The sequence below is a fragment of the Hyphomonas sp. genome (assembly GCF_013823385.1).
Classification (GTDB): Bacteria; Pseudomonadota; Alphaproteobacteria; order Caulobacterales; family Hyphomonadaceae; genus Hyphomonas.
The window spans coordinates 1-57,671 of sequence record NZ_PNMA01000023.1; the positions used below are offsets into that span (position 1 = coordinate 1).

The 57,671-nt window shown below is 62.7% G+C and carries 46 protein-coding genes (1 of these 46 running past the window's edge); 21 read left to right on the forward strand and 25 right to left on the reverse strand.

Translation table 11 applies throughout. The annotated features are described in order from the left end of the window. Positions 1 to 432 precede the first annotated feature (432 nt). The 5 genes from C0456_RS13375 to C0456_RS13395 form a co-directional block, all read right to left on the reverse strand. Positions 433 to 882 carry a group III truncated hemoglobin gene (locus C0456_RS13375; protein WP_291052966.1) on the reverse strand — a complete coding sequence of 150 codons (450 nt, stop codon included), beginning with the start codon at positions 880 to 882 and terminating at the stop codon, positions 433 to 435. 112 nt (positions 883 to 994) lie between these two features. Further along, entirely contained in the window at positions 995 to 1,516 is a 522-nt protein-coding gene (locus tag C0456_RS13380; RefSeq protein ID WP_291052967.1) for a GNAT family N-acetyltransferase, read from the reverse strand. Beyond that, on the reverse strand, positions 1,513 to 2,094 hold the full coding sequence (locus C0456_RS13385) for an ATP-binding protein (RefSeq protein ID WP_291052970.1): 582 nt from the start codon (positions 2,092 to 2,094) through the stop codon (positions 1,513 to 1,515). Before C0456_RS13385 ends, C0456_RS13380 begins: the two co-directional genes overlap by 4 nt. After that, positions 2,091 to 2,744, reverse strand: a complete 654-nt coding sequence (gene pnuC / locus C0456_RS13390) for a nicotinamide riboside transporter PnuC (protein WP_291052972.1) — start codon at positions 2,742 to 2,744, stop codon at positions 2,091 to 2,093. Before pnuC ends, C0456_RS13385 begins: the two co-directional genes overlap by 4 nt. Positions 2,745 to 2,856: 112 nt before the next feature. Next, the gene (locus C0456_RS13395) at positions 2,857 to 4,074 is read right to left on the reverse strand and encodes an NADP-dependent isocitrate dehydrogenase (RefSeq protein ID WP_291052975.1); all 1,218 of its coding nucleotides are present in this window, start codon (positions 4,072 to 4,074) and stop codon (positions 2,857 to 2,859) included. Between the two features lie 85 nt (positions 4,075 to 4,159). On the opposite strand from C0456_RS13395, the gene C0456_RS13400 reads away from it, so the two are divergent. After that, a complete protein-coding gene (locus tag C0456_RS13400; protein ID WP_291052978.1) occupies positions 4,160 to 4,906 on the forward strand; it encodes an RNA methyltransferase in 747 nt (248 codons plus the stop codon). 84 nt (positions 4,907 to 4,990) lie between these two features. Here C0456_RS13400 and C0456_RS13405 read toward each other — a convergent pair whose 3' ends face one another. Then, positions 4,991 to 5,611, reverse strand: a complete 621-nt coding sequence (locus C0456_RS13405) for a hypothetical protein (RefSeq protein WP_291052980.1) — start codon at positions 5,609 to 5,611, stop codon at positions 4,991 to 4,993. 638 nt (positions 5,612 to 6,249) lie between these two features. Between C0456_RS13405 and C0456_RS13410 the strand changes: the two genes are divergently transcribed. Continuing rightward, a complete protein-coding gene (locus tag C0456_RS13410) occupies positions 6,250 to 6,597 on the forward strand; it encodes a hypothetical protein (RefSeq protein WP_291052983.1) in 348 nt (115 codons plus the stop codon). Positions 6,598 to 6,755: 158 nt separating this feature from the next. Further along, positions 6,756 to 7,718: a hypothetical protein gene (locus C0456_RS13415; RefSeq protein ID WP_291052985.1), complete on the forward strand. Its 963-nt coding sequence runs from the start codon at positions 6,756 to 6,758 to the stop codon at positions 7,716 to 7,718. A 104-nt stretch (positions 7,719 to 7,822) separates the two neighbouring features. Here the strand turns inward: C0456_RS13415 and C0456_RS13420 are convergent, their stop codons facing one another. Both C0456_RS13420 and C0456_RS13425 read right to left on the reverse strand, forming a co-directional pair. After that, positions 7,823 to 8,134 (reverse strand): hypothetical protein, encoded by a 312-nt coding sequence (locus C0456_RS13420; RefSeq protein WP_291052988.1) that lies wholly within the window; start codon positions 8,132 to 8,134, stop codon positions 7,823 to 7,825. Between the two features lie 167 nt (positions 8,135 to 8,301). Further along, a complete protein-coding gene (locus C0456_RS13425; protein WP_291052991.1) occupies positions 8,302 to 9,066 on the reverse strand; it encodes a crotonase/enoyl-CoA hydratase family protein in 765 nt (254 codons plus the stop codon). A 110-nt stretch (positions 9,067 to 9,176) separates the two neighbouring features. On the opposite strand from C0456_RS13425, the gene C0456_RS13430 reads away from it, so the two are divergent. From C0456_RS13430 to C0456_RS13450, 5 genes are all read left to right on the forward strand, one after another. After that, positions 9,177 to 10,370: an acyl-CoA dehydrogenase family protein gene (locus C0456_RS13430; protein ID WP_291052994.1), complete on the forward strand. Its 1,194-nt coding sequence runs from the start codon at positions 9,177 to 9,179 to the stop codon at positions 10,368 to 10,370. A 5-nt stretch (positions 10,371 to 10,375) separates the two neighbouring features. Then, positions 10,376 to 11,416: an acyl-CoA dehydrogenase family protein gene (locus tag C0456_RS13435; protein WP_291052997.1), complete on the forward strand. Its 1,041-nt coding sequence runs from the start codon at positions 10,376 to 10,378 to the stop codon at positions 11,414 to 11,416. A gap of 118 nt (positions 11,417 to 11,534) precedes the next feature. Further along, positions 11,535 to 12,089: a hypothetical protein gene (locus tag C0456_RS13440; protein WP_291053000.1), complete on the forward strand. Its 555-nt coding sequence runs from the start codon at positions 11,535 to 11,537 to the stop codon at positions 12,087 to 12,089. Further along, entirely contained in the window at positions 12,086 to 12,715 is a 630-nt protein-coding gene (locus C0456_RS13445) for an N-acetyltransferase (RefSeq protein ID WP_291053002.1), read from the forward strand. Before C0456_RS13440 ends, C0456_RS13445 begins: the two co-directional genes overlap by 4 nt. A 146-nt stretch (positions 12,716 to 12,861) precedes the next feature. Then, a complete protein-coding gene (locus C0456_RS13450; protein ID WP_291053004.1) occupies positions 12,862 to 13,497 on the forward strand; it encodes a bifunctional 4-hydroxy-2-oxoglutarate aldolase/2-dehydro-3-deoxy-phosphogluconate aldolase in 636 nt (211 codons plus the stop codon). A 13-nt stretch (positions 13,498 to 13,510) separates the two neighbouring features. Here C0456_RS13450 and C0456_RS13455 read toward each other — a convergent pair whose 3' ends face one another. Then, entirely contained in the window at positions 13,511 to 15,043 is a 1,533-nt protein-coding gene (locus tag C0456_RS13455) for a lipopolysaccharide biosynthesis protein (RefSeq protein WP_291053006.1), read from the reverse strand. Between the two features lie 561 nt (positions 15,044 to 15,604). Between C0456_RS13455 and C0456_RS13460 the strand changes: the two genes are divergently transcribed. Genes C0456_RS13460 through C0456_RS13470 form a run of 3 tightly spaced genes read left to right on the forward strand, consistent with a single transcriptional unit; the run spans position 15,605 to position 27,345 of the window. Next, entirely contained in the window at positions 15,605 to 20,155 is a 4,551-nt protein-coding gene (locus tag C0456_RS13460) for a MupA/Atu3671 family FMN-dependent luciferase-like monooxygenase (protein ID WP_291053008.1), read from the forward strand. A 5-nt stretch (positions 20,156 to 20,160) separates the two neighbouring features. Then, positions 20,161 to 26,391: a type I polyketide synthase gene (locus C0456_RS13465; RefSeq protein WP_291053011.1), complete on the forward strand. Its 6,231-nt coding sequence runs from the start codon at positions 20,161 to 20,163 to the stop codon at positions 26,389 to 26,391. Positions 26,392 to 26,436: 45 nt separating this feature from the next. Then, positions 26,437 to 27,345 (forward strand): alpha/beta fold hydrolase, encoded by a 909-nt coding sequence (locus C0456_RS13470; protein WP_291053014.1) that lies wholly within the window; start codon positions 26,437 to 26,439, stop codon positions 27,343 to 27,345. Between the two features lie 21 nt (positions 27,346 to 27,366). On the opposite strand, the gene C0456_RS13475 is transcribed toward C0456_RS13470, so the two are convergent. Together C0456_RS13475 and C0456_RS13480 are read right to left on the reverse strand one after the other, a co-directional pair. Then, positions 27,367 to 28,434 carry a glycosyltransferase gene (locus C0456_RS13475; protein WP_291053016.1) on the reverse strand — a complete coding sequence of 356 codons (1,068 nt, stop codon included), beginning with the start codon at positions 28,432 to 28,434 and terminating at the stop codon, positions 27,367 to 27,369. A 200-nt stretch (positions 28,435 to 28,634) separates the two neighbouring features. Next, positions 28,635 to 29,801 (reverse strand): L-lactate dehydrogenase, encoded by a 1,167-nt coding sequence (locus C0456_RS13480; RefSeq protein WP_367179274.1) that lies wholly within the window; start codon positions 29,799 to 29,801, stop codon positions 28,635 to 28,637. A 369-nt stretch (positions 29,802 to 30,170) separates the two neighbouring features. On the opposite strand from C0456_RS13480, the gene C0456_RS13485 reads away from it, so the two are divergent. The 7 genes from C0456_RS13485 to C0456_RS13515 all read left to right on the forward strand — a co-directional run bounded on the left by C0456_RS13485 (position 30,171) and on the right by C0456_RS13515 (position 39,026). Next, positions 30,171 to 31,457, forward strand: coding sequence for an outer membrane beta-barrel protein (locus C0456_RS13485; RefSeq protein WP_291053019.1), 1,287 nt, complete (start codon positions 30,171 to 30,173; stop codon positions 31,455 to 31,457). Between the two features lie 59 nt (positions 31,458 to 31,516). Continuing rightward, positions 31,517 to 33,925: a polysaccharide biosynthesis tyrosine autokinase gene (locus C0456_RS13490; RefSeq protein ID WP_291053022.1), complete on the forward strand. Its 2,409-nt coding sequence runs from the start codon at positions 31,517 to 31,519 to the stop codon at positions 33,923 to 33,925. Between the two features lie 45 nt (positions 33,926 to 33,970). Next, a complete protein-coding gene (locus tag C0456_RS13495) occupies positions 33,971 to 35,143 on the forward strand; it encodes a glycosyl transferase family 1 (RefSeq protein ID WP_291053025.1) in 1,173 nt (390 codons plus the stop codon). A gap of 69 nt (positions 35,144 to 35,212) precedes the next feature. Continuing rightward, positions 35,213 to 36,493 carry an O-antigen ligase gene (locus C0456_RS13500; RefSeq protein ID WP_291053028.1) on the forward strand — a complete coding sequence of 427 codons (1,281 nt, stop codon included), beginning with the start codon at positions 35,213 to 35,215 and terminating at the stop codon, positions 36,491 to 36,493. 161 nt (positions 36,494 to 36,654) lie between these two features. Further along, positions 36,655 to 36,858: a hypothetical protein gene (locus tag C0456_RS13505; RefSeq protein ID WP_291053031.1), complete on the forward strand. Its 204-nt coding sequence runs from the start codon at positions 36,655 to 36,657 to the stop codon at positions 36,856 to 36,858. Positions 36,859 to 36,971: 113 nt separating this feature from the next. Continuing rightward, positions 36,972 to 37,979, forward strand: a complete 1,008-nt coding sequence (galE, locus tag C0456_RS13510; protein ID WP_291053034.1) for a UDP-glucose 4-epimerase GalE — start codon at positions 36,972 to 36,974, stop codon at positions 37,977 to 37,979. Between the two features lie 48 nt (positions 37,980 to 38,027). After that, entirely contained in the window at positions 38,028 to 39,026 is a 999-nt protein-coding gene (locus tag C0456_RS13515) for a glycosyltransferase family 2 protein (RefSeq protein ID WP_291053037.1), read from the forward strand. On the opposite strand, the gene C0456_RS13520 is transcribed toward C0456_RS13515, so the two are convergent. From C0456_RS13520 to C0456_RS13550, 7 genes are all read right to left on the reverse strand, one after another. Further along, positions 39,019 to 39,963 (reverse strand): RDD family protein, encoded by a 945-nt coding sequence (locus C0456_RS13520; protein WP_291053040.1) that lies wholly within the window; start codon positions 39,961 to 39,963, stop codon positions 39,019 to 39,021. The two genes, C0456_RS13515 and C0456_RS13520, sit on opposite strands and share 8 nt — an antisense overlap. Then, positions 39,960 to 40,958, reverse strand: a complete 999-nt coding sequence (locus tag C0456_RS13525; protein WP_291053042.1) for a stage II sporulation protein M — start codon at positions 40,956 to 40,958, stop codon at positions 39,960 to 39,962. The genes C0456_RS13520 and C0456_RS13525 overlap by 4 nt, the downstream gene beginning before the upstream one ends. Beyond that, positions 40,955 to 42,223: a DUF58 domain-containing protein gene (locus C0456_RS13530; protein WP_291053044.1), complete on the reverse strand. Its 1,269-nt coding sequence runs from the start codon at positions 42,221 to 42,223 to the stop codon at positions 40,955 to 40,957. Before C0456_RS13530 ends, C0456_RS13525 begins: the two co-directional genes overlap by 4 nt. Positions 42,224 to 42,264: 41 nt before the next feature. After that, positions 42,265 to 43,221 carry a MoxR family ATPase gene (locus C0456_RS13535; protein ID WP_291053047.1) on the reverse strand — a complete coding sequence of 319 codons (957 nt, stop codon included), beginning with the start codon at positions 43,219 to 43,221 and terminating at the stop codon, positions 42,265 to 42,267. After that, positions 43,208 to 44,428, reverse strand: a complete 1,221-nt coding sequence (locus tag C0456_RS13540) for a DUF4350 domain-containing protein (RefSeq protein ID WP_291053050.1) — start codon at positions 44,426 to 44,428, stop codon at positions 43,208 to 43,210. The genes C0456_RS13535 and C0456_RS13540 overlap by 14 nt, the downstream gene beginning before the upstream one ends. Continuing rightward, positions 44,425 to 45,240 (reverse strand): hypothetical protein, encoded by an 816-nt coding sequence (locus C0456_RS13545; RefSeq protein WP_291053053.1) that lies wholly within the window; start codon positions 45,238 to 45,240, stop codon positions 44,425 to 44,427. Before C0456_RS13545 ends, C0456_RS13540 begins: the two co-directional genes overlap by 4 nt. 198 nt (positions 45,241 to 45,438) lie before the next feature. Then, on the reverse strand, positions 45,439 to 46,998 hold the full coding sequence (locus C0456_RS13550; protein ID WP_291053055.1) for a GMC oxidoreductase: 1,560 nt from the start codon (positions 46,996 to 46,998) through the stop codon (positions 45,439 to 45,441). Between the two features lie 189 nt (positions 46,999 to 47,187). On the opposite strand from C0456_RS13550, the gene C0456_RS13555 reads away from it, so the two are divergent. Then, positions 47,188 to 48,099 (forward strand): aldo/keto reductase, encoded by a 912-nt coding sequence (locus tag C0456_RS13555; protein ID WP_291053058.1) that lies wholly within the window; start codon positions 47,188 to 47,190, stop codon positions 48,097 to 48,099. A 59-nt stretch (positions 48,100 to 48,158) separates the two neighbouring features. Beyond that, on the forward strand, positions 48,159 to 48,626 hold the full coding sequence (locus C0456_RS13560) for a GAF domain-containing protein (RefSeq protein ID WP_291053061.1): 468 nt from the start codon (positions 48,159 to 48,161) through the stop codon (positions 48,624 to 48,626). On the opposite strand, the gene C0456_RS13565 is transcribed toward C0456_RS13560, so the two are convergent. From C0456_RS13565 to C0456_RS13595, 7 genes are all read right to left on the reverse strand, one after another. Further along, complete coding sequence (locus C0456_RS13565; RefSeq protein ID WP_291053064.1) at positions 48,591 to 50,579, reverse strand: carboxylesterase family protein; 1,989 nt, start codon at positions 50,577 to 50,579, stop codon at positions 48,591 to 48,593. The genes C0456_RS13560 and C0456_RS13565 overlap by 36 nt on opposite strands. A 65-nt stretch (positions 50,580 to 50,644) precedes the next feature. Beyond that, the gene (locus tag C0456_RS13570) at positions 50,645 to 51,766 is read right to left on the reverse strand and encodes a cystathionine gamma-lyase (protein WP_291053066.1); all 1,122 of its coding nucleotides are present in this window, start codon (positions 51,764 to 51,766) and stop codon (positions 50,645 to 50,647) included. Further along, a complete protein-coding gene (locus tag C0456_RS13575; protein WP_291053069.1) occupies positions 51,759 to 52,754 on the reverse strand; it encodes a glutathione S-transferase N-terminal domain-containing protein in 996 nt (331 codons plus the stop codon). The genes C0456_RS13570 and C0456_RS13575 overlap by 8 nt, the downstream gene beginning before the upstream one ends. Next, a complete protein-coding gene (locus C0456_RS13580) occupies positions 52,751 to 53,173 on the reverse strand; it encodes a DUF1330 domain-containing protein (RefSeq protein ID WP_291053072.1) in 423 nt (140 codons plus the stop codon). Before C0456_RS13580 ends, C0456_RS13575 begins: the two co-directional genes overlap by 4 nt. 5 nt (positions 53,174 to 53,178) lie before the next feature. Further along, positions 53,179 to 53,748, reverse strand: coding sequence for an NUDIX hydrolase (locus tag C0456_RS13585; protein WP_291053074.1), 570 nt, complete (start codon positions 53,746 to 53,748; stop codon positions 53,179 to 53,181). Beyond that, positions 53,745 to 56,036, reverse strand: coding sequence for a S9 family peptidase (locus tag C0456_RS13590; protein WP_291053077.1), 2,292 nt, complete (start codon positions 56,034 to 56,036; stop codon positions 53,745 to 53,747). Before C0456_RS13590 ends, C0456_RS13585 begins: the two co-directional genes overlap by 4 nt. Before the next feature lie 53 nt (positions 56,037 to 56,089). Further along, complete coding sequence (locus C0456_RS13595) at positions 56,090 to 56,857, reverse strand: hypothetical protein (RefSeq protein ID WP_291053080.1); 768 nt, start codon at positions 56,855 to 56,857, stop codon at positions 56,090 to 56,092. A gap of 194 nt (positions 56,858 to 57,051) precedes the next feature. On the opposite strand from C0456_RS13595, the gene ettA reads away from it, so the two are divergent. Continuing rightward, a protein-coding gene (ettA, locus tag C0456_RS13600) for an energy-dependent translational throttle protein EttA (protein WP_291053082.1) crosses the window boundary here: on the forward strand, positions 57,052 to 57,671 show its 5' portion. It continues 1,045 nt past the right edge of the window; the window shows 620 of its 1,665 coding nt (coding positions 1-620); the start codon lies at positions 57,052 to 57,054; the stop codon falls past the right edge of the window.

The window sequence follows — 57,671 nt, forward strand, 5'->3', positions numbered from 1 at the left end:
AGCGTCCTGAGTTCCTTGTCCTGACGTTTGAAGATCCAGCGCAGCTGCAGCCAGAGGTATGGCCAGAAGACTGGCAATACGTGAGCATAGAGACGGGCGGCGATCTGGGGTGACATGGGAGGGAGTATAGCTCCGTTCCCGGAGGGGGTGGGAAAAGAAAGTTTTTTCTGCCTGTTTGCTGCAGGTTTGGGCGGAATTTTGTTGGACAAGCGCGCTGCGCGCGGCCCTCACCTCCCATTGCTGCGCAATGGGCCCCTCCTCTCCCGGAGGGAGAGGGGTTTAGCGTTGCGCGTGAGGTGAAGTCCCAGCCCCTCTCCCCCTGGGAGAGGAGGGGCCCGCGCCCAAAGGGCGTGGGAGGTGAGGGCTGCGGGGTTGGAGTTTATGCCGGAAAACTCCAAAAGAACTCCAACCGCGCTCCAACGGCGCGGGCGTTCAGCCGGGGCGGGTGAGGGGGAGGTCTTCAAGGCCGAAGAGGGCGTATTGGAGGCTTTGGGCGATGCGATTGGCGCGTTCCAGGAAGAAGGTGGCCGCTTCCGGGGTGGCGGCGGTGTCGCGCAGGGTTTGTTCGAAGAGGGCGAGCCAGAGGTTGAAGTGGACTTGCTGGATGTGGCGGTGCCGGGCGTGGGCGGGGACCGGGCGGCCGGAATAGCGGCCCGTGCCGAGGGCGACCGAGGACCAGAAATCCTTCATGGTTTCAAGGTGTGGGGCCCAGTCGGAGATGGCCACATCGAAGACCGGGCCGAGGACGGGATGGGCGCGGACGCGGGTGTAGAAGGTTTCCACCAGCGTGGAGATATAGGCCTCATTGATGCCGAGGGCGGCGGCGTGGCCGCGCAATTCCTCACGGCGTTCCTCAGCGCTGCGGACGCGGTATCCGGTCATGTCAGGGCTTCCTTTGGACAGATCCGGACATATCCGGACAGTTTCGGACAAATCGGGACACTAGCGGGACACCGCGAGCCCCTTCGATACGTACTTCCCCGGACGGGCTGCGTCAGAGGGGCCTCGCCAGCACGATGTCATCATAAATCTTCTCGCCGACCTGGAACTGGCGGGTGCCGGCGAGGGTGAAGCCGGCTTTGCGGTAGAAGGCGATGGCGCGGTGATTGTCTTCATAGGTGCCCAGCAGCAGGCGGCGCGCGCCGCGCTGGCGGGCGTCGTCGATGGCTGCTTGCATCAGGCGCGGGCCGGTGCCTGAGCCATGGAAGCGGGAGAGGACGTAGAGGCGTTTGAGCTCCACGTCGCCCGGCTGGAGCGGGATGGGCAGGTCTGGCGGGCAGTTGACGGCGTAGCCGATGGGGGCGCCGGTGGCGGCGTATTCGGCGAGCCAGACACTGCAGGCCGGATCGGCGAGATACTTTGCATAGACTTCGCGCGAATGCTGGCGGGTGCAATGGGCGATGATGGCGTCGCCGTCGATGTCGCAGACATAGCTGTCAATGAAGGTGGCGACGCCGATATGGGCGAGGCGCTCGTCGTCTTCGGGCAGCGCGCGGCGGAGGGTGATGTCGCTCACAGGGTTGGCGCGTCCGCGCAGCGGGCGAGGAGGGCGTCGATGGCGGCGATGGCCTGATCGACGCGGCCTTCCCATGGGCCGGTTATGAGCGTGTACGGAGTACCTTGCGCCTCGATCAGCTCGACGAAGCGGGCGTGCATCCAGCCGCGGATCTTTTCGCCGTCGCGCACGCCGTCCTGGACGAAGGGGACTTCGGGGGTGGGGATGAGGTAGAGGTCTACCTGGTCGCGGTTGCCGATGGCGTCCACTGCCGGGTGGCGCTTGCCGGCATAGCGTTCATACCAGGTGGCGGTGGCAAAGGCGTTGGTATCAGCCAGCAGGAGGCGATTGGCGCGGGTGGCGGCTTCGTTCTCGCGGCGCTGCTGTTCCTGCGCGATGTGGATGAAGTCTTCGTCCGTCCATTCGGGAATGTCGCCGCCTTTGAGCGACTGGGCGGCGAGTTTTTCTTCCCAGAGCTCGCGGCCATATTCGGCGACCCAGACGGTGTTGTAATGCGTGGCAAGCTCGATGCAGAGCGTGGTCTTGCCGGTGGATTCGGCGCCGATCAGGACGACGCGCAGGGGTGTGTGGCAGGTCATGCGGTGGCCGCCTTGCGCCATGACAGGAGGCCCATGATCGCCAGGACGAGGAAGACGCCATAGAGCAGGGCTGTCAGGTAAAGGCCGTTGAAGAGGCAGAAGGGGATGTAGAGGATGTCGGCCACGATCCACAGCCACCAGCATTCCAGGATCTTGCGGCTCTGCGCCCATTGGGCGGCGAGGCTGATCGAGGTGATGAGCGCGTCCCAGAAGGTGGCGGCGCCGCCCGCTTCATTCAGCAGGCGGTAGAGCAGGGCTGTGGCGCCGGTGATGCCGAGGGCGGTGAGCGCCCATTCAAGGCGCGGGGCGCGGCGGACTTTGAGCTCGCTGCGGGCTTCCCCGCCATAGAGCCAGAGATACCAGCCGATGAGGTTGAGCGCGAAGAAGACAAGCTGGAGGCCGGCGGTGGCGAAAAGCTGGGACTGGTAGAAGACGTAAGCGTAGAGGCCGACGGTGATCAGGCCGAGGGGGAAGTTCCAGATGTTCTGGCGGGTGACCAGCCAGACGCAGAAGACGCCGGTGACGAAGGCGATGGCTTCCAGCGGATGGGCCGCGCCGGTGTGCCAGGCGGCGAAGGCGATGGCGGAGGTAAGGAGGACGAGGCCGGCGAGGAGGGCGGCGGCGCCTCGGGAAGGGGCTGATGCGGTCATCTAAAGCGCCTTCCCTGGGTGCCTGGAGGAGAGGTGCCCCACCCTAGCCCTCCCCATAGTCATGGGGAGGGGACAGGTTGCGTCCGGGGAGGGGCACGCTCCAGTTTTCGTATCAGGCTTTGCCCATCTCGATTTCGAGGTTCTGGGCGACTTTTTCGATGAAGCCTTCGGTCGTCAGGTAGCCCTGGTCGGGGCCGACGAGGAGGGCGAGGTCCTTGGTCATGAAGCCGGCTTCGACGGTCTTGATGATGGTCTTCTCGAGCGTCTGGGCGAACTTGCGCACTTCGGGGGTCTCGTCCATGCGGCCGCGATGGTCGAGGCCCTGCGTCCAGGCGTAGATCGAGGCGATCGAGTTGGTCGAGGTCGCTTCGCCCTTCTGGTGGGCGCGGTAGTGGCGGGTGACGGTGCCGTGGGCGGCTTCGGCTTCGACGGTCTTGCCATCGGGGCTGAGCAGCACCGACGTCATCAGGCCGAGCGAGCCGTAGCCCTGGGCCACCGTGTCGGACTGGACGTCGCCGTCATAGTTCTTGCAGGCCCAGACATAACCGCCCGACCATTTCATGGCTGCGGCGACCATGTCGTCAATGAGGCGGTGCTCGTAGGTGCCTTTGAATTCGGCGAACTTGTCCTTGAACTCGGTGTCCCACAGCTCCTGGAAGATGTCCTTGAAGCGGCCGTCATAGGCTTTGAGGATCGTGTTCTTGGTGGAGAGGTAGACCGGGAGCTTGCGCTGGAGGCCATAGTTGAACGAGGCGCGAGCGAAGTCGCGGATCGACTCGTCGAGGTTGTACATGCCCATGGCGATGCCGGCGCCGGGGAAGTCGTAGACCTCCTTCTCGATGACCTGGCCGTCCTCGCCTTCGAATTTCATCGTCAGCTTGCCCTTGCCGGGGACGAGGAAGTCGGTGGCGCGGTACTGGTCGCCGAACGCGTGGCGGCCGATGATGACGGGCTTGGTCCAGCCGGGCACCAGGCGCGGGATGTTGGAGATGACGATCGGCTCGCGGAAGACGACGCCGCCGAGGATGTTGCGGATGGTGCCGTTGGGCGACTTCCACATCTTCTTGAGGCCGAATTCCTCAACCCGGGCTTCGTCCGGCGTGATCGTGGCGCATTTGACGGCGACGCCATACTGCTTGGTGGCTTCGGCCGCGTCGATGGTGATCTGGTCGTCGGTTTCGTCGCGTTTCTGGATCGAAAGATCGTAATATTTCAGGTCGATATCGAGATACGGGTAGATCAGCTTGTCCTTGATGATCTGCCAGATGATCCGGGTCATCTCATCGCCGTCCATCTCGACTACGGGGTTTTTGACCTTGATCTTCGCCATTTTTTAGAATCCTTGCGCTGCGTACGGTTTGCGGGGGCTATAGCAGACCCACAGGCCGCGTCAAAACCCGGAAAGATCGCCAATTATGCAAGGCAATCCTGCAATCATCCTCCATGCCCCCCAGCTGGGCGAAAACATCGGCGCGGCGGCCCGTGTGATGCTGAATTTCGGCCTGACGGACCTGCGGCTGGTGAGCCCGCGGGACGGCTGGCCGAGCGCGGCGGCCGAGGCGATGTCTGCCGGGGCGCTGGGCCAGGGCGTGGAGGTGACCGTGTTCGACACGCTGGAAGCGGCGATGGCGGGGCTGACCTACATGATTGCCACCACGGCGCGGCCGCGGGGGATGGAGAAGGCTGTGTTCGGGGCGCCGGAGGCTGTTGCCGAGCTCAAGGGCCGGGCAGGGCAGGGCGCGGTGCTGTTCGGGGGGGAGAAATCCGGCCTGCCGAATGAGGCGGTGGCCTTGTGTGATGCGATCCTCACCTATCCGGTGAACCCGGAATTTTCCTCGCTGAACCTGGCGCAGGCGGTTGGCGTGTTCTGCCACCAATGGGGGGCGAGCGCGGGGCTGGCGGGCAAGTTTGGCGGCAAGGGCGAGGGCGTGGACGCGCCGGCGACGCGCGAGAACCTGATCGGCATGTTCGAGCATTTCGAGGCGGAGCTGGAGCGGGCAGGCTATTTCTATCCGCCGGAAAAGACGCCGGTGATGGTGACCAACCTGCGCAACGCGCTGGTGCGTGCTCAGTGGACGGAGCAGGAGGTGCGCACGTTCCGCGGGGCGATCAAGGCGCTGAGCCTGGGGCGCGGGAAGGCGCGGGTGGTTAGGGAGGAGTGAGGCGCTGGGCGATTGACCGGTAGACGAACTAAAATCAGTCTATCAGTCTATCAGTCTATCAGTCTATCAGTCTATCAGTCTGACCTAGTCGGTTAACTCAGCCAACTCCACAAACTTCAATCCCATCTGTTCCACGGTTAACTCGCTTGAACTGCGATGGACCATCTGATACCGATCACCCTTGCGAACCTCGATAATCCAATAGTCACCGTCATAGATGCTATAGTCTTTGATATCAGAGGGTATTCCCCAAAGATGCGCTGTCTCTATAGCCATCGAAAGTTCTTTCCACTGGCTTGTCGAAAGGCGTTTGTTGATGCGTTGAGAACCCGTTTTGGTGCCAAGGCGCACCGGCGGGTTCAGCATGACTGCCTCCAAGCGCACATTTTTATGATTGCGGAAAATACTGACCGTAAGCGGAGTGTCAAAGTGCCTGATCCAGAGAACCCTGTAGCTCTCCTGATAGTCCCATTGCCCACAGGACAATGGGGGTTGTTGCATTGCACGTAGGTGGTTGGAGTAGAGGCTCCGACTTAGATTTTGGTCCGGATCAGGATCGTCGAATGCAAACATGCCAACTGGGAAGAACAGGGCGTTCGGATTATCCGGGCAAGTTTCGGCAACTTCAACGCCGCCTGTTTCGTGGTGTGGTTCGGAGAAACAACCGCTTATCACCACGCAGGCTAAAACTACTCGAATCCACATAGCCCTCAACATAAGCGAATGTTAGACGATTAGATCTGTCAATCCAAGCCAGCATGTGGGTCGGGTTCTGCGTGAGGGGCCTGCGTGTCGGATTTCGGCCTTTGGCCTCTATCCGACCTACGGGTTGTGAAGTGACTCGATACTCCGCTCATTCCCGCGAACGCGGGAATCTGGACAGGGCAGATACAGCCTCACGAGATCCCCGCCTTCGCGGGGATGAGCGGGAGTGTTTGGGCGCAGTTGGTGCGGAGGATAGGGCGGAGGCCCTCACCTCCCACCGCCTCTGGCGGCGGGCCCCTCCTCTCCCGGAGGGAGAGGGGTTGGGACATCGCCGCAAGCGCAACGCAAAACCCCTCTCCCTTGGGAGAGGGGCAGGGGTGAGGGGGAGCGGCATTTCAGATGAAGCGCTTCGTTGAGGTGTTGTGCTCCCTCACCCCCAACCCCCTCTCCCAGGGGAGAGGGGGCTTTGAGGCAACCCAAACGGTTAGCGAGTTCTTAAGAAACTCGTGGGAGTTTTCTCTTCAATCATGAAGCAAAGAATTTGCGGGAACGGGCGGTCTGGTGGGGCGCGTCTGGCTGTTTCTGTGTTTGGTGCTTCCTGATGCTGCTGCCCTTGCGAACAATGATGGAGATGACCTGTGTCGCAAACTGCTTATCTGGTTTCCTGCGAAATTCTGTGCGGCGAGGGGAGCGATGGCGCCCTTGAAGGCATGGACAGCGCATATGTGATCGTTGGCGTCTATGCCGCCAATGACGAAGAAGCGATGACCAAGATCGAAGCCTCGCTCGAGGAAGAAGGTTATGGCCTGGTGGAGGCCGACTGGATTGCCCCCGCCGCCGACATGGAATGGGAAGACGCCGAAGCCGCCGCCGAGGCCGCTGACCTCGTGGCGCGTCTGGCGACCATTCCGGACGAGGTGGTCTATGGGCCGCTCTACCCGATGATCGAGGAAGACGAGGACGAAGAAGTGGACGAGGCCGCCTGATCGGCGCGTCCTGATTGGTTAGACTGGGAAAAGGAACGGCCACTCCGGGGAGTGGCCGTTTTTTCATGCGCGCTTTGGGCGCTGGCGGTCCAATTGCGATGCTGCGGGCCGGGGCAAAATATGCTTTGTTTCCCTTCAGTGACTTGTGGAGGGAAATCATGACGGCGAAGAAGATCTGGCTGGCGGCATCTGCGGCGGTGCTGGTGCTGGCGGCCTGCGGGCAGCGTGTGGAGACTAAAAACGGCGAGACGGCGCCTGTGGCGGCGGGCGTGACGGTCAATGAGGGCGAGCCCATTGACGGGGACGTGACGTTGAGCGTGCCGGCAACGGCGATGGCGGGCACTGAAATCGCCCTCACATTCACCGGCCCGGCCAACAAGGGCGACTATATCGACCTCGTGCCGCGCGGATATGAGCAGACGTCCGGCGAGCTCGCCTACATCTATGTTCCGGCGGCGGTGGCGAGCGGCACGCTGCGCGCGGTTACGACGCCGGGAGAGTATGATGTGCGCTATGTGCTCGACCTGAATGGCGCCCGGTCGGTCAAGGCGGTGCAGCCGCTGACCGTGACGGCGGCAGAGGCGACGCTTGATGCGCCGGCCAGCGCATCGGGCGGTGAAACGCTGAGCGTTGCCTGGACCGGGCCGGCGGGAGAGGGGGATTACATTGATCTCGTTCGCCAGGGCCATGGCGCAACTTCGGGCGAGATTGCCTATGCCTATGCGGCCAATGGAAATCCGGCGAGCCTGACCGCGCCGGGCGCGGCGGGCGAATATGAACTGCGCTATATCCTTGAAGGGCCGGGCGGGCGGAAGGTGCTTGCCGCCTCGCCGCTGACCGTGACCCTGCCGGAAGCGCAGCTGACAGCCCCGGACACGGCGCGCCCCGGGGAGCGCGTGATTGTGGAATATGAAGGGCCGATGCGCTCTGGCGACTATGTCGACCTGGTGCGGCGGGGCTATGTCGCCACCTCGGGCGAGATCACCTATTTCTATGCGGACGGGCGCAGCGCGAATGAGCTGGTGATGCCGGACGAGGCGGGGGAATATGACATCCGCTATCTGATGGAAGCGCCCGGCGGGCGCGCTGTGCTGGCGAAGCAGACGATCAAGGTCGAGTAGGGCGGGGATTGGGCCGGCGGCGCGCCGGTTCCTGAGAGTTGTCAAAAAAGGAAACGGCCACTCCGGGGAGTGGCCGTTTTTTTTTGTTGCGCTGTTTCTTGAGCCTATTTGTTTGCTTGAATGAATTGAGTGGCAAACTTGACGTTGTAGGCGTGAAAATCACCCTCAGGTGTTAAAACCAGTTCCGTGATATTTTCGCGTTGAAATGAATCCAGTTTCGCCGTGTCATTTACGCTCAGGCTTACAGTAAGCGCACCATCAATCTCCTCAATCGTTTTGAAATCATACTCCACAAGACGACCGAAACATGTGATTTCACCGCCTGAGATTGCCAACTCTGTGGATGCGTCATCAATATCCACCCAGCGCCCCTGCATTTCGTCTGGCAATGATGCAGCCCTGTCGATCTTCGTCACCCGGTGGCCTCCGTAAATTCAAACATGCGCAAGATATTAGAGAAATCTAGCAAAAGAGCGAAGGTATGATTTGTGTGCCTGCGATTGCTTTTTCTGGAAGTGAATCGAGAAAGAGAAACGGCCACTCCGGGGAGTGGCCGTTTTTGTTTTTAGCGGGTCTGGGGCACTTACTTGCCCTTCCAGACGGGGGCGCGTTTTTCGATGAAGGCTTTGGGGCCTTCTTTATAGTCTTCGGTGTTGATGATGCTGGCGAAGGCGACGCCGGAGTCTTTCCAGAGTTCTTCGTCGGTTTTGGCTGTCGCGCTGATCGCGACGGCGCGGCTGGCGGCGACGGCGAGGGGGGCGTTGGCGGTGATGCGGGCGGCGAGCTTTTCGGCCTCCATCATCACTTCGGCTTCCGGGACGACCTTGTTGACCATGCCGAGCTCGTAAGCGCGCTGGGAGGAGAGTGGGTCACCCGTCAGGATGGCTTCCAGGGCGACGGCCTTGCCGATCTGGCGGGGCAGGCGGAAGAGGCCGCCGGCGCCGGCGACGAGCGAGCGTTTGACTTCCGGCAGGCCGAAATTGGTGTCGTCGGCGGCGATGATCATGTCGCAGGAGAGGGCGATCTCGGTGCCGCCTGCGAGGGCCGAACCGGTGATCGCGGCGATGAGCGGCTTGGTGCGCTCGCGGCGGGCGATGCCGGCGAAACCGCCTTTCTTGGTGGAGAGGGCGCCGCCATTGCCGGCGGAGATTTCTTTGAGGTCAGCGCCTGCGCAGAAGGCCTTGCCGACGGCGGTGAGGATGCCGACCCAGACTTCGGGGTCTGCTTCCATCTGGTCGAGCGCGGCTTCCATTGTGGCGGCCATTTCGCCGTTGATGGCATTGCGGGCTTCCGGGCGGTTCATCGTGATGATCGCGACGTGGCCTTTTTTGACGTATTCGACGGGCATTGGTTCGTGTCTCCCTTAAACTGAGTGGCGCCCAGCTAAGAGGGTTTCCGCAACGTCGCGCAAGAACCCCTCTTGCGCGACGTTGGGGCAAGGCGCCACAGAGTTGTGTCATGAAGCTGACACTCGACCCCCAATATGAAGCCTTTCGCGCAGAGGTCTCCCAGACCCTTGCGAAGAACGCCCACCTTGCGCCGACGGCGGATGACAAGGGGTATAAGAACCCCAAGCGCCTCGCCTGGCAGAAATTCCTGATCGAGAATGGCCTCGCGGCCCGCACGATCCCGAAGGAATATGGCGGATACGGCGCCGAGCCGGACATCCTGAAAGCGCGCATCATTGCCGAGGAGTTTGCCCGATCCGGCCTGCCGGGGCCGATGGCGGGGCAGGGCATTTCGATGTTCGTGCCGACGCTGCTGGAGCTGGGCACCGAAGCGCAGAAGCAGGCCTATATCCGCCCGACGATCCATGGCGAGATGATCTGGTGCCAGGGCTATTCCGAACCAGGCGCAGGCTCTGACCTCGCCGCGCTGCGCACCTCGGCTGTGGAAGACGGCGACCATTACATCATCAACGGCTCGAAGATCTGGACCTCGACGGCGAAACAGGCCGACATGATCTTCTGCCTTGTACGGACTGATCCCAATGCCAAGAAGCATGAGGGGATCACCTATATCACCTTCCCGATGAGCACGCCGGGCATCGAGGTGCGCCCGCTGGTCGACATGACGGGCACGGCGAACTTCAACGAGGTGTTCTTCACCGATGTGCGCGTGCCCAAGAGCGGCGTGATTTTTGCGCCCAACAAGGGCTGGCAGGTGGCGAATGCCACGCTGACGCATGAGCGCGGGATGCTGGGCGACCCGAACGCGACCAAGGCGCGTCTGCTGGAACTCATTGCGCTGATGAAGACCGAGACGGTGAACGGTGAGCGGCTGATCGACAATCCGATGCTGCGCGACCGGCTGATGAAGCTGCAGGCGGAAGTGTATGCGATGCAGGCGAACGGCCTGCGCATCACGACGAGCCGCCTGCAGGGGCAGCCGGCGGGGCTGGCGGGGCTGGTGGTGAAACTGCAGGGGTGTGATCTCAATCATGAGATTGCGCGCCTGGCGATCGATGCGCTGGGGGAACTCGGCATCCTCTATGAGGAGGGCGAGCATCTGCGCAGCGGGGGCACCTGGCAGTGGCGCTATATGTACGATCTCGGACTGATCATCGGGGGCGGGACCGCCCAGATCCAGAAGAACATCATTGCGGAACGCGGCCTCGACATGCCGCGTGAGCCGAAGCTCGCAAAGGCGTAAGGCACATGGAATTTGCACTTTCTGAAGACCAGCGCATGCTGCAGGACAGCCTGAAGGGCGTCCTCAATGAGACCGCTTCCCTTGACCGTATCCGGAAGATCGCCGTGGGCGATGCTGGAGAAGCCGCTATTCTGGACGGGGCGCTGACGGAGTTTGGCCTGGCCGCGCTGATGGTGCCGGAGGCGGCCGGCGGGCTGGGCCTCGGCGCGCTGGATGCCTGCCTTGTGCAGGAGGCGCTGGGCTATAATGTGGCGCCCTCGCGCTTCCTGGCGACGGCCGTGGCGGCCAAGGCGCTGGCGGGGAAGGCAGACCTTCTGATCGCCAGCGGCGAGGCGAAGTTTGCGCTGGCGCTGACGGAGGTTTCCTCCCGGCGCGATGGGGCGGGCGTGGAGCTGAAGGGCGGCAAGCTGAGCGGCAAGTCCCTGCTGGCACAATCAGTGGACGGGGCAACGCATATCCTGGTGGCCGATACCGCCGGGGCGTGGCATTCGGTTTCCGCGATGGATGCAGGCGTGACCGTGATGCAGACAATTGACCGGACACGGACGTTCCATGAAGTGACGCTGGATGGGGCAGAGCCGCTGGCGAGCGTGACACCCGCCGCGGAAGTGCTGGCGCTGGCGCGGCTGCTGGTGGCGGCTGATACCCTCGGCGCGGCGCAGGCGATGATCGACAAGGCGGTGGCCTATGCCAAGGAACGCCAGCAGTTTGGCCGGGTGATCGGTTCGTTCCAGGCGGTGAAGCATATGTGCGCCGAGATGGCGGCAAAGCTGGAGCCGGCGCGCGCGCTGATCTGGCACGCGGCCCATGCGCTGGACATTGCCGACGAGGAAGGCCCGATGATGGCCAACCTTGCCAAGGCGCATCTGGCGGAGGTGGGCACCTTCGTGGCGCGCACCGCTACCGAGGTGCATGGCGGGATGGGCTTCACCGATCTTGTTGGCCTCCACTACTGGTACAAGCGCATCGGCGTGAACCGGCAATTGCTGGGCAGCCCGGAGCAGGCGCGCCAGGCGGCGGCCGAGTTGCAAGGACTGGTTGTGTAATTCCGCCAGGCCTCAAAAAAACACAATCAAGCCGCGAGTTTTGGCTTGCGATTAACCATGGGTTGTGTAATCAACTCTGCAGAATGCACGCACTGGTCGTATTCTGCAGGGGTGATTTATGTCTGAAATCTTGATCGACTATGCGCGGCTGGCAAAGCGCGCGGATGAGTTTGGTTTTCGCCGGGGGGAATTCCTGGAGCTGAAGGCGGGCCTGCGCCTTGCCGAGGAGCTGACCGGGCAAACAATGGCGACGCCGGAATCGATCACCTGGATCGACAGCCTGACGGGCATGACCGGCTGGGTGACGGGCGATCCGGTGGACGGGATTTTCATTTCCGTGCCGCTGTCCAGCGCGGGGGTGGCGGCGGTGCGCGATGGCAGCTTTGTGCCCGCCTGGCCCTCGCTGGGCCATATCTGCTGTGAGGGAGAGCCCTGCGGCGGCATCTATATCGGCGTCTATGCCGGGGCTAACAAGGAGGCGCGCCGCCGGGTGATGATGGCGGCGGCGGTGATCCGGGTGGACGGCTTTGCTTCGGTGCCCTGTTTTGCGCGCGGGGCGACGGAGGATGGCAAGCGGTCGATGGCGTCGCTGGGCTTTCAGCCGATTGAGGGGGGGCTCAGCGATCTCTGGGGGCAGGAGCCGTTGCCGCAATCGCGGGAGGACGCTGCTTGAGCCGCTATCCGTCGATTGGAGAGCTGGTGCTGGCGCGGCCCTTGCCGGAAGGGGCGCTGGAGGCGTTTTCGGCGCGCCCGGCGCGGACGCTGGAAGAGTATCAGCAGGCGATGGCGATCCGCGCGGCGGTCTATATGGCCGAGCAGGATTGCCCGTATGAGGAAGAGTATGACGGCAATGACTTTACCGCCACGCATATGGTGGTCTATGCCGGGGCGCGGCCGATCGGCACGATCCGTGTACGGTGGTTTGCGGGATTTGCCAAGGTGGAGCGGACCTCGATTCTGCCGCCCTTCCGGGGAACGCCGGCGCTGAAAGTGTTGCTGGCGGAGACGTTCGAGATCATTGCGCGCAAGGGATACCGGCTGGCGCTGGCACAGATACAGGCGCGGCTGTGGCCGACCTGGAGCCGGGTGTTCCGCTGCCGGCTTGTGAACGGGCGGCCGGGGTTTGCCTTTTCGGGATATGAGTATGCCGAGATGGAGATCCCCGTGCCGCGCCATCCGGAGACGTTGGGCGTGCGCGCTGATCCGCTGCAGGTGATCCGGCCGGAGGGGGCCTGGGACGAGCCGGGGGTGCTGGACAAGTCTGCCGGGCGGCCGACGGATGGGGCGCAGGCGGCGTAGGGCGGGATGTTGTCCCGGAGGGCGCGCCCGTGACACCGGGGGCATTTTGCGGGTTGGGTGCTTGTCATCCCGGGCGGCGCGGGCCACAACAACGTTGACATTCGCCCGATGCGGATGTGCGTGTTTTGGTCTGCGAGGGATTGCTCATGTCCGACATGATTCAGAGGCTGGATGCGGCGGCGAAGGCGGCGCCGGTTGTGCCGGTGCTGGTGGTGGATGCGGCGGCGTCGGCAGCGTCTCTGGCGATGGCGCTGGAAGAGGCGGGCGTGACGATTGCCGAGGTGACCCTGCGCACGGCGGACGGACTGAAGGTAATCGAGGCGATGCGCAAGGCGGCGCCGGGGCTGATCGTCGGGGCGGGCACGGTGCTGTCCGGGCGGGATGTTGAGGCGGCGCTGAATGCGGGGGCGGAGTTCCTTGTATCGCCGGGCATGTCACCCGGCTTGCGCGCGGCGCTGGGCGGGCGGGAGCATCTGATGATCCCCGGCGTGGCGACGGCGAGCGAGGCGATGGCGCGCTCCGAAGAAGGATTTCAGCGGCTGAAGCTGTTTCCGGCGGCGATCGCGGGCGGGGTTCCAGCGCTGAAGGCGCTGGCCGGGCCGCTGCCGCATCTGAAATTCATGCCCACGGGTGGCATTACGGAAGGCGAAGTGCCGTCTTATCTGGCCCTGCCGAATGTGTTTGCGGTGGGCGGTTCCTGGATTGCGGGGCAGGCCGATATCGCGGCGGGCAATTGGGCGAAGATCACGGCCACAGCGCGGCGCCTGCTGACGCCGGCCTGACGGCCGGGGCCCGTCAGCGGATGCCGAAGCGCGCGAGTTTCGGTTTGATCTTCCCGGCGACATTCATGACCGACCGCTCGATACCTTCGGGGCGGCCGCTGACGATCCAGAGCAGCGTGTGGGCCGCAGCATAGGCGAGCGCGCCGGTGAGCGACAGGACGCCGACCGTGAGCACATCTCCGAAGAAGGTGCCGGAAGACTCTGCCATCGGGCGCACGGCGAGGACCACGCCGATCATGATGGCGGTGGCCAGGATCGACCGGCTGAAATTCTTTACCTGGTCGACGATGCTGATCTGGATCAGCCCCTTGAGGAAATAGAGATTGATGACCGTGGCGATGAAGGTGGAGACCGCATAGGCGGCCAGGAAGCCGATGAAGTCGTAAAGCCAGGTGCCCAGAAGCAGCAAGCTCACCTGGAGCACCAGCACGACCACATCGCGCTTCAGCATCAGATTTGTGCGGCTCAGCGCCATGGCGACCGAGCGGATCGGGCCGGTGGCGAGCAGCAGGCCGGTGCAGGGCGCATAGAACTGGACGATGACGATCGCCAGCTCCCAGCCGGGGCCCAGCAGCAGCGGGATCAGCGGATCGGCCACCAGCGCGAGGCCGAAGCCTACCGGCATGGCGAGGGCGACCGTGGCTGACTGCGCCTTCAGATAGGCATGGCGGAAGCGGTAGATATCGTCGGAGAGCCGGCTGAAAGCGGAGAACAGGGACCGCATGATCGGCACGAGGATAAGGTAGGAGATGTCGGAGGACAGCTTGTTGCCGATATGGACCTGACCGAGCGTGCCCTGGCCAAACCGGCGGCCGGCGATCAGGTTTACGCTTTCGGCCGTCAGGCGGCTGACGATCATGCTGAGGCCAAGCCAGATGGAATAGTCGAACAGCCGTTTGGGTGACCTCAGGGAGAGGCGCGGCAGCTTTCGATAGGTGAGGTAGGTCAGGATCATCGCGGCCAAGGTGCCGGCGATCAGGCCGATGACGAAGGCCCAGTAGGATTTCCAGATCAGCGCCACCGAAACGCTGACGATCACCTGAACCGTCTTGGAGATGATTTCGGTGATCACATCCCAGGTGAAGTTCAATGAACGGGCGAAATTCTCAAAATACGGATTTCTCAGCCCAAAGAGCATCACGTTCAGGGTGAGCGCGATGATGACGCCGGAAACTTCCGGCATGTTGAATATCATCGCCATGGGCTGGGCGATGGCGATAAGCAGCAGGGCTACCAGAATGGAACGGATGATCGAGATGGTCCAGGCGGTATCGAACTCGTCATCGGTGGGCGACTGGAGGGCAATCAGGGCCTGGGTCACGGGCAGATCGAGCAGGCCGGCGAGAATGCCCATGATCGCCATGGCGAGCGCGATGACCCCGAAATCTTCCGGCACCAGGATCCGCGCCAGAATGATTGTTCCAGCAAAACCAAGGCCATAGCTGGATATCTTCGCAAGGCCGAGCCAGGCAGCAGCCCGCAGCACCTGCCGGGAGGATACCTCTTGTTCGGGGGCCGGGGCCGCCGGGCTCTGATCACTGGTCATGCGCGTATCTTTGTGTGTTTCACTTCGAAACGTAATCCGGAAGGCAGGGTCAGTATGAGATTCTTGTGCCAAGGCTCATGCCTGCTTCCTGCGAGGTTGAGTAGAGGCGAGCCAAGTGTTTCGGAAGTCTGAAGATTTTGGGCGTTTGGGCGCTCTGGCGGCGCAGGCGGGAGACGGGCGCCATCCTCTGGTTTAAATCCTGCATGGTGTATCCCCGTGCCGGCCGGGGAGGAGAGGCAGGCAGAAATCTGCCGGTATGCGCAACATTCCGGAGTGCGGCCGGGCAGAAAGTGTGAAGGCATATCATCCTCTGTTGATACCCGGCCGGAGGGGCCGGGCAGGCAGGACGATGAGGGATCAGGCGAAGGGGAAACCATCTGCTGGGAGGAAAGCGGGAGGCGCATTCGGCCTCTTTCGATCAAATTTCAGCTTATAATTTTTACCAAACCTGACCGAATGTCGACTAGGGAGAAATACCGCTGGCTTGATCGATGCTTAACGTCGAGGTAGCCTCGCGGAGGGGAAAATGTTTTTAGTAAAAACACGTATAGTGGGTGGTTCGTGAACAATATTCGTGCGCTTTTCGTCGGCGATGGTCCGCTATTGCTGCAATGTCTTGATGCTTATGTGGCGTCAGGTGGCCAGGTGGCGGCAATCGTTACTCAGGACGCGGCCATTGCCAGCCATGGCGGAACCGCCGGCCTGCGTGTGCTGGACAAGAGTTCGGTCAATACAGGCGAGCTTGAAGCGCTCGACTTCGATTATCTTCTCAGTATTGCCAATCTCGACATGCTGCCCGAGGCGTTGCTGAAGCGCGCCGGCAAGATGGCGATCAACTTTCATGATGGCCCCCTGCCGCGTTATGCGGGCCTGAATGCCACCTCCTGGGCCATTCTGGGCGGCGAGACGAGCCATGGCGTGACCTGGCACGAGATGACGGCCGAGGCGGACATGGGCGGCATCGTGCAGGCAGCGCCTGTGGTGATGGATCCGAACGATACCGCCTTCAGCCTCAACGCCAAATGTTTCGAGGCGGGCCTTGCTGCCTTCAAGGCGATGATCCCTGCGCTGCTGACCGGGAATGTGGCCCTGCGCGCGCAGGAAGGCGAGCGGACTTATTTCGGCCGCTACAAGCGCCCCAAGGCGGCGGCCACGCTACGCCTTGATGTGCCGGCCGATCAGACGCTGGCGCTGTCGCGCGCGATGTCGTTCGGTCCGTACACCAACACGCTGTCTTTCCTGAAGCTGTGGACCGGGCAGCGCGTGCTGCTGGTGGGCGATGTTGAGGCGGCTGGAACGCCGGCTTCCCCCGCGCCGCATGGCACCGTGATGGCACATGAAGAGGATGGCATCCTCGTCGCTGCCGAAGGTGGCCGGCAGCTGCGTCTTACGGGGCTGACGGACGGGATGGGCGTTGCAATAAAAGCAGCGCAGGCGGATGATCTGCGCCTGGGCATGCGCCTGCCGGACCTTTCGGCGGAAGAGATTTCCGAACTGGGGCGCCATACGGTGGCGGCGGCCAAGGCTGAGCCCTTCTGGATGGCGCACAGCGCCCGTGCCGTTGCCAGCGAAGCGGCGCCCTATCCGCGCGCGATGAAGCCTGCCGACGGCGCGCACAAATTTGTTCTGGATGCCGGCGGCGATCTGGCGCTTGGCCTGGCGGCGCTGGCCGCCTGGTCTGCGCATGTGGGCGGCGGCGCATCGGCGGCGATCGCGTTCCACGATGCCGCACAATGGGCCGGCCTTGGCCGTTTTGCCGCATGGTTTACGCCCTGGCGGCCGCTGGTGCTGGATGTGGCGGGCGCAACCCGGGGCGGAGAGCTGGTGGCGCGGGCGCGCGCGCTGGCAGACGCCGCGAAGGACAAGGCGCCTTTGGCTTGCGACGCTTATATGCGCCGCACCCGTTCTGAGCGGACACAGGGGCGCGCCGATGATTTCACGCTGGCTGTTGCCGTGGGCAATGAAGCGCCAAAACATCCGAATGCGGATATCATCCTGTGCGCAGGCGATGACGGGCTGACGCTGCATGTGTCTGCCGCCGCGTATGATGCCGATGTGGCCGGGACGATTGCCGGACATATCAAGACGGCGCTGGCCGCGCTGCGTGATGTGCCGGAGCAGACGCTGACGCAAATGGATGTGCGCCCGGTGGCGGAACGTGAGGTTCTGGCGGGCTTTGAGGCTGGGCAGGCGGTGGCCGTGCCGTTTGTTTCGATGCATCAGGGCGTGACCGATCAGGCCGCCCGCACGCCGGACCGGATTGCGCTGCGCACACGCGACGCCTCCATGACGTATGCGGAGCTTGATGCGGCCTCGACCCTTGTGGCCGAGCAGTTGACCGTTCGCGGCGTTCGCCCTGGCGAGACCGTGGGCGTGTGCATGAACCGCTCGATCGAGATGGTGGTCGCGCTTCTGGCGGTCCTGAAGACGGGGTGTGCCTATGTGCCGCTGGACCCGGCCTATCCGGCAGACCGGCTGGACTTCATGCTGGAAGACAGCCAGTCACGTTTCGTGATCATTGACGCGCCGGGCGCGCAGGAGGGTGTACGCGCCCAGCGTCTGGCGTTCGGTGATCTGCGCGGCGGAGTAGCTGGTGGCTGGCGCCCGGTGGATGTTGGCCCGCAGGATCTGGCCTATCTTATCTATACGTCCGGTTCGACCGGCCGCCCGAAAGGCGTGAAGGTTCAGCATGGCGCGCTGGCGAACTTTTTCGCGGCGATGGATGTGCGCCTTCCGTACAAGGAGGGGGATACCTGGCTGGCGGTGACCAGCCCGAACTTCGATATCTCCGTTCTGGAGCTGTTCTGGACGCTGTCGCGCGGGCTGATTGTGGCGCTGCATGGCGCCGAGGCCCGCAAGGCAAAGCCGTTCAGCCTGTTCTATTTCGCGGCCTCTTCCTCGGCCAATGACGATCAGTACAAGCTGCTGTTTGCGGGCGCGCGGTTTGCCGACGAGAATGGCTTTGAGGCCATCTGGACGCCGGAACGCCACTTCCACGACTTTGGCGGCTCCTACCCCAACCCGGCGGTGACGAGCGCGGCGCTGGCTTCTATCACCAAGCGGGTGCATATCCGCGCGGGCAGCTGTGTGTTGCCGCTGCATCATCCGGTCCGCGTGGCCGAAGACTGGTCGGTTGTGGACAATATCTCGGGCGGGCGCATCGGCCTGGCCATTGCGACAGGCTGGCAGCCGAACGACTTTGTTCTGGCTCCGGACAATTTTGCCAATCGCAAGGAAACGCTGAACGAGCGGATTGATACGCTGAAGCGTCTGTGGCGCGGGGAGGCGGTGCCTTTCGTCAATCCCAATGGGGTTGAGGTTCCGACCCGGACGCAGCCGCGCCCGGTTCAGAAAGAGCTGCCGATCTGGCTGACGATTGCCAAGGCGCCCGAAGCATTCGAAAGCGCCGGCCGCCAGGGATACAATGTGCTGACCCACCTTCTGGGGATGTCGGTCGCAGAGCTTGGCGGCAATATCGCCAAGTATCGCGAGGCATGGAAAAAGGCCGGGCATCCGGGCGAAGGCCGCGTGACGCTGATGCTGCATTCCTTCGCGGGCGATACCGATGAGGGAGTTCGTGAAGTCGTCCGTGAGCCGATGAAGAATTATTTGCGGACGGCGGTAGACCTTGTGCGCGACGCGGCCTGGACATTCCCGACGCTGGTGCAGCGCGGGCAGGCGACGGGCCGCACGGCGCAGGAAGTGATGGACGCAGAGCCGCTGACACCGGAAGAAATGGACGCGCTGCTGGATCACGCATTCGAGCGGTATTTCCAGACAAGCGGCCTGTTCGGCTCTGTGGAAACCTGCGCCGAGATGGCCCGCCGTGTGCACGCCATTGGCGTCGACGAGATCGGCTGTCTGGTTGACTTCGGCGTGGATCAGGATCTGGCCATCGACCACCTGCCTTATCTGCGCCGGGTGATGGACCGTGCCGGCGCGATGCCCTCCCATGAAGGGCGCTACACAGTGGCCGAAGATATCGAGTTCTTCGGAGCGTCGCATCTTCAGTGTACGCCGTCCATGGCGATGATGCTGGGCGGAGAACGGGACAGGCTGGCCGGGCTGCAGGTGATCTGCGTGGGCGGCGAGGCATTGCCGATGGAACTCGCCAGGTCACTGCGGGCGAATGCGCCTCAGGCAAAACTGTTCAATATGTACGGCCCCACTGAAACCACGATCTGGTCGACCATGTGTCATATCGAAGAGGTTGGGAATTTCATTCCGCTCGGCGAGGCGCTGCTGAATACCACATTGCGCATCGATTCTGCCTCTGGCCATCCCCAGCCGGCGCTGGCCGCCGGCGAATTGCTGATTGGCGGCGATGGCGTAACGCTGGGCTATTGGAACCGTCCGGAGCTGACGGCGGAGCGTTTCGTGACGCTGGCCGACCGGCCGGGCGAACTGATGTATCGCACCGGCGATCTGGTGCGCCGCCATGCGGACGGGAAACTGGAATTCCTTGGGCGGATCGATCATCAGGTTAAGCTGCGTGGTCACCGGATCGAGCTTGGCGAGATCGAGGCGGCGCTGGTTGCCCAGGAAGGGATCAGCCAGGCGGTTGTGGTCGCGCTGGGCGAGACCAGCGAGAGCAAGCGCCTTGTTGCGTATTGCGTCGTCAAGCCGGGCGTGGATCTGGATACGAAAGCGCTGCGTGCTGAACTTGCCCAAAGCCTGCCGGAGATCATGGTGCCGGCACATATCGTGGTGCTCAGCGTTCTGCCACTGACACCTAACGGCAAGATCGACCGCAAGGCGCTTCCGGCGCCGGAAGCGGTGGTGCAGGGCGCGGTGGAGACGCCGACCGACGAGGTGGAACAGAAGCTGGCGGCCCTTTGGGGTGAACTGCTTGGCCTGCCGGCGGTGGACGTGAATGCCAATTTCTTCGATCTTGGTGGACATTCCCTGCTCGCCTTCCAGATGCTGCGCCGTGTGCAGAGTGAATTCTCCGGCGGCGTGACGATTACGGATGTCTTCCGTTTCCCGACTGTGCGCACGCTTGCGGCCCGTATCCGGGGCGGCGGGGGCGATGATAAGGACAAGCCGAACACGGGCATCGGCCGGGCGCAGGCGCGCCTTGCCGCGCGCCGCCGTGATCCTGCTGGGGCTTGATCGCAATGGCGGATGAGAACAGCATTGCCATCGTTGGCATGGCCGGGCATTTTCCCGGCGCGCGATCGGTGCGGGAATACTGGTCCATGCTGGAAGCCGGGCGGGACGCGACCCGTTGGCTGACACCGGAGGAGTTGCTGGCGGCGGGGGAATCTTTCTCCGCCATCCAGGACCCGCGCTATATCCGGGCGACGATGGCCCTGCCGGACATGGAAATGTTCGATGCCGGTTTCTTCGGGTTCAGCCCTCGGGAAGCGGCGATCCTCGATCCGCAGCACCGCCACTTCCTGGAGTGCTGCTGGGAAGCGCTCGAAGATGCAGGCCATATGCCTGCGGACGAATTTGACGGCGCTGTCGGCGTATTCGGCGGATGCGGGATGCAGGCTTATCTGGCCTTCAACCTGCTGAGCAATCCGGAGCTGGTGGAGAGCGAGGGCATGTTCCTTCTCCGCCATACCGGCAATGACAAGGACTTCCTGACAACGCGGGTGTCTTACCTTTTGAACTTGCATGGCCCCAGCATCGGCATCCAGACGGCGTGTTCCACATCTCTGGTGGCGATCCATATGGCAGTGCAGAGCCTTCTGGCGCGCGAATGTGATATGGCGCTGGCGGGCGGGGCGAGCATCGATCTGCCCCATGGCCGGGGTTATCGGTATGCGGAAGGAGAGATTCTGTCCTCGACAGGCCGTTGCCGCGCCTTTGACGATGAGGCTGATGGCACGCTGTTTGGCAGCGGGGCCGCTGTGGTGGCGCTCCGGCGGCTGGACGACGCCCTGCGCGACGGCGACAATATCCATGCGGTGATCCTTGGCTCAGCCATCAATAATGATGGCGCGCGCAAAGCCGGCTATCTTGCGCCGAGCATTGACGGGCAGGCCATGGCGGCGGCCGAAGCGCTGGCGATTGCCGGCGTTGATCCGGGTAGTGTTGATTACATCGAAGCGCATGGCACCGGCACGCTGGTGGGCGACCCCATCGAGCTGTCTGCACTTCAGCAGGTCTATGGCGATGCTGCGCCCGGGTCTATCGGGATCGGCTCTGTAAAGACGAATATCGGCCACCTGGATACCGCGGCAGGCATTGCCTCCCTGATCAAGGTTGTGCTGGCGATGCGCGGCGAGAAGCTGCCCGCAACGCTCAATTTTTCCAAGCCCAACAGCCGCTTTGACTTCGCGCGCAGCCCGTTCAGGGTGGTGGGGCAGCAGAAGGAATGGCGCCGCAATGCCAGGCCGCGCCGGGCGAGCGTCAACTCTCTGGGCGTTGGCGGAACAAACGCGCATGTTGTGATCGAGGAGCCGCCTGTGCGCGCGCCCGTGATAGCGTCGGGGCCGCAGATCATCACGTTGTCTGCCAAGACGCGGGTTTCGCTTGAGGGGCTGGTCGCCAAATGGCAGGACTTTGCCGAAACGCCGGGTCCGGATTTCTGCATCGCCAACTCGGCGTTTACAGTGCAGACTGGCCGCAAACACTTTGCGCACCGGGCAACCGTTGTGGCTTCCAATGCGCAGGAGCTGGCCGAGCAGCTTTCTCCCAACGGCGCCTGGCGGCGCACGGCAGCCATTGCGAAGGAAACCAAGCCACGGATCGTTTTCATGTTCCCTGGCGGCGGCGCGCAGTATCCCAACGCGGCGCGTTCGCTTTACGAGAACAATCCGGTTTTCCGAAGCGCTGCGGAAGCCTGCTTCAGGGTACTTGATGCGGAACTGGCAAAGGAAATCCGTAGCCTGATGTTTGAATCCACGGATTTCAAACAGGGCTCGATGGCCCTGGAGCGGCCAACCTACTCCCTTCTGGCGGTGTTCATCGTGGAATATGCGCTTTCCAAGCTCTGGGAAAGCTGGGGCGTGACGCCCGATGCCGTGATCGGCCACAGCGCGGGCGAGTATGCCGCAGCGGTGCTTGCCGGCATCATGTCGCTGGAGGACGCAATCGGTATCGTTCTTGTGCGCGGCGAGGTTTTCGAGACCGCGCCAGCCGGCGGCATGATCAGCGTTCAGGATGATGAAGCGCGTGTGCGCGCGCTGATCGGCGAGGAGCTGGATATCGCGGTGCTAAATTCACCGCAGGTGACCGTCGTATCCGGCGCCGACGCGCCGCTCGCGGCGTTTTCAAAACGTCTTGAGGCGGAGGGTATCAAGCATGCCCCGGTTCGCATCAAGGTGGCGGCGCATTCCCGTATGCTGGACAGCGGGCTCGCGCGATTCCGCGCGCGGCTCGACAAGGCAAAACTGTCTGCGCCGAAGATCGAGTTCATCAACAATCTGGTGGGCGCGCCGGGCAATCCGCAGGAGCTTGCGACCTCAGACTACTGGGTAAGCCATCTGCGTGGATGTGTCCGGTTTGCGGATGGCTTGTCGGCCGCGCTGTCAAAGCCTGAGACAATTCTGGTCGAGATCGGTCCCGGACAGGCGCTGTGCGCGCTGGCGGGCCTTGCGCAGGCGGAGCATTCCCCGCGCGGCGTTGTGGCGAGCTTGCCAACAGCGGTTGAGCCGCTGGATGCCGAGGCCTATGCGCTGTCGGCGTTCGGCCATCTCTGGTCGCTGGGTGTGCCGGTCGATTTTGCGCGTGTGCGGAAGGGAGAAGGTCAACGCAAGGCGTCGGTGCCGACTTATGCGTTCGAGCGTCAGCGCCATTGGATCGAGCCGGGCAAGGGCAAGGCGACGGCCGAAGCGGATGGGCCGCAGATTTTCCGGGCGTCGGATGTAAAGGACTGGTTTGAGGCCCGTGTCTATGTTGCGGCGCCGGCGGAAACCGCCACACATGGCGCGCGCACGCATATCGTGTTCAGTGACGGCAGCGATTTTTCTGCTGAGGCTATCAGCCGGTTGCGGGCGCGGGGTGATACCTGTGTTGTCGTGCGTCATGATCCGGGTGCGGCGGAGCCACGGCAGATCGAGGGCGACTTTGCATTTGACGCGAGCGCGCCGGATTATTCCGCGCTGGTCGACGACCTATCCAAAGCCGTTGAGACCCCGGATTCCGTCGTATTCCTGTGGCCGCTTGTCTTCGCGGGTAAGGCGGATTCCTTCGGCGCGTTTGAGGCAAGCTTTGCCCTGGCAAAGGCGCTCCAACTTTCCGGATGGGCCGAGCACGCACATTTCATTGCCGCGACGCAGAATGCCCTCGCCAATGAGGCGGGGGACGCCTGTGACGCGATGCAGGCGGGCGTTCTCGGGCCGTGGCGCATGTTGAGCGCCGAGCAATCGGGCGTGCGGGCGCGCATCGTTGATTTCGATGCCGCCGATGACGATGCCGCGCGAGCTGAAGCACTCGTCAGTGAGCTGAATTCAGATGGGGGATCCGCAGTGACCGCCTGGCGCGATGGCCAGCGATTTGCTCCATCATTGAAGCGTGAGGCTGGGGCGCAGGTGCCTTCGCCGCTGCGGGAGAAGGGCGTTTATCTGATCACGGGTGGTTTGGGCGGCATTGGTCTCGAACTCGCGCGATACCTCGCCGGGGCGGTGAACGCCAGGCTGGTGCTGACCGGGCGGACGCCGGCGCCGCCGCGCGAAAGCTGGAGCCGATTGGCGGCGGGATGGGGAGCGCCTGCGGATGTGGCGCGGGCGCGCGACCTGCTGGCGCTGGAAGAACTCGGCGGGGAAGTGCTGGTTGTGGCCGCTGACGTTGCCGATGAGGCGGCAATGGACGCCGTTATGATGCAAGCGCAGGAGCGGTTCGGCGCGGTGAACGGAGTTTTCCACGCGGCGGGCATGATTGATGACGCGCCAATGGCAATGAAATCTCTGGACGAGGCGCGCCGCGTCCTTTCTGCCAAGGCGGAAGGGGCGCGCGTGCTGGACCGTCTGTTGCCGGATGGAACGCTGGATGTGTTCGCGGTATTCTCCTCGACCAGCGTGCTTATCACGCCGCCCGGGCAGAGCGACTATGTGGCGGGCAATGCAATTGCCGAAGCCGTTGCTGCTTCGCGCAGGGATGGCATGGTCATCACTTGGGGGCTCTGGGCCGATATCGGCATGGCAAAACGCGCGGCCGACGCCAGCGCGGTTGGTAATGCCGGCGGTGTGCACCCGCTGCTGGGCGCCCGGCAGGAAACGAAGGACGGAACGCTGCAGTTTGCCGAAACCTATTCGGAGGCAACCCTCTGGACACTGAGCGAACACAGGATCGGCGACATCGCGGTGCTTCCCGGTGCGGCTTATGTCGAGATTGCGAGTGCGGCCGCGCTGAGCGCGGGTCTGGGGGATGCGATCGAGATCAGCCAGCTGAGCTATGTTGCGCCGCTGGCGATCCGGCCTCGCCAATCCCGGCAGGTGCGCACAACGCTTACGCCGCTGGAAGATGATGGCTTCCGGATCGAGGTGGAGAGCCGGGCGCATGCCGGTGAGACATGGCTGCTGCATTTCGATGCGCAGCTGGCAAAGCGTACATCTGCGGCGAGCCCTGTCGCTGCGGCTTCCTGTGGCACGGTGCTGGGTGCCGACCGCCTGACACTGACCGAGCGCGGGGTGAGCTTTGGGCCACGCTGGAGCAATGTCGCGCGCGCGGCCACAGGCGAGGGCGCCGTCAGCGCGAGTTTCGCCCTGCCGAAAGCGTTCGCGGCCGACCTGAAAACATATCGCATCCACCCGGCCCTGTTCGACACGAGTTTTGCGGCAGGTCTCTTCCTGCTGGATAATGATGTAAAGCGCGGCGTGTTTGCGCCGGTATCGATTGGAGCGGTGCGTGTTTTCGGCGCCCTTTCGGGCGAGTTTTCGGCGGAAAGCCGGATGACTTCGCAGAGCGATGACGCAGCCACCTTTGATGTGGACCTTGTGGACAAGAGTGGCGCAGTGTTGCTTGAAATCCAGGGCGCGTCGTTCAAACGCGTGACTTTTGGCGGAGAAATCCCAGCGGTTCCGGATCTTTCGGCGCCCATACGGGACCGTCTGTTGACGGAAGGTATCCGGGCGGCAGAAGCGCAGGCAATGTTTGCGCAACTCTTCGTTCAGGGCGAGCGGTCATTCGTTGTGTCGCCAGTTTCTGTTGGGCAGATCCTGCTGGCAACCAATGGGCCTGCCACGGCAGCAAAGTCCACATCTTCGGAAAACCGGGTGATGACCGCAGGCGACCCGGTGGAGCAGCGTCTTGCGCAGATGTGCTCGGAAATTCTCGGAGTTGAGACGCTGGGTCTTGATGAGGAGTTCCTGTCTTATGGCGGAGGATCGCTGACGGGTGTGCGTCTGTTTGCGCGTATCCGGCGCGAGATGGGCGTGGAACTGGCCCTGAGCGCGCTGTTGCAGGCGCCGACGATCCGCACGCTGGCTGTGATTGTCCGGGAAAAAATGCCCGAGCAATCCCAAGAAACAGTCGCAAAAGAAGAGCCGGCGGCAGAACCTGCCGCGAACGCGCCCGAGCCAAAGAAGAAATCTGAAGCGGCAAAACCACCCGCCGCCAAACCGCCGGGGAAAAGCCGCTGGACGCCGCTGGTGCGGATGGCGCCGGGGGCGCCGGGCGTGAAGCCGGTTTTCCTCATCCATGGGGCCGGCGGCAACATCCTGTGGTTCAAGCCTCTCGCGGACCGCCTGCGCGGCGATACGCCCATCTACGGGATAGAGGCCCAGGGCATTGATGGATCACTGCCGTTCCTGGAATCGGTGGAAGAGATGGCGGAGCTTTACATTCGCCATATACTGACGGTCGATCCCCAAGGGCCTTACCGGTTGGTCGGCTATTCCGGCGGCGGCGTAATTGCGGTCGAGATGGCGCATCAGCTGCGGCGCAGCGGCCGTAAGGTCGAACTTCTCGCGATGCTGGACACGTTGGCCCCGCAGGAAGCCTCCACGCCGCTCAGCCTTGCCAACAAGATTGGTATGCTGACGAAGCTGGATGGGGCCTATCTGGCGCGGCGGATGGCCCATCATGGCGGGCGTCTGAAGGAAAAGATCCAGGCGAAGCTTGCCGGGAATGGCGAGCATCAGGGAAAATCGCAGATCGAGCTGCTGTCGGAACAATGTGAGACCGTTTATCTTCAGGCGCAGGGGCGTTATTTTCCCGCGCCCTATGATGGCGACGTTCTTCTGTTCCGGGCAGAGCGCACGAGCGCGATGTTTGCAAGGTCCGGTGAGATGCTCGGCTGGCAGGGGCTGATTACTGGAAAACTGGATATCGTCACGCTGGATGCATATCATGATACCTTGCTGGCGGATGGCAGTATCGAGGTGATCGTCAAGGAACTTCAGCGGCGCCTTGCGATGCTGAATGCTCAGAAGATCGAACAATTTGAGGACGCTTGAAGTATGAATGGCTGGTCGTTGGGCGGTATGGGTGCCGCAATTCTGGTGGCACTTATTGTCCTTCTTCTGGCCGGCTTCCTGGCGGTCTGGCTGGAGTCACGGTCGTTGACCAGCCCGCGCGGCTATCATCAGCCTGATCGAAATACGTTCGTCTTCACGCAGACGCCCAAAACCGAAGCCGGGCTTGATTTTGAAGACATCAGCTTTCCGGCCCGCAATGGGCAGACGCTGCGCGGCTGGCTTGTGCCATCAGATCAGCCTACGGATCTGACCATTGTGACTTTGCACGGCGCGGGCGGCAACCGTCAGAGCTATTTTGACCAGCTGCCCATGCTGCAGGGGCTGGGCGCAGACGTTCTGATGTTTGACGCACGCGAAAATGGGCTGAGTGATGGCGCGGGCCGGGGTATTGGCCTGGCAGTCCGCGAGGCGGAAGATGCCCTTGCGGCGGTGGAGGAAATGCGCCGGCGCGGTCACAAGACGGTAATCGCCTATGGGTGTTCCCTTGGCGGTTCTGCCGCGATCATTGCGGCGGCGCGGGATAGCTCCATCGACGGGATCATTGTGGAGGCCTCGCTCTCCAGCTTTGAGGATTTTGTCGCCGACAAGGCGAACCGCCGGCTCGGCAAACTGGGCCTGACGGCTAACTGGGCAACGAGCATCTGGGGACGCGCGGTCGTAGTCATGTCGCGCTGGCGTATGGGTCTGGATGATTATGTCAGGCCGGAGGACGTTATCGATACCATCGCGCCACGCCCCATCCTGCTGATCCATGGTGGCCAGGACCCCTGGGTGGTGGAGGCGCATGCTGACCGGCTGGTTGAGAGAAGCCATCCGGCTACGGATTACTGGTTGATCGAAGAGGCCGACCATTGTCATGGATACAACGCGCGGGAAGCAGAGTATCGCGCGCGCATGAACACGTTCATTGAAGCGCTGAAAGCGGCTGACTGAGCCTGAGTTTCCTGGATTTCGCTAATCGGTGCCAGCTGCAGCTTGGGCAATCACGGAGAGGAGCAAGGATCTTTGCTGCTCCGCGTTCAGCTCCGGGCGATCCGCATATTGGCGGGCAGCATCGGATGCCTGGCGGTAGAGACTGCCGTTGGTCCACAGATCTGACACTGCTTTTGTCCAGTCAGCAATAGGGGCGTCATGGGCCAGGATCATGCCGCCGGGGCCGATAGCCTCGGGCAGGCCGCCGCGGTTGGAGCCGACTACGGGAATACCGCTGCAATGAGCTTCGGAGACAACCCGTCCCCAGGCCTCTTCCCACAGGCTGGGCGCAAGGAGAATTCTCGTCTGGCTGTAGATGTCCCGCATGTTATCCGTCCGTCTACGGAACGTAACGTTGGGGAGTGACGCCAGATCTGCCGACAGATCAGCCAGCTGCTGGCTGGTCAGTGTCCAGCTTTCTACGAGCAGGAAAGGAATTTCAGGCAGGGATCGGGCAATCTCGACGACGGTTGCAAGACCCTTCTTGGCAACGGGATTGATGAAGGTGACGAAATCTCCCGTCGAGGTGACTTCATATTCTCTGCGGTCAATGATTGGGGGGATCACGACGCTTTCGATGCCGAAGGCTTGCCGGTATCTGTCGCGCGTGAAATCCGAGTTGGAGATGAAGTGGCATCCCTTCAACGAAGACGGATCGCCTTCGAGTTCGTCAAACTCGACATTGTGGAAATAGAGGACCACGGGGACACCGTGCTTGTGGAATTCCTCAGCAATCCTGACCGACCCATGGCATTGGGCAACGACCACGTCGGGCCTGTCATGGCGCACGAGATCTGCAATGGCGTCGCATGGCACCCAGGCGCGATAGACCGGATAGCCGTAGATATTGTCCTGGGTAAACCTGGTCCGGCTCAACTTCAGCTTGATTCTGGACCTGAAGCCGAAAAAGCCCTCGGCGAACAGCTCAGCCAGCACGGCTGGCGAATGTCCCGCTTCCTTGAGGGAGCGTGCCAGATAGTCCGTATTCGATTGAACGCCCCCGCTGAACTGGGGCAGGTATCCGTTATTGCTGGCGAATACAATCTTCATTCAGATGAGGCGGTTGGAGGGCTGATCCAGGAAGGGGCGGGAGGCATTCAGAAAAAATGTTCCATTTTCTTACCACTACGAAACCAAAAAAGCCTTAAGGGGATCTGCCGGGTCCTTGCAGTTTAAACCGCTCTGTTCTCTGCCTGCTGTCCCCGCACCAAAGGGACGTCAGAGGGGGCGTCATGCCCATTGTGAACAGATCAGCCGGCTCCGGAAAGCAGGCCGGAGGAGGCTTCTGTGACCTTTGTGATGCCGGTCAGGGCCATCGATACGGAGAGCTCGCCCTTCATTGCGGCCAGCAGGTGGGCGAGGCCCTTTTCGCCGCCGCCGGCAAGCGCATACACCCAGGGCCGGCCCATCATGGTGAGGTCCGCGCCGCTGGCGAGCGCCTTGAGCATGTCCTGGCCGGAGCGGATGCCGCCATCCATGAGGATCAATGTCTTGCCCGCCACGGCCTCGGCAATCGGGGGCAGGGCGCGTATGGAGGAGGCGACCCCGTCCAGCTGGCGGCCGCCATGGTTTGACACGACAATTCCGTCAGCGCCGCAATTGACCGCCTCAAGGGCGTCTTCGCGGTCCAGGATACCCTTGATGATGAGCGGTCCGCCCCATTGGGACTTGACCCATTCGATATCCTTCCAGCTGACCGAAGGGTCGAGTGAAGAATTGGCCCAGGCGGAGAAATCTGCCGGCGTGGACGCGTTTTTGACATAGGGAGCAACATTGGCGAGGATATGCGGCCCGCCGCGCAAGCCGACATCCAGCGACCAGCCAGGGTGCATCATGTAGGACAGCAGGCCCCGGCGCATCCGCGCCCATGCGCCGCCGCCACCGCTCATCGTGTTGCGTACGTCGCGGTAGCGGGTGCCGACGACGGGGAGATCGACCGTCAGAACCAGGGCCGAGGCTCCGGCCGACCGGGCGCGGGCGATCAGGTCGGCCACCGAGCCGCGGTCGCGGATCATGTAGAGCTGAAACCAGAGCGGGCCTTTTGTGGCCGCGGCAACTTCCTCGACCGAGCAGATGGACAGGGTGGAGAGGCAATAGGGAATGCCGAACTCGCCGGCGACTTTTGCGGCGCCGGCTTCGCCCCGGCGGGCCATCATTCCCGACAGGCCAACGGGGGAGAGGGCCAGGGGCATTGTTAACGTAGCCCCCAGAAAACGCTTTTCCGTGGTCAAAGCCGAAACATCCCTCAGGATGCGCTGGCGCAGTTCCAGAGCTTCGAAATCGGCCACGTTGCGCCGCAGTGTCAGCTCCGCATAGGCGCCCCCGTCGAGATAGTCGAACAGGAAGCGCGGAAGGCGCTTTTCTGCTCTGAGTCTGTAGTCGGCAGCGCAGGCGGGGGCGAGGGACAATGTCGGCATCGGCCGCTTGTAGAGGACACGGGCAGGGCTTGGCAAAGCCATTTTGATCCGGAATTGCTCGCTTTTCGGGGCCTTGCCGCCGGAGAACATTTCAATTTTGATAAAATTTCAACGCAGCGCTTTAGACCTTGTTAAGATTAACGGCGCGCGCCATCAGGGCGAGATCAGCGGCGGAAAGATACCCTGACAGGTGAAATCTACGGGATCGTGATATTCATTTGTAATCCATTTCCGCGTACACAAGGGCCAGCAAATCCGTTGATATCAAGTCGTTCAGGACCGCCGGGCGGGGTGGCGTTGAACTTGCAGGGGACCGCCAGCAGACCGGGCCTAACCGGCCTCTCAGTCAAAGTGGGAATGGTAAATAGCATGACAGATCTGAAACGCCTGAGCCTGTCCAGCGTCGCCGTATGTGCAGTTGCTGCATCAGTGGCCAACGCTCAGGGCGCAGACTTTTACAGCCGTGACAAGTACACTGCGGTGCTTGATCGCGCGCAGCCCGAGTTCGATCCTGAGCCGGTCCGTCTTGGTACATTCTCGGTTCGCTCTGCAGCAGAACTGGGAGTTACCTATTCTGACAACATCTATGTGGTGTCGCAAAACACAGAATCCGGCGCTATCGGCCGCGCGGGCCTGACGGCGTCCGGGGACACGACCTGGAGCGTTCATAACGTAGGCTTCGATGTTTCTGCTCGCCGCAACGAGTATTTCGATCAGGGCGACGAGTCGCACAATGATCTTCGCGCCCGCCTGCGGGGCCGCCTCGATGTGACCCGCAGCTTCTCCCTGGGTGGGGCGGTATATGTGGAAGACCGCGTCGAACCGCGCACGGATATCACCAACGTTTTCAGCCCGGACAAGCCGATCGGCGTTTCTGTCCAGGGGGCCAATGTTGAGGCCAACTATCTGAACGACCGCGTGCGCTGGACCAACGGCCTGGGCGTTCGCAACGAAGATTATGAAAACGGCCGCCAGATCGGCACCGGTCTTCCGATTGATCAGAGCTACCGCGACCGCACGGTTGTCGATGGCCGCACCCGCCTGTCATATGCCGTGTCGCCCAACTTTGCCGTTTTCGGGCAAGCGACCTACGAGCAGCGCGACTATGACGCGCTGCAGGTTTTCGGCGGCCTGCCGCGTTCGCGCGATTCCAAAGGCTACACCGTGGCCGGCGGCGTCGATTTCGAACTTGATGCCCTGATCCGCGGCGACGTTGCCGTGGGCTATCTGAAAGAAACCAAGGACGACAGCTTCTTTGAAGAAGTCAGTGGTCTGTCCTTCGATGGCCGTCTCCAGTGGTTTCCCACTCAGCTGACGACATTGACCTTCAACGGTAACCGCCGTGTCACCGATACGGGCCTGTTCGATGCGCCGACCGCCGTGGAGAGCCGCGCCGGGGTGCGTGTCGATCACGAACTGCGCCGCAACATCGTGGTGTCTGCTTCTGCCAGCTATCTGGAGTATGAATTCGAAGAGATCGACCGCAAGGACGAGGGCACCGATTTCCAGCTGGCCGCGACCTACAAGATGAACCGCCGCGTGCATTTCGATACCTTCATCAATCGCGCTGACCGCGATGTGTCAGGCGTCGATGTGTTTGGCGATCCGTCCTATGGCGTGACGACGATTGGCGTCGGCGTCCGTCTGTTCCCGTAATACCTTCTCCTGGAGGCCTGCATCCTGCGGGCCTCCCCTTAATTTCCAGAGGCGTTGCCTTGACCAAGTCGTATACGATTGAAATCCCCACCAGCTCCGCGCCTGCCGGAAATACCGGCGGCGTAGACACAAGCTCCTTCGACATCAAGTCGTTGACGAGCATGATTTATCGGCGCTTCTGGCTGATCTTTGCCGGTTTCATTACCGTATTCTGCCTTGTCGTCTTCGTGACCTTTACCCAGACCCCGACCTACAGGGCGCAATCTGTTCTTCAACTCGATACCAACCAGATCAACGTCATTGATCTGGGCGCGCTCTTCTCCGGCGCTGGCGGCGCCACAACATCCGTGATCGATACGGAGGTTCGCGTCATCGGCTCCAAGACACTTCTGGCGCGCGTGGCAGAGAAGCAGAAGCTGATCGAAGATCCGGAGTTCAACTGGACCCTGCGCCCGAAGAAGGAAACCTTCGTTTCGTCAGCACGAAAAGCCGTCATCGGACTTCTTGGCGGGGACACATCCGAAAAGGATCCCTTTGCCGGCATGACTGCCGAGCAGAAGGAAGCTGAAATCTTCGAAAGCGTCGTCGGCACACTGATGACCAAGGTGCGTGTCGGCCGCGTCGGGGCGACCTATCTCCTGACGGTGGACGTTACCAGTACGTCTCCGGAAACGGCCGCGCGCCTGGCTAACGAAGTTGCGGATCAATACCGTGTCCAGCAGCTGGAAAAGAAGTACGACGCGACCCGCAAAGCCACCGAATGGCTGCAGGAGCGCGTCTCTGGCCTGCGTGATGAGGTCGAGGAAAAAGAGCAACGTGTGGAGAGTTTCCGGGCCGAAACAGGCCTTCTGGAAGCTCAGGGCACAACGCTGACCGAACAGCAGATCGGGTATCTGACCTCGCAACGCGGCCAGGCTCAGATCGAAGTGGACCGTGCGCGCGCCCGTTATGAAAGCATGCGCCGCCAGATCGATAGCGGCGCCGGTGTGGAGGGTGTATCCGAAGTCATCAACTCGCCGCTGATCAACGATCTCAAGACCCAGCGTTCGACGATCATGCGCCGGGTGGCCGAACTTGAAACCCGCGTGGGCGACCGCCACCCTGACCTTATCAGTGCGCGCAACGAAGTTGCCGACATCGACCGCCAGATGAATTCCGAGATGAACCGCATTGCGGCCAACCTCGAGAGCGAACTGCGTGTCGCCCAGGCCCAGCTTTCCTCCATTCAAGGCGAGATCGGCCGCTCGACCTCGCAGCTGCGTGGCAACAATGTGAACCTGGTGCGTCTGCGCGAACTTGAGCGCGATGCCCAGACCAGCCGCGTCATGCTCGAGGAATTCCTTGCCCGCTCCAAACAGACGCGTGAGCAGGACGCGCTCATCACGGCGGACTCCAGCATTCTGTCGACCGCGTCAGTGCCGTATTCCCCGGCGTCCCCGCGCAAGGGCTTCAACCTGATCGTCGGCGCGCTGCTCGGCCTGATCGTTGGCGGCTTCCTGGCGATCATCGCTGAGCTGTTTGACTCCAACATCAGCTCTTCGGAAGATGTCGAGAACAAGCTCGGCTCCAACCCGATCGGATCTGTGCCGCTCATCCGCACGGCGGGCCTGCTCGGGCTTGGCCAGACCAGCCCGGCAGACTTCCTCGTGGAAAATCCGCTCTCGGCCTATGCGGAAAGCATCCGCTATCTGCGCGCAGCCATCGCCTTCTCAGACCTCGACAGCGAGACCAAGACGGTCGCGATCACCTCATCGTTGCCCGACGAAGGCAAGACCAGCCTTGCGCTGAGCCTCGGCCGCATGTCGGCCATGTCCGGCTCACGCACCTTGGTGATCGATGGCGACTTCCGCCGCCGTCAGCTTACGGAAATGGCGGGCCTCAAGCCGGAAATCGGCCTTGTTGAGCATCTCTTCGGGGCCGGTCAGCTTTCCGATGCTATCGTCAAGGATCACAAGACGATGCTGGATATTCTGCCGCTTTCGCTGAACGGCCATACACCCCATGATGTGTTCGGCACGCGTGCGTTTGATGAGCTGCTGTCGCGTCTGCGCGCCATGTATGATCTCATCCTGATCGACACGGGCCCCTTGCTTCTCATGGCGGAGGCGCGTGTGGTCTCTGGTAAGGTGGACAAGGCGATCCTCGTTGTGCGCTGGCGCCAGACGACCCGTTCGGCCGCCCGCCAGTCGCTGACGCTGTTGCGGAACTTCAAGGCTGATGTGCTGGGCGTTACGCTCAACATGGTCGATCTCAACCGCCGCCGCCATCACCGCGATCCGGGCGCTACCTACAAGGCCTATCGCAAATACTATCAGATGGAATCCAAGCCGGGTCTGTTTGGCTGGTCGAAGCCTAAGAAGCCGAAAGCCAACAAGCAGGGGCCAAAGTCGGCAATTGCCATCCAGGTGCCGCCGTCCAAGGCAAGCGGCCGCAAGCAGGATCCGGTCGACCGTATCTCGGCGGAATAGACTTCCGCAGGTTCGGGCACAGGTGACAAGGAACAGGGGACGCGCATGCTCTACCAGCCTGCCCCCCAGGGAACGGAAATGACCCGGATTGCCTTCTTCGGCCATGACGTGGCGGACGCGGCTGTGCGCCGGCGTGCGCGCGGCTTCCAGGACGATGGATTCCAGGTCACGGGCTTCATGATGCGCCGGCGCGAGCCTCTGGCGCAGGAATGGGACAACGTAGACCTCGGCCAGACGCATGACGGCGCCTTTCTTCAACGTATCCGCCAGGTGTTTCGCGGCGCGCGGATCGCGGCCGCTTCGGGCGACAAGCTGCGCTCTGCGGATGTGATCTATGCCCGCAATCTCGACATGCTGGCCTGCGCGTTCCTCGCCAAGCGGCATGCAAGGCTTGCCACGCCTGTCATCTATGAGTGTCTTGATATTCACCGGCTGCTCTGCCGTCAGGATGTGATCGGGAAGGGGCTGCGCGCCCTTGAGGGCTGGCTGCTCAAGCGCTCCGCGGCGCTTGTCGTTTCCTCCCCAGCCTATCTCACCCAGCATTTCGAGCGTTATTATGCGGGCAAGTTTCAGGCCTATCTGATCGAGAACCGGCTTTCGGGCCACGCCAGCTATGGCGCCCGCGTTTCTGAACCCAAGGCAAAATCCTCCGGCCCGCTCCGCCTCGGCTGGGTTGGGAACCTGCGGTGCCGCCGTTCGCTCGACCTGTTGTGTCAGGTGGCGGAACGTTTCGGCGCCCAGGTGGAGGTGAGGCTTCACGGCGTGCCTGCGCTGACCGAGATACCGGATTTCGAGGCGAAGGTTGCCGCAAGGGCGAACATGTCCTTTTACGGACGATACAGGTCCCCCGAAGATCTGCCCGGCATCTATGCCGGGCTGGATGTGGTCTGGTCCGGCGATTTCATGGAGGCAGGCCTCAACTCCACATGGCTGCTGCCGAACCGTATCTATGAAGGCGGGTATTACTGTGTGCCGCCCATCGCCCCGGCAGGCACGGAAACAGCCCGCTGGGTTGCCCGGCAGGATTGCGGTTTTGTGCTGGATGAGCCGCTGGAAACAACGCTGCCCGGCCTGATCGAAGAACTGCTGCGGGATGCTTCCCGGATTGCGGCCTACAGCAATACGCTCGCGGGGCTGCCAGAGGAAACGTTTGTTCAGCCGCGCGGTTTCCTGCGTCAGCTCATCGAAACGGCCGTGAAACCGAAGGTGGCTTCATGATCTGTCCAGTTTTTCCGTGTATGGAGACGGCTGGCGGGCGCCCGAGGGACGCTCTCGCGGAGGTGCCTTGTGTCTGATTACGCTCCCCCCCGGACCAGCGCGACGGTGCAGCCTGCCTATGTAAATGTCTACTCGGTGGACAAGGGGGCAGGGCTCTGGGAGCAGGCCTTTGTCGGGCTGTGGATGTTCATCATCTACCTGCCCATCGAAGCATTCTCGCCCTTGCGGTATCTCTGCATCCTCGGCTTTCTGGTGATCACGGTTTACGACTACAAGCGTCTTGTGCCGCTTATGGTCAGGTGCTGGCCGTTGTTCGCCCTGGCTATTCTCGGGCTAATGTCCATTGGATGGGCGCCTTACCCCGCAGAAGCGTTCCGTCAAGGCGTGCTCTTCTTCCTGTCTTCGTTCGTCGCGGTGGTCATCGCTGCCCGTATGACACCCCAGCAGGCGTTGCGGGTCATCATGTTTGCCGGCATGGCAACAACCATTGCCTCCATACCGCATTGGGGAACTTTCGCCGGCGGGGGGCCTTATGCAAGCAAGAACTACTTTGCCGTCCACATGCTGTTCTGCATGCTGCTTAGCCTCATCACGGTACTGAACGATAAAGAGCCGCTGTACCTGCGCCTTCTCGCGCTGCCCTTCGTGCCAACATGCCTGCTTTTCATCTACATGGCAGACTCTGCGACCTCGCTGGTGTTTGCGGTGCTCGGCGGCGCGGGCCTCATTGCCATCAAGTTCTTCTGGGCGCCGGCCACAAAGGTGCGCGGGCTGTCGATGCTCGTCATTCTCTTTGCCATTGTGGTGGTGCTGGTGGGGGCTCTGGCGGTGTTCAACATGCCTCAAAACACATTTGTGGAGCGGTTCCTGGATCTCGTCGGCAAGGATGCCACGCTGACCGGCCGCACCGCCCTTTGGGAAGGCGCCCGTCTGGCAGCCGAGGAGAAGCCCTGGTTTGGGCTCGGTCTTGAGGGATTCTGGTATTACGATTCCGGCGCCGCCCAGACGCTCAACGAGAATGACTACAAAGCCTTCGGCACCAAGCTGACCTTCCACAATGCCTATTGGGAGGTGCGCGTGCATCTTGGCTATGTGGGGCTTGCGCTGTTCCTCATCTTTCTCGGCTGGACATCGTTGAGATTGCTGTATCTCTGGTTCAAGGATGGCTCGCTGGTGAACTCCGCGCTCGTCCTGCTGGTGGCCGTGAACCTGACCATGACGTTCACCGAGTCCCTTCTCTGGGGGATGTTCACCACGCCGGTCTTTCTGCAGTCTCTTGCGGGTATTGTCCCGTTCAGGCTTCACGCTCCAAAACTGGAAGGCCGCGCCCGGATTGTTCCGGTTACGTAACATTACAATGCAGCCATTCTCGCCAATTCAGGCGGTCTGAGCGGGGCTGCGAGGGCAAATGCCCGAATAATGCCAGAATTTAACGATAATTTCTCATAATACGGCGATAAGGTATGCCTGCCTTAAACCACTGTTAAGTCTTCGCTGTTCTAAATGAAATCATGTCGCGTTCGAGCCAAGTGATGCCGATGAAATCAGGCGCCTTTTCAGACCCCGTTACGGGAGCACTCGAGAGTGATCGTTCTCTCATGAACGAATTTAGTGGTGAAAAGCTGCCAGTATGGCTGCGACTGCTGACCATTATTGGTCTGAGCGCCGGCCTTTGGGGCGCGATTATCTGGGCTTTCGTCCTTCTGTTTGGTTGATCCGCGCGGGCCACCGCGGTCCTGAAACGCGGTTAGTTTCTTGCATATCTCTGGCATGTGGCCGTCCCGCTGTTATGCAGGGGGACAGTCCGTTGACCTTAAAGGGGCCAGGAATGCCGGGAAAAGTGCTTGTTTTGGGCGGAGCAGGCTATGTGGGTAGCCATTGCTGCCGGGCTTTTGCCGAAGCGGGCTGGGATGTCACCGTTTTCGACAATCTCTCCACCGGCTGGCGCGATCTGGTACGCTGGGGCGGCCTGATCGAGGGCGACCTCAACAATCCCGCCGACATCGAAGCCGCTTTCAAAGCGGTTAAGCCCGATGCGGTGGCACATTTTGCCGCTTCGTCTCTGGTGGGGGAGTCAGTTGCCGATCCGGGCAAATACTTCCGCAACAATACGATGGCCACGCTCAACCTGCTTGAGGCGATGACGCGTCACGGTACGCAGTCCATCATCTTTTCTTCGACCTGCGCTATCTTTGGCCATGCGCAGACGGATTATCTCGCCGAAGATCATCCGCAAAACCCCATCAATCCCTATGGCATGTCAAAGTTGATGGTCGAGCAGATGCTCGCCGCCTTTGATCATGCGCACGGGATACGGTCCGTCTGCCTGCGGTACTTCAATGCGGCGGGCGCTGACCGGGATGCCATGACTGGCGAGCGTCATGCGTGCGAAACGCATCTCATTCCGCTGGCGCTCAAGGGCGCCTATGATCCCGATTATGTCTTCACCATCAATGGCACCGATTTCGATACGCCGGATGGCACGGCTCTGAGAGACTATATCCATGTAGAGGATCTGGCCGAGGCGCACCTCCTTGCCCTGAAGAGGCTGGAAGCGGGCGCGCCGTCTGACGCCTTCAATCTCGGAACCGGCTGCGGCACGAGTGTCGCGGAAATTGTCGATGCGGTGGAGCGCGCGACCGGCCAGCGTCTGCCGCGCAAGATCGGCCCCCGCCGGCCTGGAGACGCCGTTCGCCTTGTCGCGGCGCCGGGCAAGGCGCGGGATGTGCTTGGCTGGACAGCGACGCGCTCCGATGTTGACAGCATCATCACCTCAGCACTGGCCTGGCACCAGAAGGACTGGGCCCTCCAGTCTCCTGAAAAGGTCCAGGGATGACTGGGCGCGGTGACATCTGAAATGTTCGTGGACTGAGGGGCGGTCATCATGGAAAAGGTCACGGTCATCATTCCGTGCTATAATGGCGAGGCTTTCATCGAGAAGGCCGTGCGCAGCGCGCTGGATCAGACACTCCCCACGCGGGTCATCGTTGTGGATGACTGCTCGATGGATGGCAGTTTCGCCCTGTTGCAGGCGCTTGCTGCGAAAGAGCCGCGTCTGACTGTGGCGCGCCAGCCGCAGAACGGCGGCCCCTCTGCGGCCCGGAACGCGGCCCTGCGCCTTGTGGAGACGCCCTGGGTCGCAAACCTCGACGCCGACGACTACATGCTGCCAGACAGGCTGCGCCGCCTGGTGACGCATGGCGAGGCGCATGGGCTCGATTTCATCGCCGATGATGTGATCCGTGTAGAGCCTGATCAGGCGCCCGCCGATGGGGTGCGCGTCTGGAAGGACGAGCTGTTTGGATCTGTACCCATGGGACTGGCCCGGTTCGTGCGCGAGAATATGGCAAAATATGCTGGCCCGCGCCGTGAGATCGGATATCTGAAGCCGTTGATGCGGATGGATTTCCTGCGCCAGAAGGATCTTTTCTTCCGGGAGGATATGCGCCTGGCTGAAGACTATGAATTCTATGCCCGCTCGCTGACGCTGGGTGCGCGATGGGAAGTGATTGATCCGTGTGGATACATTGCTGTCAGCATGCCGGAGTCGCTTTCAAAAGTCTATCCTACATCCGCCATTGAAAAGATGGTTCAGGCTGACAGGGCCTTCCTGAAAACGCCCGGGCTGTCCGAGGATGAGCGCGCAGCAATCGGCGAGCATCTTCACCAGACAGCAACCGACTATGCCTGGCGCACAATGATCGATGGCGTGAGAGCCCGGAGCCCCGCGTTGATGTTGCGGGCGCTGATGCAGCCGCCGGCAGTGTCAGGGAAGGTAATGCTGCGCATGACGAAACATCTCCTGCGGCTGCCTATCCTGCCGGAAATTCCGGAGCTGCCGCGCAAACCGGCCCGCGAGTCGGCGGGCCTGGGTCTCACCTGACGTCGAACTTGTCGGCCTTGCGTTCCCCCAGCAGCATACGCTGTTCCAGCCGCCGCCGCAGTGCCCCATAATAGGCTTCGAGGAAGGCGAGGTCTGTTTCGCCAGCCTGCTTCGTCCAGCCGATCTTGGCACGAATGCGCGCGGCCACCTGTTGTTTGATCTCCTGAGTGGACTGACGCAGCACATCTTCCAGCACATGCAGTTCATGGATGCCATAGGCATCGGCCTGCGCGGTGGTGAAGGCAAAGCGGGAGCTGGCTTCGGCGCCCTTGGGCACCGAAGTGATATCGTGCATAAGCTTGGTCTTCGGTGAACGGATGACCCAGGTGCCGGCAATCAGATCGCCCACACGCATCTTGTCCTTGTTGAAGATGGGGAACAGCAGGAACACGCCGGACCAGACCAGCCCCAGCAGAGCCATCCACCCGCTCGCGCCATCGCCGCCCATGAGGGCAAACTGGAAGGGCAGGCCGACTTCGATTTCCCGGATGAAATTGCGCGCCAGAACGGAGTTTGCCGTAAGCCGCCCGCCATCGCGCGCCGCCACCCTAAGACCCAGAGCGCGCTTGCCCGGTGTGGCCGCCCGCTGGCCGATCTCGAAGAAGATGTAATAGAAATTCCGGACAAAGAAAAAGAACACCAGCCAGAAAGCAAAGGCGATATTTGCGCTGCCGGGCGTCAGCGCGCCGATCACGAAGGTAAGTCCCAATAGTGTGGCGATCACGATCACCCACTGAATGGCGACATCGATCAGAAAGGCGCCGGCCCGCTCGCCGGCGGTGGCGAGCTTCAGCCGGATCGCCGCGCCCTCCGGCGTTATCAGGCGCCGGATCAGCTTCGACTGGCGCATTTCCTCGGCCATGCGTGCACGGCGCTGTGTGGCGGCCTCGAGGCTGACGCCGGGGCGCTGTGTCCTTGGGGCGACGGATTCAGTCATGCGCGCCGCTCCCTCCGGGGCATGTAGAAATAGAGCATCCAGAGAACGCCCGTGCCGCCGGCAATCCCGTACCGGACCATATCGGAATTGATCAGCTGCCGCCCGAAGCCTTCCAGCAAGGCTGCGATGATCAGCATCACCACACAGCCCATGGCGATGGTGGCCGCTTTCTGCCCGGCCGCGCGCGCCGAGGCGAGCCGGGTCTGCGCGCCGGGAAACGCAACGGCACCGCCGATGATGAAGCCCGCCGCGCCTGCCAGCACGATGGCGAAGAGTTCTGTGACGCCATGGATCATCAGCCAGCCTGTAAATTCATAGCCCAGCCCCTTGTCCCAGAACACGGCATACATCGAGCCGATCGTCACGCCATTGTAGACCAGTAGCCAGGCAGTCGGGATGCCGAACGCAAAGCCAAGCGCAAAGGCGAAAAGGGCAATCTGGGCATTGTTGTTGAACAGGAAGCTGGAAAACGCGGTCAGCTGTCCCTCTCCATGTCCGTCCGTGTAGATCGTGCTGCGCAGGTATTCCACCGTCGCGTCAGGGGTGCGCCCTTCCATGAAGTTCTGCCCGTGGAAGGTCCAGTACCAGTCCATGTCCTGCAGGCAGAGGAAGAAAGCGAGCCCCCAGCCACCGAAGAAGAACAGCGCCGACAGCAGCGTGGGCCACACCGCGCCGCGCACCGCCGCTGGCCAATCCCTGCGCAGGAAAGTCATCATCCGCTCACCGATGGTGGTGCGGGCGCCATAGACAAAGAAATAGGCCCGCGTACACAGGCTTTCGAGATAGGCGATGACGTTCTGGTCCAGCGAGATTGATCGCGCGACGGACAGCGAGGAAACCGCCTGCCGGTACAGCCGGGGCAGCGCCAGCATGTCTTCATCGCTGAGGCGTTTGACGCCGCCATTCTCGGCCCGCGTCAAGATGACGTCCAGCTTCTGCCAGTCGCCCTGGCGTTCCTCGCGGAACCGGTAGGATTTCAGAAGATCGCCGCTCACAGCATGTCCCTCTGCTTGATCTGCAGGTAACGCGAAACAAGTTCTGCGCCGAAATGTTCCGGCCGGCTTTCGATGATCTGCACGCCCATGCGCTGCAGCCGGCGGAAAACGAGGTCACGCTCGGAAAGCAGCGTGTCGGCAATCACCGCGCGCGCCACGTCTTCAGGATTTTCGGGCGTGGCATCGGCCATGTTGCCGAGCGCTTCATCCTCGAAGGTGGCGAACAGAACGAGATGCCGGTCGGTCAGCCGCTTCACATTCTCCAGCATCAGTTCGGCAGAGATCGTGTCGACGAAATCGGAGAAGATGATCACCAGGCTGCGCCGCTCCAGCCGCCCGGCAAGGTTTGTCAGGGCAAGCGTGAAGTTGGCTTCCTCATCGGAATAGTCCATCTCCGCAACGGTTGCCTGCGCCTTGGGGAAGGCGCTCGTGCCGGTTAGGAAGCCGCTCGTTACGCCCGGTTTGGATGAGAAGCCATAGAACATCGTCCGGTCGCCGGAGCGCAGGGATACATAGGCCAGCAGCAGCCCCGCGGTCACCGCCCGGTCAATCTTCGGCACGCCGCCCAGCGGCTCGCTCATCAGGCGGCCTGTGTCGAAGGCAAAGACGATGTTGTGATTGCGCTCGGTCTTGAATTCCTTGGCCAGCAGGTGGCGGTGGCGGGCCGAATGCTTCCAGTCGATCGCGCGGCGGTCCATCCCGGCGGTAAACTCGCGCAGCGCGTCAAACTCGCTACCGTCGCCGCGTTCGATCTGTGTCTTGATGCCGAACTCCGCGTCGCGCGAGAACAGCCGGATCGCCTCATCCCGCACCCAGCGCACATTCGGCGTCACCGGCACATCAGTGCCGATCTCCTGCACATGCCGTTTCTGCACGAGGCCCAGCGGTCCGCGCCAGCGGCTCCAGAGGCGCACGATGCGGGCCATGCCCCGCCGGCTGGGCTTCAGGCCGGCATCATAATGACGCGTGCGTGCTTCCCAGCCGCGCAGGCCCTGCGGCGCCAGCTGAGGAATGAATGCGTTGGTCTCCAGCTGTATCTCGATACGCGCTGGCAGCGGCCCCGCCGCAAAATGCAACCGCAGCGGCAGCGGCGCTTCTTCGCCAACATACAGCAGCGGTGGAACCGCCACCTCCACGTCATAAGCGCGCAGCCGGGCCGCCAGCAGGCCGTCCATCAGCACAATACCGCACACCCCCGCGATCCAGCCAGCCGAGAGAATCCACAGAGCCGGCGCAAACAGCGCAATCGCGATGAGCAAGGGCATGCCCATCAGCATAAGGAAGACTGCGCGGGGGGTGGGGGTAATCACCGGGGCGCCGCCGTCTGTTCGATGATGCCGGTGAGCGTCTCGTCGGTCGTGCGTCCTTCAATATCAGCGGCGGGCGAGAGGATCACCCGGTGGCGCAGCGCGGGCAGGGCCAGCGTCTTCACATCATCGGGAATAACGAAGTCGCGCCCGTCGAGCGCCGCGCGGGCGCGCGCGCCCATCGCCAGGGCGGCGGCGGCCCGCGGGCTCGCCCCCGTTTCCAGCGCCGGGGTCTCCCGGGTCGTGCGCACAATATCCACGATATAGGCGATGATCTCATCCTTGAGGCGCACTTCGGAAACGGCATTGACCGCCGCGTCCAGCTCCGCCGCGCTCAGCACCGGCTGAACGTCAAACGCTGCGGGCGTCTTCATGCCGGTGCGTGTGCCATGCTGCGCCACGATCCGGATTTCTTCCTCCCGGGTCGGGTATTCCAGATTGTGCTTGAACAGGAAGCGGTCGAGCTGCGCTTCTGGCAGGGGGTAGGTACCCTGCTGCTCGATCGGGTTCTGCGTGGCGATCACTGTGAAGCGCGGGTTCAGAGGATAGCTCTCCCCGTCAATGGTGACCTTGCGCTCCTGCATGGCTTCCAGCAGCGCGGCCTGCGTCTTGGGCGGGGTGCGGTTGATCTCGTCGGCCAGCAGGATGTCGGTAAAGATCGGGCCTTTGGTGAGGCTGAACTGGTTGGTCTGGAAATTGAAGAGGTTGGTGCCCAGAACATCGCCCGGCATCAGGTCCGGCGTAAACTGGATACGTCCGAATTGCAGCGAGATCGCGCGCGAGAAACACTGCGCCAGCAATGTCTTCGCTGTGCCCGGCGGACCTTCCAGCAATACGTGCCCGGAGGAAAACAGCGCGACCAGAAGCAGGTCCACGCTCGCATCCTGGCCAATGATGGCCTTGCGCACCTCGGTGCGGATGCGGTCCGCCAGATTACGGATTTCAGCCACGCTCATGCATTGTTCTCCTGATGATTGCCTTGCGCCACTGGTGCAGATCGCGCGCTTTCTGCGCGAGATCCTCCCGGTTGGCAGCTTGCCCGGTTAGGGCTTTTTCGAGTTCCGAGAAAGTCTTGCCGCCGCTGTCGGCGGGGCCCAGCCGGTCAAACATTTCCGTCAGCTGAGCTTCCGGAAGGGATCGGGGCAGGCCAAGCGCGCGGGCCAGGCGGCGGCGGATGAGGCTGGCATAGCCCGGCGCCATCTTCATTTCGCGCCGCGCCATGGTCACGAGTCCGGCGGTATTGTCGGCCAGCGCCTGTTTGCCGAGCGCAATGGCGCGGGCTTCCCGTGCGGGTGGACCGAAGCGCACCACCGCCGCCCAGCCGAGCAGCAGCGCGCTCGCCAGGGCTACAAGTGTTGCGCCGATATAGGGCACGCTGAACAGCATCTTCAGCAGGTTTTCCGAACGTGCAAATCCATGCAGCGTCGCGTCCATCAGGATGGGCTCATTCTCTGACGAGCGCAGATAGTTCACCAGCCGCGTTGCAAACACGGCGTTCTCCACGCGGGCAAGGCCGAACGTGCTGATCATGTCCGGATCGCTGAGAATGTAGAGGCCCCTGTCTTGGTCGTACGCCACCAGCGCCCCCTGCGGCGTGCCCACCACGGTTTCCAGCTCTTTCGACCGGATCATCTGCAGCCGCACATCCGCCTTCACCGCTCCGGGTTCAAAGTCACCTTCGATTTCAGCAGAGGGGGCGATGCGCAGGATTTCCGCATCCGGATAAATTGTCCGCAGGCGGTCGTTCAGATCGCGCGCGTCGATGAAGCGTGTATCGGCCTGCCGCGCCGGGTTCAGCGGATCAGCCCGGCCATACCATTTGGGCAACACGACCAGCGCGGGCAGCTGGAAACTCGTCTCCTCGATCACATCGAATTTGCCATAAGCGGGCAGCGTCACGATCATCAGTCCCCAGTCGCGCGTTTCAAGGCTGCGCTCCAGGCGCGACACGCTGACCGGATAGCCCTGCGCCTGCATCAGGCGCACGAAACCGTTATAGCCAAGGGCAGACGTCGAGTAGGGATGGTCGCCTGCCTGATTGCGGTCGCGCAGCTCCGGCGCCCAACCCGCCATCACCATCACTCCGCCGAAAGAAAATACGGCAATGGCAATCAGGATGGCCACCACGCGGGCAGAGAAGGGAGTCTCGCCCTGTTCGCTCATGCCCAGCCCTCGCCGAAGGCAAAGTCTTCATAGCTGCGCCGCGCGCTTTGCCAGCCCTCCGCGTCCACATCGCGTCCGCCAAAAAAGCTGTTCTCCACAATCTGGATAATTGGTCTCAGCGCCCGGCGCGCGCGATCCGGCAGGCTGCCGAGCCCGGCGATTTCCCGCGCCGTCAGCGAGGTCGGCACGCCGCCCTCCAGCCGCTCCTGCACATCCTCGATGGACCGGAACAGCAAGAGGTGAACGGCCTCTGCAAACCGGCCCTCGCGGGCCAGCGCATCCGCCTCCTCCAACAGGGAGCGGGCCCGGTCGGCGTCCGGGCGAATGTCGGTCAGCACATCGTCGGCAGCTTTCGTCTTTTCCTTCCGTGCAAAGCCAAGCCGCATCCGGATCGCTTCGCCGAACAGGAAATAGAGCAGCCCCAGAACCACGGCGGCGCCAATGAGCCAGAAGATCAGTCTGAACAGTGGCCCAAGTGCCTGGAGAAATTCGGCGATGGCCCTAATCCATCCAGGGGGCTCGCGCGGTTCAATCTGGATATCTGCTTCTTCCGGGCGGGTAAGCTGCAGGTCGCCGTCGCGCAGATAGGCGGCATGCGCTTTTTCCACCGCGCTGACATCGGTCTCGACGGCGCCGCCGGTATAGTCGTTCCCGTACGCGTACTCGTCGTAATATTCCGGATCCGCCTCGTAACCGGAATCTGCCTGCGGCGCGGCGTCGGGGGGTGGGTTCTGTGCAAGCGCCGGTGCCCCCACACACAGGAAGACACTTGCGGCCAGAGCGAGCGCGCTGGACCTGACGAGTGACACCACTCAACAACCCTCCTGCCGACACCCACCGGATGTCCTTTCGGTAACTATTTCAGAGCTTTCGGGTCGCTTCAATGTCTGTTTCCGTCCCGGCTGATCTTAGCGGCGTAAAGCGCCAGGCAGGCCAATTCTGGGCGCTGCGGAGGCGGTTTGCGGTCAATCCGCCTTATCCGCTGGGAGCTGCCCTTTGCCATCCCCGGATCAGGGGGCAGGCTGCGACGATGAGCCGGTGGCGTGGGCGCAGGCGCGCGCCGTCAGCGCCATGATGGTGAGGGTCGGGTTCTGGATGCCCTGGGAAGGCAGTGCGGCGCCATCGGTGACATACAGCCCCGGCATCGCCCAGCATTCATTGTGCGGGGTCAGCACAGATGTCTGCGCGTCCCTGCCCAGCCGCGCGCCGCCGCATTCATGCACCGATGTGCCCGGCGGTGCCGCCCGGTCCGGCCGTACCAGAACCTTTGCGCCAATGGTGTCGAACAATTCGGTGAGCGCGGTGGACATCGACGCGGCCAGCGCGTGTTCCCGCTCGCCCCACTGCATCTCGATGCGCAGCAGGGGCGCGCCCCATTTATCGGTTTTTACCTTCGACAGGGACACGCGGTTCTCTGCCAGCGGCGCGCTTTCGCCAAAGGCCGCTGCGGTCGTCCAGGAGCCCGTCACGTTCACGGTTGCATATAGCTGGATGCCATATCCCCGGTCGCGCGGATCGCCACCAGCACGCAGATCAAACCGGGGCAGGTATACACAGCGCCCAGGCTCCACTTCGGCGCTCATCGGCAGGGAGGGGCTCACGCCTTCCGCCTTCACCATCACATGGTCGGTCAGATACCCGCCCAGCGCTGGCAGCTGATCAGACAGCGCGCCCTCTGGTGTGTGGGAGTTTAGCAGGATGCGCGTGGATTCCAGCGAAGAGGCGCAGAGGAACACAAGCGGTGCCTCGGCCGTCTCCCGCGCGCCCGTCAGCGGGTTCAGCCATTCCACGCCGCTTGCCCGGCCATCCGGCCCGGCCAGCACGCGCTGCGCCAGCGCATTTGTCCTCAGCGTCAGATGGCCTGTATCTTGCGCGATCTGGGTGAAATTCACAGGCGGCGCATACCGGCTCAGCATGACAGGCGCCTCCGGCCAGGCAGACCGGATTGTCTCGAACAGCACGGTTTCCGAGGCGCTCAGTGTAAGCGCGTGCGCAATCACGCTGTCGGGAATGTAGGCGATGCCCTCCTGCGCGCCGGTCAGCCGCAGGCGGCGCTCCACCTGCTGATACCAGGGCTCCAGCTCATCTATGCCAAACGGCCAGGGGCTCGGACCGTCCGTCTTGGGGCCAACATCCGTCTCGCCGAAGCGATAATACTGCCGGCCATGTCCGGGCACGACCATCCGTCCGCCAATGCCGTGAGACCTGATCCAGTTGAACGGCTTGTCCGGCGGCGTTTCGTAGGGGTGGTCCTTGTCGTCGACAAAGCCGTCAGGCTTCTGCACCCAGGCAAAGCATTCTGTCTGCACCGGCTGCCGCATGCGGCCCACGCCCCGCAACACCTTCATCGCCGCATTGATCAGGCGTGGCGGCAAAACCCTAGCCAAACGCGGGTCGGAAACACTACCGATGGTGGCGGCCACGCTTTTGCTCAGAGGCTTCTTCCAGAACGGGTATTTGCTGCCCGCGTCCAGCAACAGCACCGACAACCCACGCTCGCAAAGCAGCGCAGCCGCAAGCCCTCCGGCGGCGCCTGCGCCCACCACGATTGCGTCATGCTTAGCCGTCATGAGTGTCCCGCTCTGATTGCCGCGCTCTAGCAAAGATTACAGCTTTGCACGATTCATGCATGTTAGTTGCAAGAGAGGAAGCACGTGTCATGCCTTCCCCTGAAAAAATGATTGATTGATATGAACATTAACCACCCACCGCCCTCCGAGATGCCTTCGAATGCGCCTGTCGGCGCTGTTGAGCGGCTTTTGTCCCGTCGCTCGGGCCCGCTGGGCTTCGGAACCGGCCTCCTGCACCATGTGAATGATCCCGCCTCTGCCGTTCGCCTCCTCCGCCAGGCGCATGAGCAGGGCATCACCTATTTCGATACAGCGCGCCTTTATGGCGACGGCCGCTGCGAAGGTCTGTTGGGCGAGGCCTTCTCCCACATGCGGGGGGAGGTCATCCTGGCCACCAAGATCGGCATACTCCCGCCTGCGCGGGACTTCGCCGTCCGCCTAAAAGCCAAACTGGCGGCCACCCTCCGGCGTCTGCCGCCACTGCGAAGTATCGTGCCAGCGCCGCCTGTGCAATTTCCCGAATTCGGCGTGTTTGATCCGGCCCGGATGCAGGCAAGCCTTGAAACTAGCCTGCGCGAACTGCGCACTGATCACGTTGATCTGCTGCTGCTGCATGAATGCGCGCTGGAAGATGTGTGCCGCCCTGAGGTGCTGGAATTTGCCGAGCAGGCCATCCGGCAGGGAAAGGCGCGCGCCTGGGGTGTTGCCCCTGCGCCGGACGCGATGCTCGCGATTGCCGCCAGCGGCGCCCCCTATGGCGATGTTGCCCAGTTTGACGCTGCGCTGCAGCCTGCCTTTATCCTCCCGCCGAAACTCACAATCACCCATTCCTGCCTGGGCGCCCGTTTCCAGGAAACGCTGGCCCGGCTCAGCCAGGATGAGCCATTCAGAGAGCGCTGGTCCACCGCGCTCGGCAAGGAAGCGACTACCGCCGCGATCGCTCAGGCTTTCCTCGCCCATGCCGTCCGCCAGAATCCCGGCGGCCTCGTCCTGTTCTCCACCACGCGCCCTGAACGACTGCGCTCCAATCTGGACGCTGCCACGCTGATCACGGCGCCGGACCAGGCTGCGGCCATTGCTGCGCTGATCGCAGGAGAATGAATGGACAAGCGCTCGCCAGCGCATATCTAGGGCGCTGAAACTGCCAAAGGGTGCCCACCATGGATAAGGCTGAAGTCTACCGCCAGCTCAAGGAAGAAATCGACAGCGTCGTGGCCGGGGAAACCTCCGACACCGCGCGCTATGCCTCGGCAGCCTGCCTGCTCGCCCAGGCGTTCAAGCCGCGTTTTTTCTGGACCGGTTTCTATCTGGTAGATCCGCTGAAATCCCAGGAACTCGTCGTTGGCCCGTATCAGGGCACGCTCGGCTGCCTGCGCATTCCCTTCGGCAAGGGCGTCTGCGGTCATGTCGCGTCCACGAAAGAGCCGATCATCGTGCCGGATGTGCACGAATTCCCCGGCCACATCGCCTGCGACTCTGCCTCGAACTCCGAAATCGTCGTCCCTGTTTTCCGCGCCGATGGCAGCCTCGCTGCCGTGCTGGATGTCGACTCGACCGAGTATGACGCCTTCGACGAAATCGATCAGGCTGGTCTAGTTGCCATCTGCGGGAGCCTGCTCACCGTCTGAGGCTGAGGCTGGGGAAGGCGTCTCCACCGGCGGGTTCAGCGGCCGCAGCACAGGCGCTGGCAACACCTCCGCAGGCTGAGGGGTTGGCCGTGCCTCTGCGGGCGGCGGCGCCGCCATCGCGGGCCGGGTTACCGGCGCTTCCCGGATAACCGGCGGTCTCTCGAATGCGGCAGGCTCGGGCTCATCCAGCACCTCGATATTGGCGGGCGGCACAGCCGCATCCACCGGCTCGGGCACTGTCGGCGTCAGCGGTGGTCCCGCCATCTGCTCGATCCGGTTCAGCAAATTCTCTTCCAGAATGTCCAGCCGCCGCGCGCGCAGCCCCTCGATCACGCGGATTGAATGGTTGAGGTCCAGCCACACATCCCGGTCCACAGAATAGGCCGGCCATTCGGGGACACCGGGGCCATTCGGGTCGCCGGTGCGCGCAAAGTTTGTCCAATAGGTCATCATCGCTTCGGTCAGCATCCGGTCCCCCTCGGTCACTTTCAGGCCGGGCAGGTGGCTGTCGAACACGAAGGATATTTCCGCCGCATGGAACGCGCCGATCGTCTGGCGGGGCGAGGGGGGAACGCGGGTGAAGTGATAGAGATAGGTGGGCTGCCCCGTCTGCGCGTTGCGCCGGCCCACATAGCGCATATGCACGCCAAACAGGTCGTCGCCCAGCATGTCGGTCGCGCCCTTGTCCCAGCTCTCCAGCGTGTTCATGCCATAAAGCGCCTGCAGCGCCTTGGCCGGGTTCAGTCCGAACACGGACGCCAGCGCTTCTTCCCGCTCCTCCAGAGTGCCCGTGATCCGGGGGCGCAGCACAGTCGGCGACTCGATCTCGCTGTAGAACAGCGTGCCCTCATCCGCGTTGAAGCCGGCCATCATCGGCACCTGCGGCGTCTGCCCGTCCCGGAAGGCTGCGCCGATAGGGCGGGGCAGCACCTTGCCATCCACGACGGGAAGGAAATACGGCGTCAGATCCTGGCGCACGTCGCTGCGGGCAATGATCGCGGCAGCCGGAATATTGCGCAGATCGCCCGCGCGCGCCGTATGCGGAACAAGTGTGGAGAGAAATTCGATGCCCGCCTCTTCGGCGCTTTTCACGCCGGGAATGGCCGAGCGTTTCAGGTGCAGCGCGTTGTACGTGCTCGCCCCGCTCTGGAGGATCGCCTTGTGGAACAGCCCTTCTGAAAGCGGGCTGGCCATCAGTTCAGTGATGGACTGGGCGCCGGCGCTTTCGCCGAACACGGTCACATTGTTCGGGTCGCCCCCGAACACGGCGATATTCTCCCGCACCCAGCTCAGCGCCGATACCTGATCCAGCAGGCCGTAATTGCCCGAGGTGCCCGCTTCCTCGGTGAGAGCAGGGTGGGCGAGATAACCCAGCGCGCCGAGCCGGTAATTGATGGTGACCAGCACCACGCCTTTCTCCACCAGCCCGTTGGCCTGATAGATCCCCTGCGATCCCGACCCGAACTGGTGCGAGCCGCCATGGATCCACACCATCACCGGCTGCAGCTCCCGCCCGCCCAGATTGGCCGTGCGGATGTTCAGCGACAGGCAGTCTTCCGATTCCGGCGGCGGTTTCTGCAGCGCCATCACCCCGCGCGCCATCATCCGCTCAAAACCGGAGAGGCCCACGCCCTCCAGGATACGGTCGACAAACCCGGCCGAGCGGCCCCGGCTCTGCAGGCATTCAGGACCATACTCGCGCGTGTCTCGGGAAATCGCGCCCCATTGCGGCGCCGCCGCCGGCGGCGTCCAGCGCTTGGCGGTGGCGTAAGGAATGCCGTTGAAGACGATCACGTCCGGATTGGCCCGGTCCACCCCGCCGATCACGACGCCCTGATGAATGCGCACAGGCTCCGACATTTCCATCGGCTTGGGCGGCTTGCGCAGGGCATACCAGCCATAGGCCGCTCCCGCGATCAGGATAAAAAGCAGAACTATACTGAAACGGCGCATCGCCGGTCCCCCGCAATCGTCGAATCCCTCGGCATCATAGCCGCATGAGGGGTGTGTGGCTAACCCTAAGCGCTGCGCAGGCCCAGCGTGCTCAGCGTCCGGATCGTGGCGCCTGTAAGGTCTGCAACAGGTTCAATCCCGCACGCCATGCGGATAAACCCGCCCGGCACATTGTCGCCCCAGCGCGCCCGGCATTCAGCGGCCGAATGCACCCCGCCAAAACTTGTTGCCGGTGTAATAAGGGGATGGCGCTCAATAAACTGCTCGGCCAGCTCCCGGCTCGGCAGGCAGAAGCTGACAATCGGTCCGTACCCGCTCATCTGCTTGCGCGCCACGCCATGCGCCGGGTCTGTCGCCAGCCCCGGATAGCGCAAGCCCGTTACGCCTTCCATGCCGGAAAGCGCATTTGCCACCGCCAGCGCATTGGCATTCGCCCGGGCCACGCGCAGCTCCAGTGTCGCAAGGCCCCGGTGCAAAAGGTAAGCATCAAACGGGCTGCAGATCGCCCCGCCGAGGCGCCGCCAGGTTTTCACCGGCGCCATCAGCGCCGGGTCTCGGCTCGCCACATGCCCTGCCAGAATGTCCGAATGCCCGGCCATCGCCTTGGTGTCGGCCATGATCGTGAAGTCCGCGCCAAGGTCCAGCGGCCGCTGGCAAAGCGGCGTCGCGGTCGTATTGTCCACCGCCAGCAGCGCGCCGGCAGCCTTCGCATTGCGCGCCAGCTTGGCCAGGTCACACACTTCCAGCCCCGGATTGGACGGCGTCTCCGCCAGCACCAGCTTCACGCCGGTCAGGTCCGCCTCGGCCATCTCCGCCGTCAAGCAGGTGGCAATGTCGATCCCCAGCGGCGCAAAATACGCCTCCAGCAGCGCGCGGGCATTATAATAGCCGTCCGCATGCACCAGCACCCGGTCCCCCGGCTTCAGATGCGCGTAGAATAGCGCCGCAATCGCCGCCATGCCGGAGGGAAAGAGCACCGCTTCGGCCCCTTCCAGCAGGCCGATCTCGGCCTCCACTTCCTCAACCGTCGGGTTGCCATAGCGCCCATACACATGGCTCGCCTGCGGGTCGCCCGGCAGGTGGAAGGTCGTCGAGGCCACGATCGGCAGGGCGACGGGATCGCCCTTCTGCAGGCTTTCGCCCCGCCGGTGCAGCAGGCGCGAAATGGGGGAGAGGTCTTCAGCCAAGTATGTCAGCTCCAGGTCCGATGAGCCGCGCCAGCCCGGCGCGAGTGGTATCGTCCAGCCGGTGCCATTCCTCGCGCAGGCTCGCAAGACACTTCACCTGATATTTGAACACGCCCTGCTCGTACCGGCCGCCCTCGATGGTCAGCGAAAACGTTTCCGCCCCCGCCTCGATCGCCTTTGCGTTCGCCAGCAGGAAGGGCAGGTAAGTGTCCCCCGCCTGCGCCAGCAGGGCGGTCACCGCCGGGCTTGCCAGAGCCGCCGTCGCCCCGGCCCAATCCCCGCCAATCCCGCTGGCATCATCGGCATGGTCCAGCCAGCGATAAAGGTAAGGCACCGCCTCCCGCATCCACGCCATCGGCGTCGGGTCATAGCTCATCACCTTGAGCTGCCCATAGAAGGCCAGATCCGCCAGCGAAATCCGGTCCCCGAACAGGAACCGCCAGGGCCCCAGCGCCATCTCCTGCAGCGCCATGCAGCTGCGCTTCCAGCTTGCTTCGATCACCGGCGCCGTCTGCGGCGTGCAGCCCACCAGCGCCATGCGCGAAATCTGCCGCGCACGGATCACCGCCGCATTCTTCTCCACCGTCTCGAGGCCCGCATTCGGCATCGAGTCATACATCAGCCAGTTGGCGCACCATTCCTGATCGGCCGCGTAGAACCAGCGATAATGGAACATCGCCTTCATGAACCATTCGTCGGCCATGTCCTCCAGCAGCAGGCACACGAAACGCAGCGCCGCATCCTCGGGCACCAGCGCGCGGCCCTCGCCCTCGATGGAAAGCAGGAACGGCGTGGAATCATTCGTCCAGCTGCCATCCGGCTTGCGGATCACCGGGATCACCTGCGCCTTCACATTCGGCATGATCACCCCGCGCTCTTCGCCGGTCATCCCGCTCCAGCTGTGGGGCAATCCCTTGGCCCGCAGCGCCGCCCGCACTTTCAGCGAATAGGGAGACCCCAGCGCGCCATAGACTTCATACCTGCTCATTGCTTTTCCCCATTCACCCATGTCGGCCGCGTCACGATCAGCTCCTGGCAGAGCAGCCCCGCCTCCCTATGCCGCGACATGTCCTTGTAGTCCCTATGGTTCAGCGTCGCGATGAAGGCCTGCCGGCTGGGAAAATGGTTCACCAGCACCGCGTCCCAATCCCCATTCCCAATGAAAAACCGCTCCGTATCCCCCAGCAGCAGCGTCGTCCCGCCCACTTCGGCAGCGGCCACCGTGAAGGCTTCCGAATAGCGCATGTAGGCGTCCCGTCCGCTGATCGTTTCGCCATATTCGGGGTCCTCGGGGCGATATTCTGCCTTCACCTTGAACTTCAGAATGTTCACCTGCGCCACCGGCCCGTCATACGGGTCATCCCGGAAGGCGCGGAACTGGTCGGCCGTCGGCTGAAAGGCGGGCATCGGCGTTACTCCTTGGGGCGAAGCTCGGGATGTTTCAAAAAATAGCGTTCGGCATAGAACAGCGCCGCCGCATGCAGGGCGTGCTGCACTTCCAGATGCCCATAATCGAGAAACTCCGGATACGGCATTTCCAGAACTTCAATATCCTCATTCGGGTCCAGTTCCTGGCGCGTGTCCCGCGTGCAGCCCAGCGCGAGGTAATAGTGCAGCTTGTTGTTCTGTGTCGCCGGGTTTGGGTGGCACGTGCCCACCCAGATCATCTGGCGGGGCACATAGCCTGTCTCCTCGCGCAGCTCTCGCGCGCCGACCTTCTCCCAGTCCGTTTCGCCCGGATCGGATACCCCGCCCGGCAGGCCTACCATCACCACCTGCGCCGCGTGGCGATACTCCCGCACCAGCACAACATTGCCCGCGTCCGTCACCGGGATAACGGTCACCCATTCGGATAGTTCGGTCACATGATAGTCTTCAATGATATGCCCGTCCGCCCGCTCGCAACGGTCGGTCCGCAGGCCCATGAACCGGTCCTTCAACACCTGCTTCGAAGACAGGATTTTCCAGGGCTTGATGGTCATGGTTGCGGCCTGCCCAGATGCCGCTCGAGGAAATCCAGCCGCGTGCGCATCAGGTGAAGCTGCAGGGCCTCGCCCTGAATCCCGTGCCGCTGGCCCGGATAGGTCATCAGCTCGAAAGGCTGCCCCCGCGCCTGCAGCTCGGCCATCAGCCGGGTTGTGTTGTCAAACGTCACATTGTCGTCCGCCATCCCGTGGATCAGCATCAGCGGCCCGGTCAGCCCGTCAATATGCGCAAACACGCTGGAAGCGTGATAGCCTTCGGCATTGTTCTCCGGCGTACCCATATAACGCTCCGTATAGAACGTATCATAGAGCGCCCAGTCAGTGACCGAAGCCCCGGCAACAGCCGCCGCAAACGTGCCCTCCGGCGCCTGCGCATACGTCATCAGCGTCATGTATCCGCCATAGCTCCAGCCCTGAATGGCAATCCGGCCCGCGTCCACAAACGGCTGTTCTTTCAGCCACGCGACGCCCGCCAGCTGGTCGCGCACTTCCGGTCCGCCCGTCAGGCGGTGGATAACATCCTCAAACCGCTTGCCCCGGTTCCAGGTGCCCCGATTGTCCAGCCGGAACACGATATAGCCCGCATGGGTCAGGAACTGATCGCCCAGCGGCCGCCAGTCATTGGCGACCCGCTGCACATGCGGCCCGCCATACACCTCCACGATCACGGGATACTTCTTCGCCGGGTCAAATCCCGGTGGCTTCTGGATCGAATAATAAAGCGTCTGCCCGTCTTCCGCCGTCAGCGTGCCAAACTCCGGAACGGTGTGGGCCTCCAGATAGGGTGCATACGGATGGCCGGCATTCAGCGCATTCTCTTCGATCCAGGCAATCCGCGTTCCCTCCGCCGTGTAGAGCCCCACCTGCGGCGGCTGGCTGGGCGAGGAAAATGTGCCGATATAGCTCTTCGCGTCCGCCCCCATCGTGATGGTCCAGCTACCCCCCTCCGGCGTAATCCGCCGTATCTCGGCGCCCTCTGCATCGCTCGAGACAAGCGATACGGCATAAAGATGCTGCTCCAGCGGCGTCTCCCTGAAGCCGGTAAAATAGAGGGTCCGCGTCGCCCGGTCATAGCCCTTGATCCCGCTGACCACCCACTCACCAGACGTGATCTGCCGCAGCGTCCCGGAAGAGGTATCGCGCCAGTAAATATGCCGGAACCCGTCCAGCTCATGCGTCAGCAGAAGGCCGCCCTCGGGCAGGGCCAGGAAATCATCGGAAAGGTTCACCCACCGCTCCTGTTCCTCCGTAAACGGAGACCAGATGCGCCAGGGCAGGCCATCGGTTCGGTTGTACCGGATTTCCGTCTGATCCCGGTTCACCGTCTGGAACCAGAGGCTGCCATGGGCCCAGTTGACGCGGGCGAGATAATCATCCGGCCCCACAGAAGCGATCTTCCGCGTGGAGCCGTCATTGCGGTCAAACACCAGCAGCGCCACCTTCGCATTCGGCCGCCCGGCGCGCGGATAGCGCTGCTCGATCACGGTCACCTTGTCGGCGGCAATGTCAAAGCGCGGAATGATGTCCACCCCGCTCTCGTCCACTTCCGTAAACGCGATATAGCGTTCGTCCGGGCTCCACCAGTAACCGGTATACCGGCTCATCTCTTCCTGGGCGACAAACTCCGCCACGCCATAGCTGATGGCCTTGCCTGGCTGCGCTGCCGGCGAAATCCGCGTCTCCTGTCCGCTCGCCAGATCTATGGCATAGAGCGCCCCATCACGGATGAAGCTCACCTGCGCGCCCTTGGGAGAAACCTTCGCGTCATATTCAAACGCGTCTGTCTGCGTCAGGCGGCGTGTTTGCGGTCCGCTGGCCGTCAGCGTCACAAGATGAATATCCCCGCCCGCCGGCACGATGATCGTGTCCGCCGTGCCCCAGGCATAATCGGCAATCCCGCGCACACTGGCGATCCGCTTGCGCTCGCGAAGTGCCTTTTCCTCTTCGGAAAGTTCGGCGTCTGCCGGATCAATAGCGGTGGAATCCACCAGCAATGTCTGCGCCCCGGTCGCCACATCAAACTGCCAGAGGTCATACCGCGCGCTTTCCTCGGCCCGTGGTTTGAGGAAGGTCACACGCCTGCCATCGGGCGAAAAGCGCACGGCGCGCGGCGTGCTGCCGGAAAGGGAAGGGGAGGCATAAAGGCGTTCCGGCGTCAGCCGGCGGGCGTCAGTCATCTGCGGGGTATCCTGCTGCGGGGGGCGGGCATGGGCAGCCTGTCCGGCGGCGCAGCCGGCAAGCGCGAGGGCGGCCATTGCCGCCATGAAATAGGAACGGATCGTCATGCGGCGGGAGACTAGCGGCGATTCCGCCGGTGTCATCCTCTCTGCTGGCAGTCTCAGGCCCCGCCGGTGAACAGCAGGGTAACCGCCAACAACGAAGAGACCCCGCTCACCACAAGGTCAGCTCCGAGCATCACCACAGCCCCCAGCACGCTGCGGGCCGCCCGCCCCGCGCCCCTGTGCGCGGGGCTCAGCCCCCGGTAAAGCGTGAGGATATAGAGCCCGAGCATCAGGCAGAAGCCGATCACCATCGTCTGATCCAGGGCATCGGCGCTCAGCGCCCCATACACCACCGTCATCACCACCCCCGCCAGCAGCACCGGCAACAGCCCCGCAAAGTAAAGGCGTATCCGCACCGGCAGGGGTGTCCCCTTGCCCCAGATGTTCAGCATCAGGGCAAATACGGCATGCACCCCGAAATAGGAGAAAGGATAGGTCACCAGCAGCGCGGCAAGATAATCCCGCGCCGCCTCTTCATAGGTGCGGCCGGGAAACTCCGTGCCCATCGCCTCCATCGTCGCCTGGGTATAGGCAAACAGGCCGGACGTATCATTCACCCACAGGAATTTGAGGAACACCACCGCCGCAATCAGCGTGAACACCAGCCGGATCGACGGGGTATACCGGCCCAGCCAGTCCACGTCCCGCGCCGCTTCAAACAGCCTGGCCGGTGAGAACAGGGCCGCTACCATCGTCTTCAGGGCGCGCACATTCAGCCCGAACAGATCATCCAGCAGCGCGTCCCAGCCCGACGCGCGCGTCATGTCATCCTCGCCATAGCTGGCGGGCTTCTTGTCAGCGGGGGAGGGGGGCTTGTCACTCATGATCGGGCCAGCTCAGGGGAAAATCCCCTCTACTGAAGGCTGATGCCGCGCCGCCAGCGCCAGCACAAGGGGAAAACCTGGCTCAGCCACAGCGCATCTGCCAGCGAACGCTGCGTATCGCTTGATCTTCTGCGCGCGGCAGGCCACATCGCGCCCAGACAACCATTTCCAGCTTCGCAAAGGAACCATAGCCCATGGCCGGTCCCCAGATCGTTTACCACATGCAAGGCCTCACCAAGGCCTATCCCGGCGGCAAGAAGGTGTTTGAAAACATCCACTTGAACTTCCTGCCGGATGCCAAGATCGGTGTGGTCGGCGTCAACGGCTCGGGTAAATCGACCCTGCTGCGCATCATGGCCGGTGTGGACAAGGACTATACCGGCGAAGCCTGGGCCGCAGACGGCATCAAGGTCGGCTACCTCCCGCAGGAGCCCAAGCTCGACCCCAAACTCACCGCTTTTGAAAACGTCGCTGCCTCCTGCCCGGAAAAGCAGATGCTCGACAAGTTCAACGAAATCTCCGCCAAGCTCGGCGAAGACTATTCCGACGAGCTCATGGAAGAGATGACCAAGCTGCAGGAGCAGATCGACGCGGCCGATGCCTGGGACATCGACTCCAAGATCGAAATGGCCATGAACGCCCTGCGCTGCCCGGACAATGACGCAGACGTCACCAAGCTATCAGGCGGTGAAGTCCGCCGCGTTGCCATCTGCCAGCTGCTCCTGTCGAAGCCCGACATGATCCTGATGGACGAACCGACCAACCACCTTGACGCCGAAACCGTCGCCTGGCTGCAGAACTACCTGATCAACTT

What these genes read in the sequence shown, in the direction of transcription:
- C0456_RS13550 (WP_291053055.1), bottom strand. Translation starts at nt 46,998, where the DNA reads ATGACGGCTAAGCATGACGCAATCGTGGTGGGCGCAGGCGCCGCCGGA.
- C0456_RS13540 (WP_291053050.1), bottom strand. Translation starts at nt 44,428, where the DNA reads ATGAGCGAACAGGGCGAGACTCCCTTCTCTGCCCGCGTGGTGGCCATC.
- C0456_RS13565 (WP_291053064.1), bottom strand. Translation starts at nt 50,579, where the DNA reads ATGCGCCGTTTCAGTATAGTTCTGCTTTTTATCCTGATCGCGGGAGCG.
- C0456_RS13480 (WP_367179274.1), bottom strand. Translation starts at nt 29,801, where the DNA reads ATGCCGACATTGTCCCTCGCCCCCGCCTGCGCTGCCGACTACAGACTC.
- C0456_RS13450 (WP_291053004.1), top strand. Translation starts at nt 12,862, where the DNA reads ATGTCCGACATGATTCAGAGGCTGGATGCGGCGGCGAAGGCGGCGCCG.
- C0456_RS13590 (WP_291053077.1), bottom strand. Translation starts at nt 56,036, where the DNA reads ATGACGATCCGTTCCTATTTCATGGCGGCAATGGCCGCCCTCGCGCTT.
- C0456_RS13405 (WP_291052980.1), bottom strand. Translation starts at nt 5,611, where the DNA reads ATGTGGATTCGAGTAGTTTTAGCCTGCGTGGTGATAAGCGGTTGTTTC.
- C0456_RS13475 (WP_291053016.1), bottom strand. Translation starts at nt 28,434, where the DNA reads ATGAAGATTGTATTCGCCAGCAATAACGGATACCTGCCCCAGTTCAGC.
- C0456_RS13485 (WP_291053019.1), top strand. Translation starts at nt 30,171, where the DNA reads ATGACAGATCTGAAACGCCTGAGCCTGTCCAGCGTCGCCGTATGTGCA.
- C0456_RS13465 (WP_291053011.1), top strand. Translation starts at nt 20,161, where the DNA reads ATGGCGGATGAGAACAGCATTGCCATCGTTGGCATGGCCGGGCATTTT.
- C0456_RS13415 (WP_291052985.1), top strand. Translation starts at nt 6,756, where the DNA reads ATGACGGCGAAGAAGATCTGGCTGGCGGCATCTGCGGCGGTGCTGGTG.
- C0456_RS13575 (WP_291053069.1), bottom strand. Translation starts at nt 52,754, where the DNA reads ATGAGCAGGTATGAAGTCTATGGCGCGCTGGGGTCTCCCTATTCGCTG.
- C0456_RS13515 (WP_291053037.1), top strand. Translation starts at nt 38,028, where the DNA reads ATGGAAAAGGTCACGGTCATCATTCCGTGCTATAATGGCGAGGCTTTC.
- pnuC (WP_291052972.1), bottom strand. Translation starts at nt 2,744, where the DNA reads ATGACCGCATCAGCCCCTTCCCGAGGCGCCGCCGCCCTCCTCGCCGGC.
- C0456_RS13520 (WP_291053040.1), bottom strand. Translation starts at nt 39,963, where the DNA reads ATGACTGAATCCGTCGCCCCAAGGACACAGCGCCCCGGCGTCAGCCTC.
- C0456_RS13430 (WP_291052994.1), top strand. Translation starts at nt 9,177, where the DNA reads ATGAAGCTGACACTCGACCCCCAATATGAAGCCTTTCGCGCAGAGGTC.
- galE (WP_291053034.1), top strand. Translation starts at nt 36,972, where the DNA reads ATGCCGGGAAAAGTGCTTGTTTTGGGCGGAGCAGGCTATGTGGGTAGC.
- C0456_RS13535 (WP_291053047.1), bottom strand. Translation starts at nt 43,221, where the DNA reads ATGAGCGTGGCTGAAATCCGTAATCTGGCGGACCGCATCCGCACCGAG.
- C0456_RS13505 (WP_291053031.1), top strand. Translation starts at nt 36,655, where the DNA reads ATGTCGCGTTCGAGCCAAGTGATGCCGATGAAATCAGGCGCCTTTTCA.
- C0456_RS13440 (WP_291053000.1), top strand. Translation starts at nt 11,535, where the DNA reads ATGTCTGAAATCTTGATCGACTATGCGCGGCTGGCAAAGCGCGCGGAT.
- C0456_RS13580 (WP_291053072.1), bottom strand. Translation starts at nt 53,173, where the DNA reads ATGCCCGCCTTTCAGCCGACGGCCGACCAGTTCCGCGCCTTCCGGGAT.
- C0456_RS13455 (WP_291053006.1), bottom strand. Translation starts at nt 15,043, where the DNA reads ATGACCAGTGATCAGAGCCCGGCGGCCCCGGCCCCCGAACAAGAGGTA.
- C0456_RS13400 (WP_291052978.1), top strand. Translation starts at nt 4,160, where the DNA reads ATGCAAGGCAATCCTGCAATCATCCTCCATGCCCCCCAGCTGGGCGAA.
- C0456_RS13530 (WP_291053044.1), bottom strand. Translation starts at nt 42,223, where the DNA reads ATGCCCTTGCTCATCGCGATTGCGCTGTTTGCGCCGGCTCTGTGGATT.
- C0456_RS13435 (WP_291052997.1), top strand. Translation starts at nt 10,376, where the DNA reads ATGGAATTTGCACTTTCTGAAGACCAGCGCATGCTGCAGGACAGCCTG.
- C0456_RS13585 (WP_291053074.1), bottom strand. Translation starts at nt 53,748, where the DNA reads ATGACCATCAAGCCCTGGAAAATCCTGTCTTCGAAGCAGGTGTTGAAG.
- C0456_RS13425 (WP_291052991.1), bottom strand. Translation starts at nt 9,066, where the DNA reads ATGCCCGTCGAATACGTCAAAAAAGGCCACGTCGCGATCATCACGATG.
- C0456_RS13560 (WP_291053061.1), top strand. Translation starts at nt 48,159, where the DNA reads ATGGATAAGGCTGAAGTCTACCGCCAGCTCAAGGAAGAAATCGACAGC.
- C0456_RS13375 (WP_291052966.1), bottom strand. Translation starts at nt 882, where the DNA reads ATGACCGGATACCGCGTCCGCAGCGCTGAGGAACGCCGTGAGGAATTG.
- C0456_RS13385 (WP_291052970.1), bottom strand. Translation starts at nt 2,094, where the DNA reads ATGACCTGCCACACACCCCTGCGCGTCGTCCTGATCGGCGCCGAATCC.
- C0456_RS13595 (WP_291053080.1), bottom strand. Translation starts at nt 56,857, where the DNA reads ATGAGTGACAAGCCCCCCTCCCCCGCTGACAAGAAGCCCGCCAGCTAT.
- C0456_RS13495 (WP_291053025.1), top strand. Translation starts at nt 33,971, where the DNA reads ATGCTCTACCAGCCTGCCCCCCAGGGAACGGAAATGACCCGGATTGCC.
- C0456_RS13395 (WP_291052975.1), bottom strand. Translation starts at nt 4,074, where the DNA reads ATGGCGAAGATCAAGGTCAAAAACCCCGTAGTCGAGATGGACGGCGAT.